Source organism: Paenibacillus sp. OSY-SE, assembly GCF_000283315.1.
Classification (GTDB): domain Bacteria; phylum Bacillota; class Bacilli; order Paenibacillales; family Paenibacillaceae; genus Paenibacillus_B; species Paenibacillus_B profundus.
Genome location: NZ_ALKF01000157.1, coordinates 1 through 46,481, shown reverse-complemented (window position 1 = coordinate 46,481; position 46,481 = coordinate 1). Strand labels below are relative to the sequence as shown.

The window sequence follows — 46,481 nt, the reverse complement described above, 5'->3', positions numbered from 1 at the left end:
GAGTTTTGCTCCGCAAAACTTGCAAGGAGGAGCGGAGTGTAGGCGAGACTACATGAGCACTGGACTTCGAGAGTGAATGCAAGATTCGATGCCGAATGACAATTTGGGATGCTCCGTAATCAAAAGGGGACTTTTTGAATAACCTCTACTAGTACAAACACTTACTTTACACGCAAAGGGGAGAGGCGGATGTCGCGCAAAACATGGTCACAAGTCGGACAGCAGCTCTTTTTCATCGGCCCGGCGACATTCTTTTTTACACTAATTGTCGTCATTCCGTTCCTGCTTGGCATGTACTATTCCTTCACCGATTGGAATGGGGTATCGGGTACAGTTGCTTGGGTCGGATTGGATAACTTTACACAAATTTTTGCAAAAGACTCGGATTTTTTTCCGGCCTTCTGGTTTACGACCAAATTTACGATTGTGGGCGTCGTGCTGACGAACCTGCTAGGCTTCGGCCTCGCATATGTGCTCACGAAGCCGCTCAAGCTGCGCAACGCGCTGCGGACTATATTTTTTATGCCGAACGTAATCGGCGGTCTCTTGCTCGGGTTCATCTGGCAGTTCATCTTCGTCAAAGGCTTCTCGGCCATCGGCGATGCAACGGGAATTGGGTTCTTCAACCTTCCATGGCTCGGTGATGAGATTACCGCCTTCTGGGGCATCATTATCGTGTTCGTCTGGCAGACGGCCGGCTACCTGATGGTTATTTACATCGCCGCGATGACGAACGTGCCGAAGGATGTTATGGAGGCCGCGGAGATCGATGGCGCGACCCGTGGGCAGGTGCTGCGCCACGTTATCGTTCCGCTCATCATGCCGGCAGTGACGGTATGTTTATTCTTGGCTATTTCGTGGTCCTTTAAAATGTTCGACCTGAACTTGTCGCTCACGAAGGGCGGACCGTTCAAGTCGACGGAATCGGTTGCGTTGAACATTTACTTAGAAGCTTTCCAAAATAACCGCTACGGTCTCGGCACGGCGAAAGCGTTCTTGTTCTTTATCATCGTCGCTGTCATTACGCTTATCCAAGTACGCATCACGAAGAGCAAGGAGGTGGAGGTGTAATGGAATCAGGAAAAAAATACGGCGGCCGCACGTTTGTTACGGAAGTTGTCATGATTATCGTCGGATTAGTCTTTCTCGTTCCGTTCTACTTCCTGCTTGTGAACTCGGTGAAGTCGTTCGGCGATCTGCTGTCGAACGCCGCCAGCTGGCCGGCTGCGTTCGAATGGACCAACTACCAGCGGGCGTGGGAGATTACGAAGTTCCCGCAGGCGTTCTCGAATTCGTTTATCATTACGGCCGCAAGTATTTTGCTAATTGCGCTCTTGAGTGCGATGGCCGCTTACCGTATGGTTCGTCACAACAGTCGATTTAATAAGGCGCTGTTCATGATTTTTGTCGCCGCCATGGTCATTCCGTTTCAATCGATTATGATTCCGCTTGTGAAAGTTACGGGAATGATTCACTTGACAGACAGCATTGGCGGAATTATTATTTGTTACCTTGGCTTTGGCGCTCCGCTCTCGATCTTCCTCTTCCACGGATTTGTGAAATCTGTGCCAGTAGAAATTGAGGAAGCGGCGGTAGTGGACGGATGCTCGCCGTATGCCGTATTCTGGCGCGTCGTGTTTCCGCTTTTGAAGCCCATGTTCGTTACGGTTGTCATCCTGAACAGCTTATGGATTTGGAACGACTATCTGCTGCCGTCCTTGATGCTGCAAAGCGCAGAGCATCGCACGATTCCGCTCGCGACATACGCATTCTTCGGACAATATACGAAGCAGTGGGACTTGGCGCTGCCAGCGCTCGTGCTTGGAATTGCTCCGATCGTCGCCTTCTTCCTCGCGATGCAGAAATATATTATCGAAGGGATTACGGCAGGCTCTGTAAAAGGATAATAAGATGTACACATTCGAACAGGTGGCTACAGAGGTCAATGAATTCCACCTGTTCGGTCAATTCTCTCGGTGTAAACGTTTGCACGAAGGAAGCTATACTGAGCTTGTAACACAATAGAAGAAAAGGAATGTTCAAAGAAAGAATGCAGCGTTCCGAAAATAATATCAGAATCAGAAGATTAGCATGTCAACAATGAAGCAACATCGTTACGTACACAGATAGGGAGGTCTTTCGAATGAAACGAATGGCAAAATGGTCAATGCTTATGCTGTTGGCAGTATCCGTCATGCTGGCGGGCTGCGGATCCAAGGAAAGCAGCTCTAGTGATGCAACGGGTTCGGCAGACGGTGATAAAGGAAAACAGGAAGTCAAAACAGTTAAAATATTTCAGTTCAAAGTTGAAATCGCAGAGGCGCTTAACCGCTTGAAGGCGGAATTTGAGAAAGAGCATCCGAATATTAAGCTGGACATTCAGACTGTCGGCGGCGGTGCCGATTATGGCGCAGCGCTGAAAGCTAAATTCGCGGCCAATGACGCGCCGGACATTTTCAATAACGGCGGTTTCCAAGAGATGGAGACGTGGATGGAGCACTTGGAAGACATGTCGGGCGAGGCGTGGGTGAAGGATGTCATTCCGCTCGCGAAAGAACCGATGACGAAGGACGGAAAGCTGTACGGCATGCCGATGAACCTGGAAGGCTATGGCTTCATTTATAATAAAGATTTATTCCAAAAAGCTGGAATTACGGAGCTGCCAAAGACGTTGTCGCAGCTGGATGCAGCAGCGAAGAAGCTGCAGGACGCTGGCATCACACCTTTCGCGAACGGGTATCAGGAATGGTGGATTCTAGGTATTCACACCTTGAACGTGGCTTTTGCGCAACAACAACCGGATCCGAATGCCTTCATCCAGGGCTTGAATGATGGAAGCGCGAAGTTCAAAGGGAATGCAGAATTTGAAAATTGGGTGAAAATGCTTGATTTGACCGCTAAATACGGTAACAAAAATCCGCTCACGACAGACTATAATACGCAAGTTACGCTGTTCGCAAAAGGCGAAACGGCGATGATGCAGCAAGGCAACTGGACGCAGGTGCAAATCGATGGCATTAATCCTGACTTGAATTTGGGTGTGCTGCCAATGCCGATTGATGAGGATGCCGCGAAGAACGACAAGCTTTTGGTCGGCGTTCCGAACAACTGGGTCGTGAACAAAAATTCGAAGGTGAAAGAGGAAGCGAAGACATTCCTGAATTGGATGGTCACTTCCGACATCGGTAAGGAATATATTGCGAAGCAGTTCAAATTCATTCCGGCGATGACGACGATTACGGCGACAGCAGACGATCTCGGCGATATTGCGGCTGATGTGATGAAGTACAGCCAAGAGAACAAGGTGCTTAGCTGGAACTGGTTCAAATATCCGGACGGCGCCACGCAAGAGTTCGGTAATGCCATCCAGGCTTACATCGCAGGCAAGTCGGACAATGGCAAGATGCTGGACGACTTCCAAAAAGCTTGGGACAATTTGAAAAAATAACTATTTTTAATGCATGTGGCCTCTACGTTGCGTAGGGGCCACTGTTCGATCATGGCGCTGACAGTCCAGCGCGTAGGCTGCGGATTGGCGCTTCCTAATGTGTGGCAAACGTTTATACTAGGGGTGAAGGAGATGATGATGCATGGCGAAGATTCTGTATATATTTCCTCACCCCGACGATGAATCGTTCGGTCCGGCAGGCCCGATTCATGCCCAGCGCCAAGCGGGGCATGAAGTGTACTTGCTCACCTTGACGAAGGGCGGCGCCACCTCGCAGCGCCACAAGCTCGGCCTCACTATCGAAGAGATGGGCGAGGTCCGCTACCGGGAAATGATCGAGGTGGCGAAGACGCTCGACTTGACGGAGATGACGGTGCTCGACCTGCCCGACAGCGGGCTGCAGGACATCGATCCCCGCATCGTCGAGCGCGCGGCGGCTGACGCCATTCGTCGCCTCCAGCCGGACGTCGTGGTCACCTACGCCGTTCATGGCATGAGCGGCTTCCACGATCATCTCGTCACGCACGCAGCCGTGAAGCGCGTCTTCCTGGAGCTGCGCGACGAAGGGGCGGCGCCGCTGAAGCGCCTCGCATTCCTCGCGATGCCCGATCCGGGCGGAGCGAGCATGAACGCGGACGGCACGTTCCGCTTCAAGCTGTCGGCGCCCGAGCGTATCGATGTCGTGCAGAAGCTTAGCGCCGCCGATATCGACGCGATGGAGCGCGCTCTGGCCTGCTATATGACGTATCAGTCCACGATAGCAGGCACACGTGTCGTTGAGCGCATCGGCGACACCGTCTATTTCGAACTATTCGGCGAAGATTTCAATCCGCCACTGGGCTCGCTTACGGAACATTTCAAATGAGCGATCTATACAGTCCACATACTGATTGAACGGCTAAGCGGTATGCGGACTGTATTTTGTAACGTGGATCTGGCTATATTCATCGCTTGCTGTGGAATGAGTGTGGATGAGCCGACTAAATCCGTAGCCCGGTCAATCGGTGTGGACCTGATTGATGCGGATTTCCTCTTCTGTTTGCGCATTTCATTGCGCATCTCCAAACTAGCAAACTAGCATTCGTGGTTCCTCAACCCTGTTCGATTCCCCCTTTTGTTCACTCTCCCCATGATTCAGATTGCGTAATGAATGGCATTCAGAATGGCAGCCCCTTTCCTCTTCGAATGAGAATAGATTGTCGGGTACTCAGCAAATGGTCCTTATGTCCATTCTCCCAAATCGTCAGGAGGGATGACGAGGGGGACGAGTCCCTGCCGATTCGTATATACCATGCCAGGCAGAGGTCGCTCATAATGACAGATAACTAGAGCCGTCGTTGAGTGTGCGGCCCCCTGAAGGATGGGGAGAATGAAGCAAAGGGGCGGATGAAGTGGAGCACCGTACGTCTGAAGCGTGATTGCACGAACAGAATATTTCGTTCATGAAGAAGAGTCAATGTATTCAATATGGTTAATGATTAAGGGGGCTAATCCTAGGATATCTAACACGCAATGAATTCCATTTATTTCAATATAACCTTGGTCCGATCCGGTGTCTAATCTACCAGAATACTCCTTCCTATCCTGGATTACGACGAATAAAGGTTGCGTGGACAGCAGAACGATATGTCGGCTGTCTTTTTGTTTGTGTTCAGTTTGGGATTCACTATGAATTCTTGTATCATAAATAAAATGGGATTCATAAATCCATATTGCCATCTACACAGCAAGGAGATACTAGATGAACATATTGATTGCGGATGACGAGCCGCATATGTTGAACATTATAAAAGCATATTTCGACCGGGAAGGCTTCCGGACTTATATTGCCGCAGACGGCGAGGCCGCGTTGAATGTGTTCTACAGCGAAGCTATCGATTTGGCTGTTCTCGATTGGATGATGCCGAAGGTGAGCGGCATTGACATATGCAAGGAGATGAAGCAGCGCAGCGGCGCGAAGGTGCTGCTGCTTACAGCCAAAGGTGAGGCGGAAGATGAGCTTAAAGCGCTGCAGTCTGGGGCGGACGACTATGTGCGCAAGCCGTTCGATCCGCGCATTCTGATGCTGCGGGCCAAAAAGCTGCTTCAAGTCGAGGACGGCGTCTGCTTAGGCAATCTGACCGTAGACATGCAGGGTTACAAAATATATAAGGGCGGAACGGACATTCAGGCGACGAACAAGGAATTCCTGCTTCTAAAGACGTTTATTGAACATAAAGGCCGTATTTTAACGCGGCAAACCTTGCTTGACCAAGTATGGGGCTTCGATTACTTCGGCGATGACCGTACGGTCGACACCCACATACGCAGGCTGCGCGAGAAGATAGGAGAGCATTTCATCAAGACGCATCGTGGAGTGGGATACAGTCTCGAGGTGCCCAAGGAGACGATGGAAGACGATGAATAAGCTGAGCCGCAAGCTATTTGTCCGCTTTTCGCTCATCGTTGGCCTGATGGTGGTGCTGACCTATCTGGCCAATACGTTTTTGCTGCCCAAATATTATTTGCATCAGAAGAAGGCCAACCTAGCTGAGCTGACGGCGATGCTCGATAAGATGGAAGAAAATGAACTGTTGTCAGATATCCGACGGCTGGAACAAGCTTATGGTGTAACGATCGTGCATGTCCCGTTCATGATGCACATTGACGAGCTGAATGAAAATGTAAAGCTTGCGCTCGGCCGCAAAGGCATTACGCTCAGCAAGTTCTGGATTACGGATGACACTGTGGCGAAGCTAGCGCAGCAAGAAATGGTTCACAAAATATACAGTCAAGCGAAGCTGAAATCGAGCTTTCTCGTCACGTTCATGAATAAGGAGAACGAGCTGTACGCGATAGGGGAGTCGGTCGCCCATTCCGATGAGACGCTCCAGATCGTCAATCGGTTCGCCTTGTTCATCTCTGCCGGGGCGCTGCTCGTGACCTTGCTGCTGTCAGCCTGGTCGGCAAGGCGGATTCTTCGGCCACTTGCCGAGCTGAAGGAGACGGCCGAGGATATTGCCGAGTTATCGTTCCGCAAGGCTGATATCCAGACCGGTGACGAGATTGAATCGTTAGCGGCAAGTGTCAATGCGATGAGCGACAAGCTGGAGCGGGCGCATCGGGAGCTGCACAGCCGCAATGAGAATCTGCGTGGCTTCATCTCCGACATCTCGCATGAGCTCAAAACACCGCTCGCGCTAATCAAGGCATATGCGGCAGGCATAAAGGATGGTTTAGACGATGGAACCTACACCACGGTAATCGAGAATCAGGCTGACGATATGACACGGCTCGTGGAGCGCTTGTTAGAGCTGTCCAGACTTCAAGCCGAGACCTATCAAATGACTTCATTTGATTTTATGGAGCTGTTGGCAGAGACGGTAGGCAAATACCGTGCAGCCATGACGCAGCAAGGCTTGACGGTTGCAGTAGACGACGGCGGCATACGCCAGGTGCACGTAATAGCCGATCGCGCCAAAATAGAGATCGTGCTGAACAACTTGATTACGAATGCGATCAAATATGCTTCAGGCACGGATATTCACATTACGGTGCGGCTGCAGGACTCACGCTTCACATTCAGTATCCAAAACAGCACCGGCGAGTGGAGCGAAGCTGAGCTGGAGCGAATCTGGGAGCCGTTCAGCGTGGCGGAACGATCACGCAGCAAGCAGCTGAGCGGAACCGGACTTGGCCTGTCGCTCGTCAGAACCATTATGCAGAAGCACGATGCGCCATACGGTGTCCGCGCTTCGGAAGGCATGATTGAATTTTATTTTACTCTTCCTGTCACATTGGCGTAACAGAGAACGGCTATGATGATGCATGCATTCAGTATCAGTACAGGAGGCATGCACACATGAGAAAAACATTACTATCCATATTGGCGGCCGTCATGGCTTTGAGTATGTTCACCGGCTGCAGCGGACAGGAAGCCGTTAAGGCAGAGGCAGCTTCGCAGGTTGCCAAGACGGTCAAGGCGCCTTACAGCGACTTTACGTATGAGGTGGACCCGGCAACGTTCGATATCGTGATCGACAGAGACGGAGTGAAGGAGCATGCGTCCGTGCCCATGAAGCGGCGCAACTTCACCGAATTGAAGAAAGAAGCCGATCGCATGGAATGGACGTATCCCGAAGAACAGGTGAAGGTAATCATCGAAAAAAAGGAGGACTATCTCAACATTCGCATTCAATCGATTGGTGCGGAACAATTCGCATGGCCAACCGTACAGGCGGACAGTTATATGCTCCCGTTGTGGGAAGGCAAACGAATTCCGAGCAGCGACCCGAATTGGAAGCAATTTTTGCAGGATGAGACGTTCACGTGGAGCGAGTCGTTCTCGATGAACTTTATGGCCATGAATATGAAGCATTACGCGCTCCTCTATATAGTCGAGAATCCGTTCAACAACGAGGTCTCGTTCGACACAGAATCGAACATTGGCATGACGTTCTCCCATGAGTTTCCTTCCATTAATCCGAAAAAGGAATATGGGTTCAGGCTCTATGTGACGAACAATGATCCTGTCGCTATAGCGAAGCTGTACCGGGGGTATGTGCAGGAGAAGCAGGGCTTCAAGACGCTGGCCGAGAAGGCGCAGGACAATCCAGAAATCAAGAAGCTGTACGGGGCGCCGCATATTTATATGTGGAACAATCAGTTGCTGACGGATAGCAACATTCGTTGGCAAGCGATGAAAAAGAAGCTGAATGACCCGATCTGGACGTGGATTGCGGAACTCGCGGATCGTTACACCGAGGATGGCGCGCAGGAGTTGAACAGTGTGCTGCAAGAGGTGAAGAAGGAGTCGCTGAACGCCTATCACAAGCGTGTCATCGTGAAGGCGCTGAATCAGGTGATAAAGCTGGAGCAGCTGTACCGTCCCGACCGGTTTCAGTCGGCAGATGCTGCGTTGCTTAAGACAATTGCCGATGGCGTGGACAAGCTGAGTGAGCAGAAGCTGTATGCGTTCAACAAGAACCTGCTGAAGAGCGCATTCCAGGAAGCGGTCGACGATCCTTCGGAGTGGGGGCGTGACCATTCGACGGAGCTGGTGGAGGACATGCATCAAGCGGGAATTGCGAAGGCGTGGATTGGTCTGCCGAACTGGGCAGATGGGCTAATGAATCCGGCTTTTGTCGAGAAGGCTGCCAAGCTAGGTTACTTGATTGGACCGTACGATTCCTATCACTCCATTCAGAAACAGGAAAATAAAGATTGGAATACGGCTTATTTTTCAGATAACTCACTCTATGAACAAGCGACCATCACGAACGAGAAAGGCAAAAAAATCGGCGGCTTCCTTAATCGGGGGCGCAAGCTGAATCCTGCCTTATCGCTTCCGAGCGTGAAGCAGCGCGTGGATAGTATTTTGCAGGACGGCATCATGTATAACTCTTGGTTCATCGATTGTGACGCGACAGGGGAAATATATGACGACTATTCACCGGGGCATGTGACGACGCAGGAGCAGGATATGGATGCGCGTCTCGAACGGATGGATTATATCGCGAAGGAGAAGCATATGGTCATCGGCTCAGAAGGCGGGAATGACTTTGCAAGCAGGGTTATCGCTTTTGCCCATGGCTTGGAGACGCCGGTCATTAAGTGGAGCGACAAGGATATGCGGGAAGACAAGAACAGCCCATATTATGTAGGCGCATATTGGTCAGCGCAGGGCGGCATTCCTGAACGGTATGCGAAGCAGGTTCCGATCAAGGAGCTGTATCAACATGTTTATGTTGACCCGGCGTATACATTGCCGCTGTTCAAGCTAGTCTACAACGATTCGGTGATAACGACCCATCATTGGGAGTGGGGCAGTCTCAAAATTAAGGACGAGGCCGCCGAACGCATGCTGTATGAGTTGCTGTACAACGTGCCTCCGCTCTATCATCTCGATAAGGAAGAATGGGAGAGCCATAAAAAGATGATCACAGATTACTTGGCGGTATGGTCGCCCTTCCATGCCAAGGCTGTGACGAAGGAGATGACAGCGTTCCAGGTGCTGTCCCCAGATCGGTTGGTGCAGTCCGCAGAGTACGGCTCCGATCTGAAAGTGGTCGCCAATTTCTCGGACAAGGATGCAGTATACGGAAATGACACCGTCAAGGCGAAATCCGCCGTCATTTATGAAGGAGATAAGCAAACTGTGTTCAACGCCGCCTCAGCTGTACGTCAACGATGATGCCACAACGATAATATACAGGCTGTCTCATTCGTCTTTCAAGACGGTGAGACGGCTTTTTTTTATTTCGATAATGCAGTACCGCATGTGTGACTGGGAAAAGCCCACAACAGCCGAGGAAATATTACACGCGGCCGAGGAGTTGTGGGTGCAGGAGGAACGGGAGTTTGCCTATATCGCGATGGGATTGCTCGAAGGCGGAGTGAAGTTTTTCGATTTATCACATATACATCGAATAGAGCGCTTTATCGTGGCGAATTCGTGGTGGGACACCGCAGACGGATTGGCGACATGTACGGTGGGGGGAGTGATGAGCCGTTACCCGGACGCTTGGGCAGCGCGCGCCGAGCGTTGGATAACATCCAATAACATGTGACTTAACCGCACGGGCATCTTGTTCCAACTCAAGTACAAAAGCAAGACAGATACCGGTCTGCTTAGGCGGGCCATCGAGGCGCATCATAACTATAAGGAGTTTTTTCTTCAGAAGGCTATTGGTTGGGTGCTGCGTGAATATGCGAAGACGAATTCGGAATAGGTGCTGGCTTATGTGGAGGAGCATGATCTGATGCCGCTTAGCCGGCGGGAAGCTCTGAGAAGGTTGAATGTGAACCATGAAACAAAATAGGACCTGATTGGCGACGGAAGCGTCAGCGCGAAAAAAAGGGTTGACGATAACCGTCCCCGTTTCTATAATACCTATTAAACAAGTAGGAATTATAAGACAAACATGCGGAGGGGCATAACCATGAAGGAACAATCTTGGATTACTCTGCAGGACTGGAACGTCTATGCGAGTTGGGGAGCTGCATTGCTGCTCGTTATCGTACTCTGGTGGCTCGCTAAACAGAAAGTCGGCTTCGGACTTCGAGTGCTGCTGGCAATGGCATTCGGTTTGACGCTTGGAGCCATATTCGGACCTGCTTCTGCGGACATCAGCATTTTGGGATCAATCTATGTCAGCCTCATTAAAATGGTCGTTATGCCGCTCGTCTTTGCGACCATTATTACGAGCATCACCTCGGTCAAAGACCCGAACGTGCTGAAGAAGCTCGGAACGAAGACCATTGCGCTCTTTCTTATTACGACCGCGATAGCCGCCGTCATTGGTCTCGGCACGGCGTTGGTCATCGACCCAGGCTCTGGCATCGCGCAAAGTACGGAAGCGGCGCAAAACTTTGAACAACGCGAAATTCCGACATTCAAGCAAGTGCTGCTCGACTTGGTTCCGTCCAATCCGGTGAATGAGATGGCTCAGGGAAAAGTAGTCCCGGTTATCATTTTCGCTGCCTTTATTGCAGTTGCGATTACGTTAGAAGGGCTGCGCAATCCGGATAGGGTACAGCCGATGAGAGCCTTCTTCCAATCCTTTTCACATATTATGTTCCGTGTCACGAAGTTTGTTATTAAGCTTACACCATATGGAGTACTCGGATTAATGACGGCGATGTCAGCCAAGTATGGATTATCAACGCTGAAAGAATTGGCTTGGTTCATTATCGCGGTGTATGTCGCGTGCTTGATTCATATGATCGTGACGTTCGGATCGCTGGTCACCTTCGGTGCCCGCGTCAACCCGATTCGCTTCTTCAAGAAGGCTTATCCGACGATGGCGGTCGCCTTTACGACCCGCAGCAGCTATGCGACGCTGCCAGTGAATTTGGAAGTCATTACGAAGCGGATGAAGGTGTCCGAACGAATTGCGAGCTTCGTTGCTCCGCTCGGTGCCACGATTAACATGAATGGCTGCGGGGGCATTTATCCAGCGATTGTGGCCGTGTTCATCGCCCGCGTGTATGGCATCGACTTGAACATTGCCGATTACTTGCTCATCATCGGTGCAGCGACAATCGCTTCTGTCGGTGTTGCGGGCGTACCTGGCCCGGCTTCGATCTCGACGACGGTTGTCTTAGTTCAAGCGGGACTTCCGCTAGAGGGGTTTGCGCTCGTGCTTGGTGTAGACGCTATTGTCGATATGGCGCGCACGGCAGTGAACGCGACTGGAACGACGGTAGCTTCTCTGTTGGTCGGAAAGAGCGAAGGAGAGTTCGACCGTGAAGCTTTCAATCGCGATGCGGACGATGACATCGAATATGGCCATGACACTTCTGTCGATAAAGGTGCCGTTACGGTATAATGACGATGGAAATACACCTCCCTAAATCGCAGGCAACGATTTAGAGGAGGTGTATTTTGTATGGAGCAATTGTTCCTGCTGCTGGATTCGGCATCTACTTTCGGCGGAGCTGAGATGGCGATACAGTTGCTTATGAGCTCGCCTCCCTTTGATAGAATCTATTACAAGATATGCAGTCAAATATAGATAATATTGTTGCTTTATCATTGCTGTGCGCCTATTCGTAATAGACTATGAATTACGATATAATAGACTCTCAGTCTATCAATACGAGACTGGGAGAGGGGAATATGACATGAGCCAGAACGGAATGGCGGCCAAGTGTATCGTCTTTGCTATGGGCACGGCGATATTGCTCAGCGGCTGTCAGGCGGCTGACAACAAAGCTGCGGAAGGAACTTCTGCACAATCCGGACAAGAACAGGTTAATCCGGCACTGACGCCGTCACAAAATAAGGAACAAGGAAATGAAAATGATACCGATTCTGGAGAAAACGTTTCGAACGAAACGGAGCAGGATGCGGTGGCCCAAATGAAATCCCAGTATGCGTTAGCGGCTACGACGGAAGAGACGGATGGGAAAGCGGTCGTTACGAACGCGGACTCCACTATGGTCGTGGTGAACAAACAACGCTATTTGCCAGATGGATACGAGCCATCTGATTTAGTTGAACCGAATGTGAAGTTCTCTTTTGCAGAAGAGCATGAGAAGCGGCACCTCCGCAAGGAAGCAGCCGATGCATTAGAGTCGTTATTTGCCCAGGCGGAACAGGATGGCATTACGCTCAATGCGGTATCCGGTTATCGTTCCTATAAGCGGCAGAAGTCGCTCTTTAATCACTATGTGGACACGCAGGGTGAAGAATACGCCTCTCGTGTAAGTGCCATTCCGGGAACGAGCGAGCATCAGACGGGGTTGGCGATTGACGTGTCCAGTCCGAGCGTAAATAACGTATTGGAAGAAGAGTTCGGTGATTCGACAGAAGGGAAGTGGCTCGCCGAGCATGCGCATGAATTCGGATTTATTATTCGTTATCCGAAGGATGGGGAGGGCATTACCGGTTATGTGTACGAGCCTTGGCACATCCGCTATGTAGGCAAGGACGCTGCAGAAGAGATTTATAAGCAGGGAACGACGCTGGAGCAGTTTTTGCAATAATTTTTCGGTTATATTCATTTCGATAATATGAGAGCCCGAAGCTTAGCGGACAAAGCTAGCTTCGGGCTCTTCTGATATGAATCGGGCCGGAGCGGCTTCACTTTGTGCAAGTGCCGATTCATCTTAGCAGACACGGTTCATCCGGGAAGGACAAGGATGTATATCCGTCTCTACTTACGTATCATTCCTGTGTTCATCCGGTGTGAACTACGACTGAGCATCCGAGATTTCGTCGCGGCGCTCTTCGGCCAACCCTTCAATACTGGAACGGCGGCGTTCATTTTTTGCTTGAAGCGCTTCTCGTTCCGTTACACTGATTTCATCGGCATGCTCTGACAAATACTGATCAGTCTGATGCAGCTTCTGTACGGTATTGTCGATGACATGCTGTTGACGCACTGCGTTGTTTGCGCGGTTATCCGGCTTGGCCATGGCGTGGTCCTCCTTAGCATTCCAGAAATGATAACGATGGGACGCTGAAGACATGGGTAACCACGTGCTCCAGCGTCACGATTAAGTTATGTAATCCGTCCATTTTTTATCCAATCGCCTGGTAACCGGTTACACCGAATAATAGGTAATGACTAACCAAGTTGAGTGGTTCTCATGTAAACGTCTTGAATCATCTGGAATTGCGGATGGGGGATCTAGGAAATGCGTAGAGATTAGGACGTTAACGGAGGGCGTGTCGGTGTAGGTCTATAGGCGGACTCGGCATGTCTTATTTTACGAATGATTAGCTCCCCGGTCTGTTCCTTTACTTCCATCTCGAATGTATCCCCGTATTGAGCATGTAATTTGCTTAAAATTTCTTTGGGAAGAATAAGGCCGTAACTGTTTCCGATTCGCAGCAGCTTGCGTTTTTTCACAGCAATTCACCCGCTTTCTTCTTACTATCAGTTTGTATACCAGTACGAAAGTTATGTGTCAAGCGTTCCATATAAAAAAAGAGACGGTGCAAGCCGTTCGGGATGTATGTGACAACATTAGCGCGATAGGGGTAAAAAGCAGGGGAAATGGTGGAGACGCGCATGGCAACCCCTCCGTGACTACGGAGGGATTCCCATAACACGTCCCAGTAGAAAATAGAAAAGAGACTATTTTGCCTTCTCAATCGATAGTCCGCCCTGAATGCTCTGCACCCAATCTTCACTATTGTAAGACAGAATCTCTTTGCGGAGATCCAGCATTTTGCGATCCAGTTCATCGACAGCCTTGGCGGCCTCGGTCAATTCTTGGGTTACATGCGGTGGAACCTGCTGCTCGAACTTGTAGTAGATGATGTGCTCCATACTGGCCCAGAAATCCATCGCCAGCGTGCGCATTTGGATTTCTATATAAATCCAGCGCGTATCATCAAACAGTACGAGCGGAACTTGAACGATAACATGCAGACTCTGATATCCGTTCGGCTTCGGATTAGCGATATAATCCTTGATTTCTACGATGCGAATATCGTCACGTGTCTTCAAATGATCCAGAACCATGTAAATATCCTTGATAAAAGCGAACACGATGCGCATGCCAGCTACGTCATAAATTTGGTTAACGATGGAATCCAGCGTTAAAGGATAGCCCTTGCGCTGCAGCTTGCTGAAAATGCTGTTCGGCTCCTTCAGACGCGTCTTAATATGTTCGAATGGCGCATATCCGTTTCGTATTTTCCACTCGGCTTGAATGACTTTAATCTTCGTTTCCAATTCTTCTAGAGCTAATTGATACAATGTTGGCAGCTGCTTCACTTGCTCATACTGCTTCTTGATCATTTCTGTCATCGACATGTGTATCCCCTCAATTGGTACGGTATTGTAAATGCGATTATTTCTATACGTCCACCAGCAAGACATCTGTTCTATTTCTATTGTAACGGAAACAGGGTGCCTATTTCAAAGCCACGGCTTCTCCCCATGCCTCGCGCACGAATCGGCTGACTTCAGCCTTCTGTCCGTGTACGACGGCGGGGGAGCTGATATACAACCAATTCCTGGCCCGGGTGACCGCAACATAGGCTAACCGGCGCTCCTCTTCAAGCAGCGCTTCCTTCACCCCGTCTGGCGATATCGCTGCGGCGTGTGCCGAGGCCTGTCGGTCTGGAGGCGTCTCCTTGCGCAGCGCAGTGCGGTGAGGCAGAATGCCGTCTGAGGCGCCGATAAGGAACACTGCTGGAAATTCCAGCCCTTTGGCGCGATGAATCGTCATGAGCGTAATGACATCCTCCTGAGGGTCGGTGAAGCGACGTTCTGTACTACTCTGTCCTGCAGTCTTGTCGGACTGGAACGCCCGTTGAGCCGCATGCTCCGGATGCATCGCCAAGTATCGTTCCTTCAGAACGTCGATATGGCGAATGAAAGCGTCGATGGAATCAAAGCGTTGGGCGGAAGATTCAAGCTCTTCAAGCGTATCCGCCGCGCCCTCCTGATGAGCGGTAGCCTTCTCACCGGATAGGGTTGCCGTAAACTTATCGTAGAATTCGCGCCGCATCTCCCGGATGGCATGATGAGGCTTCATAGCAGCGAGCTTCTTAATCAGCTTGATGCGGGGTTTGATGGCGTCCCGCTGGAATTCGGCCAACTGCATCCAATATTGCAGATGGATGAGCGGATATTTCTTCGCTTTCTGTTGTTCGCCATCGCGGATAGCGCGCATTCCCGCCTCTCGTGATATATATAACGCAGCAACTGCGCTTTCCATAGCATTCATATTGCGCGGTTCCAAGGCGAGCCGTAAATGGTCGATCAACGGCCGCACCTGGCTATGATCGTAGAAGAGCGGCTCCGCGCCGAATTGGCGGAAGGGTAAGCCCTGCATCGTGAAATGCTCTACAAGCGCCCGGCTTGTGTTCGCGGTCCGGTACAGCACTGCGAAGTCACGCCAAGCATGCTGTCCATTCGCAACGGAGGCTTGTATCTGTCCCGCAATGCGCTGCGCTTCTTCCTCTGCGTCCCGTGGTCGAAGATAGAGAGGGGTGACCACCTCACTGCCTTCTGTTGAGCCATCCGTCATATTTTCCATGTGCTTGGTCTTTACATGCAACCCGACCGGAGTGCGCATAAGCTTAGGCAGACGTTCCTGATTGCAAGCGATAATGGCGTTCCCGAGCCCGACGATGGGAGCGGTTGAACGGAAATTAATATTTAACGTAATCTGCTTTGCATCGGGATACCGTTTTTGAAAGCCGGTGATATAGTGGTGGCACGCCCCATTAAACGTATATATCGTCTGATCGTCATCACCGAACACCGCCAAGTTGCGATGCTCATCGGATAGAAGTTGAAGTAGTTCGTATTGAACAGGCGTCGTATCTTGAAACTCATCGGCCATTACATATTGAAAGCGGCGTCGCAGGCGTTGCAGCAAGTTCTTGTCTTCTTCCAGCAGGCGCAGCGTGTCCAGCAGCAAGTCGTCGAAGTCTTTGCCTCCTTGATTGTCTTTCTGTTCTTCGAAGCGGAGCATCGCCCGCTTCATATCCCGCTCACCGATATCCTGTGGGTGCCATTCCACTGGCAGGGTGCGGCGTGACTTCAATGAGGACAACGCGGCGAGCACGGTCTCCGCCTGCATCTGATCATGAAGTCCGAGCTCCCGGAGCACACGCTTCATCATGCCGTGGCGCATCCGCTCTTCCGCCATCAGCTTGAATGGCGGGGCATACGCCTGCAGCAGCACGAGCGCGAAGGAATGGAAGGTGCGGGCTTGCACGCGCCGCGCCATGGCGGCAGTTACGCCGGGGAGCCGGGCAAGCCGCGTGCGCATTTCTTGTGCGGCTTTGCTCGTGAACGTAACCAGCCATAACGCCTCCGGCTTCACGCCCCGCACCGCCATAAGATAAGCCGCACGCGCCGTCAATACCGACGTCTTGCCGGAACCAGCACCGGCAAGACAGAGCAGCGGGCCCTCGTCGTGGCGTACGGCATGCCGCTGTGCTTCATGCAGATGGATTCCCTGTTGCGCAAGAGCGGTGAAGAACGAGTCATCGTTCCTTGTTCTCCCGTTCTTGTTCTGCGCGGCTGGGGCAACTTGATCGGCAGCAGGAATTGCGCGCTCCTTCAAGGCTCCGACGGGACGAGTGCGCCAATGGGATGCTGCCGGACTTGATGAAGTGGGAGTGGTCAATGTCGTGCATCTCCTTTATGATAGAAATATGCTAATAGAGGTTGTTCAAAAAGTTCCCTTTTGATCACGAAGCATCCTATGAAGTCACTCGACATCGAATCTTGCAATCACTCTTGAGGAGCTTATGCTTCCGAAGTATGTTTCCTTTGGAAACATTTCAGGTGCTCATGTAGTTGCCTACACAGCGCTTCCTCCTTCTTCGAGTTCTTACAACCTTCCCGGTGCTGAAAATTGACCTTTTTGAACTCGCGTTTATGTTAACTTGTTTCAATTCGGTGTGGAACGCCACGGCAGTGATCCGTATTGCAGCGGCAGTCTCTATTATAACTTGAGTGGGATCGGACATGGTATACATGTTTTTTTGCACGGATGCATACGTTGTTGTAGGACAATGGCAGTTTTGCGCAACATGTTGGCCCTAATACGCGTATCAAAAAAGGAAACATACATATCTCTTAAAGGGGTAAGGGGAAGTTTCGATTCATATCATCGAGTGTATATGTTTACAGGCATATGTAATTGAGTAGAGTGCCGAGAAGCTGTGTCAACTACGTGGTATGTGAAAGGAGGGGCTTTAAGATGAACCGCCTGATTCAAAAATTAAAAGAGGGTGCCTCCAAGGCATCGGAAAAAGCGCAAAATGTAATGGAAATCAATCGGATTCAAGCCCAAATTACGGCCCGTCGTAAGGAAATCGAGAGCAACATTTATAACATTGGAGAACTTGTATACGATGCTTATAAAAAGAATGATTTAACGATAGCCGAATCGGACATTATGGAGATCGGCAAATCCAATTTGGCGCTCGAAGAAGAGATCAAGCAGTTGGAATGGAAGACGAGTGAGCTTCGACATGAGAAGCGATGTGAATGCGGCGAGATCGCTCCGATTACTGCTAAATTCTGTTCTTCGTGCGGAAGTAAATTGCCTGAACCACCTGCTCCGCTCCTAGAGGAGGATGAGGAGCAGGAAGAATTGATTATACAAATGAAAAAGCCATCGTTCGTGGAGGTAGAAGATGACGAACGATATGAGCCTTTTTATTCGCAGGAGAAGGCATATCAAGCTCCCGATTTTGATGTGTACGAGGATGAACCGGAACGTTATACGTACAAATCATCCCATCCCCCCCAACCGAATGCGGAGAAGCCTCATTCGGCTGACATGGTCAAGCCTATGTACGAGGAAGCTCACAAAAAACGGGATCTGAATGTCACAGTAGGCGGCCGCCGTCTTCCCATTGGACCTGATGGGGAGCTGTCGATCCGTCGCTGTCCGAATTGCAACAGCTATGCGGATGTGGAAGCGAAATGGTGTGAACGCTGCGGTACGCCCTTTGTATAAGAGGAACGCTCTCTATTTAGAAGATTTATAATTGCTCAATTCGTTGATCAGAGGAGTCTGAGGCAGAGCATAAATGCTGCGGGGCTCCTCTTTTTGCATGATACAACCGACAATTTGCGACTTTTTTCGATGAAACTGGAAACGAACTGCGATACAATAGATGTTGGGGAAACGTTGGGTGGACAGCCTCGTACCCTGCTAAGAGAAAGACTCGCAAGGATTATAGGAGGCAGTCTTATGGAAGGACTCATTTTACATTTACGCTCGCTCGGATTTACGGAAATGGAAGCGAAGATTGTCGTCAGCCTATCCGAGCAAGGGGCGATGACTGGATATGAAGTAGCAAAGAAGTTAGGTGTGTCCCGGTCCAATGTGTATGCTGCATTGCAGAGGTTAGTCGATCAAGGGCTTATTTTGCATCAAGACGGCGAACCGTCTTATTACGCTGCATTGCAGCCCGAAGAACTTACGCGCATTTTAGCATCCCGGCTGGAGTCATCACTTCGCTATGTCAAGCATCATATGCCAGCTACCGAAGTGGATGAAACTTCCTTTTACAGTGTGGAAGGGGAGCGGGCCGTTAACGAAACGATCAAGCGGGCGCTTCACGAAGCAAAACGGGAAATTATCGTTGATGTATGGCCAGAAGAGGCCGCTGTGCTGAGGGAGGAACTGGAGCTGGCGGAGGCGCGCGGAGTGAAAGTGCTGTGGTCTATCGTCGATGCAGATGCGGAAGGAAGAAAGCTCATTCGGATGCAAGCGGGTACAGATGAATCCAGAATACAGAGTGAATCACGTCACTTCGCGTTCGTTATCGATCGCAAAGAAACGCTTATCGGTGCCCGTGGTGAAGGATTGGCCACCAAGGCGCTGCTGACGGAACATGACGCCGTGACAAATTTGGTGCTCGGCCGATTTGTACAGGACATCGTGCTATATGAATTGGAGCAGGAGATGGGACTGGATCTGAGGCGGACATTCGGAGAGCGATTTGAACATGTCATACACAAATATTTTGACTAATTGGCGACATTTGTGAAAGTTACAACAAGTTCCTGCAACGAAGGCAGATGTGCTCCGTAATATAGGATACAACACCAGCGTCGCTTTGCCAGGCCATGGCATATTGGAAATCAGTGTATGGTTTGCAAGGCTTTCGGATAAGCTATCGACTTATATAAATGTTCGAACAGCAACCTTAACTTTTTGAATATCCTCTTATATAGGAACCGAGCTAAGCGACAGTAATGAGGAGGACACGGAATGGAATGCATCGTACATTTTGAAGTCGTTCATCACGGCGCAGGGGATGTTGCTAAGCTTCGCGGCTTGGTCATGACACCTGAGGGAGAGAAACCATCCCCGCTTGATTTAGAGCAGATGTTCAGCTCCATGGGGTATGATGTTGCATGTGAGGATGAAGACAGCCTCGTGTTCCTGCCCCGTGGCGCAGGAAGCGATGTCGAGGAAATACGCGTCAAGAAACTTGATATGGGGGAGGAAACATTCACCCCGGACGCGCATCTGCGTGCCATTGCGGAACAGTTGATGAGCAAGCCGAATCGACCGATGTAACGTCGGACGTCATGCCCATAACATAAAGGCCTTCCACCTGCTCGTACTAGCTTGTACAGCAGTTGGAAGGCCTTTTTTATGTTAGATTACGGATTTCTGCCCATTGGGAAGAACTGTTGAACCGCGCCGGTCGTCAGTTTGCGAATAAGCTTGCTTATGCTTTTGCCTCAGCCTCATTCAGCATAGACGTGCAATGTCCGCAGCGTACCGCTTCTTTCGGTATTTTGGACAAGCAATATGGGCAATCCTTCGTTGCCGGTTCTGCCGGTGCTTCGGGCTCCTTCTTACGGTGCATGGCGTTGATACCCTTGACGATAAGGAAGATGGAGAAAGCGACGATAATGAAATCGATGATGACATTGATGAACTGCCCGTAGGCGATGACGGGCACGCCAGCTTCCTGAGCCTGTGCCAATGATTGTATCGATTGGCCGTTCGCAAGTGTCTGGTCTGGATCAAGATTGATGAATAAATCTTTGAAGTTCACCCCGCCTAGCAATACACCGAGGGGCGGCATGACTACATCATTGACAATAGAAGTGACGATTTTGTTGAAGGCGGTCCCGATCAGGACACCGACTGCCAAATCGATGACGTTGCCGCGCATGGCGAATTGCTTAAATTCTTGAAAAAATACTTTTACTTTGGGTTCTCCCACTGGGTGTTGCCCCTTTCTCGTTCAAAATGTTCCACATAATACTTACCCCGATTTATTACTCAGAAACGGCTTATTCCACGTTCCAATATAAGGAATAATGGTTGGTGCCGTACGTCCGGAGGGCAGCTAAGTGTGACTGGGCTACTCTTTCGGCGGCACAAGCAGCTGCAGTCTTCCCGGTACAATAGCGGCATGCAGCGGCGTCGTTCCCGAGCGTTCTCCGTCTCCATAAGTGACCCGGGGGATGGAGGATTCGATATGCACCTCTTGTCCGCGCAGCATGGTGACATAGGGCAATCCCACATGTTTTCCTGTAAGGACGGTCGGGAAGAGACGCATCAGTGTCCGGCGGCTGCATCCATGTACGATGCAGATGTCCAACTCCCCGTCATCCGGAGCTGCCTGAGGGCATATCCGGATACCTCCTCCATAGGAGGGAACGTTGGCAATCGCCGTCAACCATACGTCTTTGTAATGGTGATCTATACCGTTGACGCGCACACTCGCATCGGCAGGCTTGAATCTGGAGAGCGTCTCCACCACACCTAGTAAATAAGCGACCGAACCTAAGCCCAATCGGTTGCACCAGCGCTTATAGGAGCTCCGATTGACCGCTTCTGCGACGTCAGCGTCAAAGCCTGTGGCGAGCGCCGTCAACGTCCATTCTCCGTTCAGTTGTATGAGGTCGACGATACGGCGTCGTCCATGCAATATTGTATTTAATGCGCTTAACGGTTCAGTGGGTAAATGGAAGCCGCGCGCCGTATCATTGCCCGAACCGGCAGGAATAACGCCCAGTGCGACTTCTGTGCCTGTTAAGAGGGGCAATAGACGATGTATAGTTCCATCTCCGCCAATGACGATGACCGAAGTTCGAGGGTGACGATCGATATGCATTCTAACGCGTGATCCGGCTTCTTCCGCGGTAGCAGTAATACAAGCGGTATAGGAGGTGCCGAACCGTTGGAGACGGGCTTCGATTTCACGCCATACCCGTATTCCCTTCCCGTTCCCTGCATTTCGATTTACTACAAACAACATCAATATTCCATCTCTCCCATGTTAGCCGAATCATAGACGTTTCATACGGACATATTTGAATGAAACTCGTTGTATACATTGATTTGTCGCTCTTTCATAATAACAAAATGAATAGAGTTTGCGTGAACTATTTGTAAGGAAGTACATTTCATATAGCAGGGAAAAAATGTGTATCCGTCGAATGGATGAAGGGGAAACATTTTCCAATTTCACTCATATATGTTGGTGAAGAGTTCAGGGGAGGGGAACATAGACATGTCCATGTTCAACCGTTTCTTAACGAGCATCGGCATCGGTGCGGCCAAGGTTGACACGATGCTTGAGCGGGGGCGTTATGCTCCGGGAGAAGAGGTGCGCGGCGTCGTCAAGATACGCGGTGGCCAAGGCGCTCAACACATGGAGGGAATTCGCATATTGCTCATGACGCAATATACCCGTGAAGCTGATTGCATTCGGCAATGCATTCATTGCGAATTGCAGCGGTACGACATCAGCGAGGCATTTACCATTGATGCCAACGAGACGAGAGACGTCCCATTTTCGATTGTGCTGCCGCCGCAGACCCCATTAAGCATTGACAATACGCCAGTCTGGCTCAAGACAGAATTGGATATGACGAGCGCGTTGGATCCAACGGACAATGACCGGATTGAACTCATTCCGAGTGTGGAGCAAAGCATCGTCATCGATGCGGTCAACCGCCTTGGATTCCGCTTGCGGAAAGCGGAATGCGAGTACGCGCCTCGTCTTGGGGGGAGATATCCGTTTGTTCAGGAATTTGAATTTGTGCCTACCAGTTACTTTCGCGGAGATTTGGATGAACTTGAAATGGTGTTTCTTGGAACGGAACAGCAACTGGGTCTGCTTATTCAGATTGACCGCTCGGCGAGGAGCGCTGCAGGTTGGTTGAACGAAGTGGCAGCCACAGATGAAAGCTTCACTACATTTCGATTAACGAATACAGAGTGGAGGATGCTCGGAGCGGAAGGATTTGCCGGAGAATTGGCCGAACGGATTCGGCGTATGCTTTAGAAGTCCGGTGAAAAAGTTACGATAAACTGCAAAAGTGCAGGTCAATGGAGTATGGAGCGCGACAATAGGGGGCTCAAATGCCCCCTATTGCTGTCGATCGACCTTTTTCAGGTAGAAAATGAAACAGTTTACTTATCTCCGCGATCCTGGTGCTTACGCGGATGTGTTTGCTTCGGAGGCTCTTCCTTGTCTTCCGCCTTCGGAACGAGCCGAGGATCGGTCTGACCGTCATGATGATTATCGAACATGAACTGCTTCAGTTCCCATTCCGTCGCCCCAAGCTGCGGATCAGAAGGAAAGGTCTGGTCGCGATGCAGCACCTCTTCGCGTCCCCATTCGTTCGCATATATCCCATCTACTTCCACACGATCACGTGATATCGGATGCATCTTCTGATTTTCCTTCGACATACGGGTAAGTTGCTCCTTTCCTTTGGAAACATTTCAGGTGCTCATGGTGCTGAAAGGGTCAATGCAGGCTGTGTATGCATAAGTTGCCCTGTTGCCGAGAAAATATCCTTCACGCCATCAACGATTAGCGGCGTTAATAGCATCCCTGCTTATAGTTGATAACGCGATTCAAGCTTCTTGCCCCCGAGCCATAACAAGACCAAAAGGAGTATCGCGATAGCAATCCGCCAAGGCTGATGAATGAATCCCTGCCAATCGTGGCCGATGAAGGCCATCAGGAAAATGACGACTGACTTGCCTGACATTACCGCGATTATGAACGTGCGGAACGGAACCGTACTGATGCCGGCCGCAATATTGATGAGTGAGGAAGGCGTAAATGGGAAGCAGTACAAAATAAAGAGCGGAGTAAAGCCCTTTTCCTCCATCCAGTTAAAAAAACGTTGAGACGAAGGCATACGTTTCTGAATATACATCCCGAATCGTCCCCCGAACTTGCGTGCGATCCAAAATACAATGCACGATCCCGCGCACACGCCAATCCATGAATACAAGAAACCGAGCCATAGCCCGTATGCAGCAGCGTTAGCCATCACAAATACGATAAGTGGAAGAAAAGGCAGAAATGCTTCCACCAGTGGAAGTATAATACCTGGCAAAGGTCCTAAGTTCGAGTATTGCTCAAGCAAGCTTTCAACTTGCTTCATATCCAGATGCTTGAGCATGGATATCATATCATGCAGCCACTGCCACAACATCAATCACCTCATTAAATGGCTTGCGTCTAATCTGTTACATAGGCATTACGTGTATATATGCAAAAGGTTGCTATCGCTCTGCGAACCAGCGCGATGGGAACAGTGTATAGACAAGCGCAATAATGGCAAAGAGACCAGCACTAATCCATACGACGGTCGCAGCCGAGAATGCGCTGGCAAGCACGCCGCCAACGACTGGTCCGATGAGCACGCCAATGCCTTCCACAGTGGAGAGCAGACTCCAGCCAAGCCCCTTCTGGCCAGGCGGCACATAAAGTGCGAGCAGCGCGTTCCACGCTGGCAGCACGGCAGAATACGATAAACCGAGCACGACAGCTAACCCATAGGCGACAAGTGTGGAAGGCTGCAACGACAACGATGCAAGCGTCAGTCCAAAAATGGCGAATCCCGTGATGAGGAAAGGTTTGCGCCCGACTTTATCGGACCATTTGCCCATCGGGACAAGTCCAAGCACTGTGCAGCCGCCTCCAAGCAAGAGCAGCACGGAATACTGGCTGCTTGATAGCGAGAGCGTATCCGAAGCGAAGGTCGGCAGTATCGGCACCAGCATGCTGGCACCTAACGTCTGTAGTATCATTCCCGGAAGAAGCGGCTTCATCGCCTTCAGCTTGACACGCAGTGCTTCCCACTGTTCCTTGAATGGGACGGTGTTGACGCTCGAATCGGTCTGCTTCCCGCCGGGGATGAAGAAGCTGAGCAGCCAAGCGATCGCGGCGAGGCTGACGATGAGATAGAATGCCAGCTCGGGACGGTAATCCATCAAAAGATTAAGCACAACCGGCCCGGCACCCATGCCGACCAGCCATATCATATAGAGAAAGCCCATCTGGGCGGCTCGCTGCTCTTCTTTTACTTTGGTTAAGCAGACGATCCATACCGGAGAGATGCCGACTCCATACAGCGCAGCGGCAGCGATAAATATCCAATTACTCTCCCCAAAATGGAACAAAGCAACGCCGATAAGCGATATAAGCAATCCGACATTTATGATGAGCCGGGCGGATAGCCGATCAAGCAAATAGCCGATTCCGGTCTTAAGAACGGTATCTGTTAAATAATGCGCGGTGATGGCCGTTCCGATAATGGCCAAGCTAATATGCAGCACGTCTTTTCCGTAAATTGGCATGAACGATACCAATGCTGCTCCACGTACAAACTCCACCAAAAATAAAATAACGGCCAGCAGTACAATATCCCGGCCTAAGCCTAGCGCGCGAATCCCTTTCAAACGTGAACGCCCCTTTCCTGCTTGTACCATTATAACGCGGGGTTACAAGTGTTTCCAGCAAACCTACATTACGGTCATGTTAAAAGATTATATGGACGCTGCTATATGCAATACGCCTTATGCAGCCTGTTTTGTGCAAGCTAACGGCAGGAAGGAAGCAGCCACTCTTCGAGCCAACGCTTCGGATGCCGCCAGCGGCATACCCGTGGATTGCTTGCAAATACAACGGTCAATGCATGGGAGGGAATGACATATATTAGCTGTCCGCCATGCCCTATAGCACAGGCCGCATCATGCGAACCAACCTGATGAACCCACCATTGATATCCATAATGGCCGAATGCCGGCAGACCGGTGACGTGCGGCTGAAGTGATTCGCGTATCCACTCCAGAGGTATGACGGCTGTAGATGAAGGGGCTCCTTCATTCATGCTGTCTGCAAGACATTGGCCTTCGTTGAGGATGAGCTGGCCGAAGGCAAGCATGTCTCTTCCCGTCAGATGGAGGCCGATATGACCTGCGGCGTGGCCGTCTGGTGACAAGTCCCAGCGGTATTGCGGGATGCCTAGGGGACGGAACAGGTGGCGCGCGGCATATTCGTCCGCGCGTATGCCGGTGCAACGGGTAAGCAACACGGACAGCAAGTGGGAATCGATGCTGCGATATTGGAACTGACCATGCCGTTCGGGCTGGACTGGAAGCCGCAACGCAAAGCGAAGCCAGCTCGAACTATTATGGAAGCGGTGGATCCAGCGTTCCCCCAGTCTGTTGCCTGTCTGCCAATGCAGACCTGATGTCATCGTGAGCAGGTGTCGAAACGTAAGGCGTCGCCATCCTTCATCGGTTACTGAGCGAACGGGCATGTCTTCTTCCAGATAGGGGAGAATTGGCTGATCTGGCGGCGGCATGTCACCGCGGTGTACCGCGATACCGATTAAGGATGATAGAACGCTCTTCGTGGCCGACCGCAAATCATTCAGTCTTTCCGGCTCTCCGCCGTTGTAATATTGTTCCGCTGCGATATGGCCGTGACGGGCGATCAGGCAGCAATATAGACGTGGAAACAGCTTAGGCAACTGTTCCAATGCTGTTTGCAGCTTGACTGCATCGATATTTACCTCTGCCGGCATCACAGAAGACACGCGGAATGTGCTGATCTGATTCATACTGAGCACTCCTGTTTATAGTTGTTATAGTGATATCGATGAAAGCAATGCAATGGTCAGTATGCGTTGTGTATGTCATCTAGGATGCCCAATGAAGAATTGGTTAAGAAAGATTGTGTGATTTTGCAGCTCTGATGAATATGCTATAATAGGACTAAAAGGTTGCAAATTCCAGAATGCTAAGCGATAAGTCTAATTGATTCTCCGTTGCGGAGCACGATCTACAACGCTTTGGGAGGGAATTTTCATGGCAACAAAAGGTCACAACGAAGTGAAAGAAAGCTTGTTGGAGATGACGCGCATTTTCCGTCCGAAAAATCCTCGGAAATTTGTGAAGGAGTATATCCGGAAATACCGGATTATGGGAGGCTATGAAGACGAATTAACTCAGCTTGTAGAGTTGGAATTGGGAAGGATAGACACAAGTGTTTCCTAGGCAACAATGGCTTGATACGACAGAAGATAGAGAATTGGATAGAGGGCGTTACGCTTTCGTTTCGACTTGACATATGGCAATAATGAACAGGGCGCACCGATGAACTCGGCTGCGCCCTGTTTATAATATTAGAGCTAATGCAGGCTATAGGTCTTTGAATATGGAAATATAATATATGGAAATAGAATAATATTTGGAAATGACTTCTACCCTGAATAGGTCAGGTCATATATTAAACATTGGGAAACTGTCAAGGAGGGACTCTTATGAGCGAGATAAAAACCGACATACAGCTTGAAATGATGCAGAAGGCAGGACATATGGCGGCGCGCTGTCACCGGGAAGTTGCTTCGCGGCTCGCTCCGGGTGTTACGACGCAGGAAATCGATCTGTTTGTGGAACGGTGGCTGCAGAAGAACGGCGCTGTGGCAGAACAAAAAGGCTACTACGGATATCCGTATGCCATCTGCGCCTCCATTAACGATGTGGTGTGCCATGGATTTCCAGACACGCGTGAGTTGAATTCGGGTGACATCGTGACGATTGATTTCGTCGTTAATTATAAAGGCTGGCTTGCCGATATGGCTTGGACATACCCAATCGGACACGTGCGCCCCGAAGTGAAGCGTCTCGTTCAGCATACGCTATATGCGCTCCGCCAAGCGGTTAAGTTGGTCAAACCGGGCACTTCGATCGGCGATATTTCAAGTACAATCGGACAAATCGCCCGCACGCACGGTTATGGAATCGTAACCGCATTGGTCGGGCATGGCATCGGTCAGGACATGCACGAGCCGCCGGAAGTGCCGAATGATGGATGGCCCGGCACGGGCCCGGTACTAGAGACGGGGATGATCATCACGCTGGAGCCCATCTTCACGCTGGGTGTTCCCGGAGACGTCATGCTAGGACATGATGGATGGTCGGTTCTGACCTGCGACGGAACGTGGGGGGCGCATTTCGAACATACTGTCGCCGTCACGGACAGCGGTCCGCGCGTCCTGACCATGCTCCCGTTTACACCTGGCGGAAAGCACAAGAACTCATAATCATTCCCCTGAAAGAGGTGCTCATGCTCCACTGATGATTAAAACCTTCTATTTAAATAGGAAATAATTGATTACAAGTAGCGGCGAATATGATGCATGATATCATCCTGCGCCCACTGAAGCGATTCATCCGGATAGGCCTTCATAATGTATGGGGTCAGGGCATTGAACAAGTCCATATTTGCGCTAATGTAGACGTGCTTTACTTCCGGAGCGCGCTCTCGAATAAGCACATCAATCGTGTGTATAAATTCATCGGCCAAGTCGTCGCTTCGCTTCAGCGTACGCATCGGACTGGTTGGTGTCACGAAGCGCGGAGGATTGCCCTTCGCTTCTTGCTCCATTTGCCAGCTCGTTTCAATCCGTCCGATGCCTTGCTGCTCACGCGTATCTTTATCCCCGCGTCCGCTCGTGCCAAGCCCGGCGCCATCTAGCGTGAGGGAGACATAAGCATTATCGTGCAGCTGCAGTACGTAAGCAACCGCGACACCGTCGATATTACCGACTGCGTTGCTTACAGGACGATTGATGAACATCGTAGAGAGGTTATGTCCATTGGAACCGTCCAATCGGTGCGGCTGTTGCCCGCTTTGAGCACGGTATCGATTTTCCTTTTTATCTGATTGGGATGAGGACTGCATCGATTTTGCCGTTTGAGACGGCTTGATCTTTCGGTCTGCATAATTTCCCTTCGTGTTGCCGTCTGGTGATTTTGACAGCTCAGTGCGGGCCCCGGCACAGCCGGTAAAGAGTAAACTGGAACAAATCATGATTGCGGCAATTGTGACAAAAGAGTGAACGCGGCGTTTTGAGTTGTCTGAATTATGAACGCGGTTTGAAAACATGGCTTATCCCTCCTTAACAGTTCACATTATTTTTCTGAAAAATCGTGATAAGTATGCAGGCAGTAAAGAAGGATATTAGAAAACGATGGCGAATTTACAGAAAATGACGTCCTTCGACACAATGTTCAAATATGTTTTGTCGTCTGTAACCGATTACAAACATTGATATGACGCGGCAATTTTAGAATCTGAACACTTTGTGAACTCCCCGGGAAACATTGACAAATAAAATTATGGAAATTATATTTAGGTAAGTGATTGTGTTAATTGACAGGATTACAACATCCGTGCTAGAGCCGGTGACTCGATCTGACCGGCCGGATCTGCATGCGCATATGACCTTATCCAAGGAACTCGTATGTTAGACACGGCCAATCTGGGCTTTCCGTGGGGCAAGCAGGAGCATATGTTCACTCACCATGAACGCGCATATGCCACGAGAGGTCCGCAAGGGCATGAGATGAGGTAATCAGCGAAAATGTACAAAGTGGGGTTGATCAATGATGAAACGGTGGCATGCAGTGAAGAGACTCCTTCCGTTGTTTGCCGGGCTCGTCTTGCTCCTAAGCGCTTGTGGTCGCTCGGATTTGTCTACTCTCAACCCGCAAGGGCCGGTTGCAGACAAGCAGTTTGATCTGATGCTGTTGGCGATTACGATTATGACGATTGTTGTCGTCGCCGTCTTTGGGATTGCAATTTATGTCGTCATTCGTTACCGCAGACGGCCAGGACAAGAGGAAATACCGAAACAAATCGAAGGGAACCACAAGCTGGAAGTGATCTGGACAGTAATTCCGATTCTTCTCCTTATCATTCTGGCTGTACCGACTGTGAAATACGTTTTTGCATTTGCCGAGGATTACAGCGGCGACCCGGATGCAGTCAATGTGAAGGTAACCGGTCATCAATTCTGGTGGGAGTTCGAATATACTGACTTAGGTATTAATACGGCCCACGATCTCGTTATACCGAAAGGCAAAAAGATTGCAATCGAATTGAGAACTGCAGACGTGCTTCACTCCTTCTGGGTTCCAGCTCTTGCCGGTAAGATGGATACCAATCCCCAAGGCAATGTGAACAAGATGTTCATCGAGGCTTACGAGGCAGGTCTCTACCGAGGCAAGTGTGCGGAATTCTGCGGACAATCGCACGCATTGATGGAGTTTAAAGTGAAGTCTGTAAGCGAAGAAACGTTCAAGGCATGGGTAGCTGAGATGAAAGCTGAACCGAAAGCATTTGAAGGTGACCTGAAAGTTGCTGAAAGCTTCAAGCAGAACTGCTTGACTTGCCATGCAATTGACAATGCGCCAGCTCTTGGGCCGAACTTGAAGGGCTTCGGCAGCCGCGAGGCTGTTGCTGGAATTATGCTTAATCGCGAAACGGCGGATGAACCCATTGAGCAAGCGGTTGTAGAAGAACATTTACGCCAATGGATTACAGAACCGCAAAAGGTTAAGCCGGGCAACACGATGCCTGCGTTCAAAGAACAGTTGTCAGAAGAAGAACTGGATGGCATTGTGAAGTACTTGGCGGAGTACAAGTTAGAGTCCTTGAAAGAATTCAATAAGCAATAGTATAGCATCTTCTAGGGGAGGTAACGACCTTGGCTCACACGGTGAAGCGTCATCGCGGCATTATGGATTGGCTGACGACGGTCGACCATAAGAAGATAGGTATTCTCTACCTTTTAGCCGGAGCATTGTTCTTCGGGATAGGTGGTATTGAGGCTATCTTAATCCGGATTCAATTGATTAAACCAATGAATGATTTCGTTGACGCTCAGACGTTCAACGAGCTGATTACGATGCATGGCACGACGATGATTTTTCTAGGCGCCATGCCGATTATTCTTGCATTGATGAATGTCATCGTTCCGCTGCAGATTGGCGCACGTGACGTTGCGTTCCCGTTCCTGAACGCGCTGGGGTTCTGGACATTTTTCTTCGGGGGGATCCTCCTGAACCTGAGCTGGCTTATCGGCAGCGTGCCTGATGCGGGCTGGACTTCCTATCTTCCGCTCGCGTCGGTGGATTACAGCAATTCGCACGGAGTTGACTTTTATACGATAGGGTTGCAGATATCCGGTCTCGGTACTCTAATAGGCGGTATTAACTTCCTTGCAACCATTATCAACATGCGCGCGCCAGGAATGTCCTTCATGCGCATGCCGATGTTCACTTGGGCGTCATTCATTACGTCCGCATTGATCTTGTTCGCTTTCCCTGCCGTTACGGTAGGCTTGATTCTGTTGATGTTCGATCGTCTCTTCGGCGGGAACTTCTTCTATGTGCCGAATGGCGGTAACGTGGTATTATGGCAGCATATATTCTGGATTTTCGGTCACCCGGAAGTATACATTCTCATTCTTCCGGCGTTCGGGATTATCTCCGACGTGGTCAGCACGTTCTCGCGCAAGCGTCTGTTCGGTTACAGCTCCATGGTATTTGCTACGGTGCTGATCGGATTTTTGGGCTTCATGGTTTGGGCGCATCACATGTTTGCCGTCGGCCTCGGTCCGGTAGCGAACGCGTTGTTCTCCATCGCGACGATGCTGATTGCGGTACCGACGGGGATTAAAATATTTAACTGGCTATTTACAATGTGGGGCGGTTCGATTCAATTCACAGCGGCGAATATGTACGCGATCAGCTTCATTCCAACGTTCGTTATGGGGGGCGTAACAGGGGTCATGTTGGCATCCGCGCCGGCCGACTTCCAATTCCATGACACGTATTTCGTCGTAGCGCACTTCCATTACACGATTGTAGGCGGTCTCGTACTCGGGCTGTTCGCAGGTCTCCACTACTGGTGGCCGAAGATGTTCGGCCGCATGCTTAATGAACCATTGGGCAAAGTAACATTCTGGTTGTTCTGGATTGGATTCCAACTGACATTCTTTATCCAGCACTTCTTGGGCTTGCTTGGTATGCAGCGCCGTGTCTTCACGTACTTGCCTAACCAAGGCTTCGATAAGATGAACTTGGTCAGCACGATCGGTGCTATCATGATGGGTGTCGGTGTTATCTTGTTCCTAGTCAATGTCGTCATTACGTCGACGAAGCCGAAGAACTTGGGCAACGATCCTTGGGGAGACGGACGCACCTTGGAGTGGACGATCCCATCTCCGGTGCCGGAATACAACTTCAAGCAGACTCCGCTTGTGCGTGGTTATGATGCTTGGTGGAAAGAAAAAATGGAAGGCAATACAGAAATGCCTGCCGCTGAGCCGGTTGGTTCGATTCATATGCCGTCCCCATCCATTCTGCCGTTCATGATGTCCGTCGGCTTGTTCGTAGCAGGCTTCGGCTTTATGTTCGCGAAGGATGACTTCGGCAACACGGCATTGAACTTCTTGTTCGGCAATCATCTTATCGCAGCGTTCGGCTTGCTGATTACATTCGGCTGCATGTTCCTGCGCTCGGTTAAAGATGATCATGGCTATCATATTGAACCGGAAGAGTTGGAGCAGAAGGGGGTTAAAGCATGAGCGCGCCTGCACATCACGTAGATGACCAATGGCCTCACGAGCCGGAAAAAGCGACTTTAGAAGGCCGCAATAAGGTGATCGGCTTCTGGCTGTTCCTTGGTGGGGAAGCGGTACTGTTCGGCACATTGTTTGCTACGTTCCTAGCGCTCCGCAACCAAATCGGTGACGGGCCTTCTGCAGCCGAACTGTTCAAACTGCCGATGATTGCTACAGTTACCGCTATTTTGCTGGTCAGTTCCTTAACGAGTGTGTTCGCCATTCAGGCGATGCATCGCAAGGAAGTCAAAGCGATGCTTAACTGGCTTATCGTAACCGTTATTCTTGGTTTCTGCTTTCTCGGTATGGAAATTTACGAGTTTGTTGAATATGTGCATGAAGGCCATACGTTTACGACAAGCGCCTTCAGTTCGTCTTTCTATACGTTAGTTGGATTTCACGGGGCTCACGTGGCATTTGGTGTGGCGTGGATTTCGATTCTGATTGCACAAGTTCGCAAAAAAGGACTGAACCTCGTAACGGCGCCGAAGGTGTATGTGTCGGCTATCTACTGGCATTTTATCGACGTCGTATGGGTATTCATCTTTACCGTCGTTTATTTAATGGGAAAGGTGGGCTAAGCGAATGACAGCACATGATATGGCACCGGACAACTCGAAACGCCGTCATAGACATGAAGGTAAACAGAAGCATATTATAGCTTTTATCTTCTCCATCGTGTTAACGTTAATCGCTTTTGTAACCGTAGCCTCGGTAGGCGAAGTGAACCCGACGTTTACGGTAATCCTGCTTCTTGTTATGGCGGTACTGCAAGTTGTTATTCAAATGTCGTATTGGATGCACATGAAAGATAAAGGTCATGTGCTGCCAATTGTATTTATGATAGGCGGAGTTATCATTGCCTTTACAGCAATTGTCATGTCCGTATACTGGGTATGGTGGTAAGCGAAGGCAAGACATGCTGCACAAGAGGGGACGCATTTAGCGTCGCCTCTTTTTCCATAATGGGACAAAATGTGGCGAAATGGTGGCGCCAACGAGAGAAGGGAATGAACGTTCATGTTCGGTTTAACGAAATACTTCAGTTTGTATGATGTGTGGAGTCCGTTGTTTCTTGTCTCTTCGGTGCTCGTCATCATTTTGTATCTTGGGGTGACAGGGCCGTTTCGAGATCGCTTTGCTAATTCAGAGCCGGTATCTGTGAAGCAGAAAGTGATGTTTAGCACGGGCGTACTGCTCCTGTATCTCGCCCAAGGCGGACCCATTAACATGATGAGCCATATGATGTTTACGTTTCATATGCTCATGATGGCCATATCATATATTATCGTGCCGCCGCTCATTTTGTTGTCCGTGCCGGGCTGGCTATGGCGTTACCTGCTTGATCGGAAGCCGCTTAGACGATTGAAAAAGTTCACTCACCCTATATTGAGCGCAGTGCTGTTCAATGTACTGTTCTCTTTCTATCATGTGCCTGTCGTGCACGACTATGTCATGACACATTACACAGAACATATCATCTACTATATTGTGTTGTTCATTGCATCGACGCTCATGTGGTGGTGGGTCGTCGCCCCGGTTCCCGAGTGGAACACCCTAGCCGATGTGAAGAAGATGGGCTACATTTTTCTGAACGGACTTCTCATCACACCAGCCTGTGCACTCATCATTTTTGCAAGTGATCCGTTGTTCGCCACTTATGTGGACAAGGATGCCTGGGTTGAAGCGATGGGATACTGCATTTCAGGGGATCCGGCAGCTATGCTGGCGGCGTTCGACGGGCCGGAATTTTTCAACTGGTTCAATCCGCTTGAGGATCAGCAGTTGGGGGGCATTCTCATGAAGCTGATTCAAGAGACGATGTACGGCTGTATACTCGGATATGTCTTCGTGCATTGGTTCCGCAGAGAAGGCAAAGATGATGACGATTTTGTGGAATTGATGCCAGAGGGGCAGATGAACTCGTAGAAATCCTTTATAATGATAACGAAGACTAGCGCAAGGGATAGCATGAAGCACCTTGTTGAATGAGTTGAGGAGGGCGTTACTTTCGTGGATTTATATAATTTGATGCCCGCGGTAAGCACATCGTTCATCGCCATCAGTGCGATTCTCGTTGCTATCGGTTGGGCGCAAATCATCAAAGGCAAACGGGAGCAGCATAAGAAAACGATGGTGGCGGCGGCCGTGGCGGCACTTCTGTTCTTTATTATTTATGTATCCCGGACGATTTTTGTCGGCAATACGGCATGGGGAGGCCCGGATGACCTGAAAGTTTTCTATTTGGTCTTCCTGCTATTTCATATCGTACTGGCGACGGTTGCAGCCGTATTCGGTCTTGTAACGCTGTATACTGGTTTCAAATCGCGGTTTAAAACACACCGCAAGCTGGGGAAAATCACATCTATCATTTGGTTTGCGACGGCAATTACGGGGGTAACGGTATATAGCTTGCTGTATTTACTGTATCCGGGCGGTCATACCAAGCCGGTCATCGATGCGATTTTTGGTCTGTAATACCATAACGATTCTGCGTAAAATCCGTCCTGCTGTGATGCGTTCACGGCGGGACGGTTTTTTTATGTTCACGTCACGTTGTCCTTTCCGGAGAAGATAACTCTGTTCCATCCCTTGCTACACTCTACCTTTCATTCAGAATGGCAGCCGCCATTTTCCTATCAAACGAAAACACAATGTCGAGCTTCCTTTGTAATGGCCCTTAGCTCCATTCTCCCATATAGTCAGGAGGGATAACACCGAGAATAAGAACATGTCGTTTCGTATACCATGCCATGAAGCGGCCGATCATGTTCGCAGTTAATCAGAGCCGTCATTGGGCGTGGCGCCTCCTGATGAAAGGGGAGAATGAAGCAAAGAGACGGATGAAGAGAATCCCTGGTAAGTCTGAACGAGCAACTAGCAAGAGCGGAACTTGTCGTTCATGATGAAGAGTCAGCGATAAAACCCAAACCTGTCTCAATCTCGGTTGCCCATTTTCAAGCCTCGATAAAGGTTTTCTAAGATATTGACAATAAAACAGCATAGTGATTATACTGTATATAAAGATATATACAGTAAGCACAGTGAACACAGTATGCATGATATTCAGCACAGCAAGTGTGGCGCGTTGCACATACATACGGAGCTGAATCCGTTGTAGAAAGAGGGATAAACATTGGGCAATCAATATAAACAAGCATGGGCGCTTGTCAAAAATGATCTCGTACGCTTCAAGTGGGGATTGATTACGACGCTGCTGTTCAATATGTACATGAGCGTAACGAGCATGTTCATGATGAATGGCGTATTGGGTGAAGTCGGAGAGATGCATCGATTTTTAAGCGGAACGTTGGACTTTGTTTATTTGATTACGCTGCCCAATATGGGGTTTTTCTTTTCACGCCGCTCGATGCGTTACATTCAGGAAGATTCATATACGAAATGGATGGTGAAGCTGCGCACCTTGCCGATTGACATTCATACGATTGCCTTATCACGCATCATGATGATGCTCGTTGCATTTGTGTTGAACATGACCCTATTCATTGCCGTCCAGGTTATTTTCAGTCCCGCGTTGAGAGCAGAGCTGGCGCCGGTATCCATAATCGCCTTTGCGTTCATGCTCATTGCATTTTCTATGATTATTAATATGATGTTCATTATTATGGAGATGAGCTACAGCGGCAGCAAATATTTTAAGAGGTCGTTGATTATAATTGCCTTCACTACCGCTCTCGCCATAGCTATTGCTCTATCTGGTGGAAGCTTTGTTCTGACGATCGTGTATGTCGCAAAATATTACCCTTGGTTAGGCGGCATTCTTGCATTGGGTCTGATTACACAAGTGTTGACGCTCGGTATCGTCAGGATAAAGAATGCGATTCGTAAGCGAGATTTGGTATAGCGCGTATGGCAATGAGCAGAAAACCATATAGCAGGAGGTGGTGAGAAGCGGTGTTTATGCCCATTCAAATCAATGATAACAGTTCGGAACCGCTGTATGCGCAAATTACATACCAGCTTCGAGCGCTCATTTTGAGCGGCCATCTTGAAGAGGGTATGCTTCTTCCGTCCATACGCGAATTCGCCAATCAACTGCAATGCAGCGTGATTACGGTAAGAAGGGTGTATCAAGATTTAGAAAGCGAAGGATTGCTCCGGACGAAGCAGGGGACGGGAACGTTTGTCGCACAGGTTCATGCGGAAGAGCGTGCTCGTTATCGGCGGCAAGCCGTTGAGCAAGCATTGGAAGAAGCGGTTGATGCCGCGCTGCGCGTCGATATAACGAAAGAGGAATTAGAGCAGCTGATGCAAGAAGTAATTCTACGAAAATGGCATTGAGTCCATTTGGAGAAAGGAGGGGAACTCAAGTGGAGGAGAGCAACGTCATTACATTGCAAGATATTGTGAAGACGCGGGAAAATATAAAAATAGGTCCGCTAAATATCCACATACCGCAAGGCTGTGTCACGGCGATTGTCGGCACGAACGGTTCGGGGAAGACGACGTTGTTAAGCATGTGCATGGGCTTCGTTCACCCGGAGCAAGGAAGCATCACCATCTTTCAAGAGAAGGTTCAACCAGAGTACGATGCCGCGCTGAAAGCACGCATCGGATTCGTCGGTGAACATCCGAATCCGGATGATAGCGATTTGACGGCAGATCAGCTGGCTACATTTACGGCACAGTGGTATCCGAAGTGGGATTGGCAATTTTATCAGCATTATATGGCGAAATACGAAATCCCGCCGAAGCAGAAGCTGAGCAAACTGTCGAAGGGGATGCGCAGAAAGCTGGACTTGATTATCGCCATGAGCCCCCAGCCTGAATTGCTGCTGCTCGACGAGCCATCGTCAGGCTTGGATCCATTATCCTGGCGCATGATGATCGAGGACATGCACCGCTATTTGCAGGATGGTCAGCGTTCGATTGTTATCGCTACACACATTATTGAAGAAGTGAAACGCCTTGCAGATTATATCCTGTTCATGAATAAGGGGCAGGTGCTGCAAATGGTTGAGAAGGATGCGATGTTCGACGCTTGGAAAGAGTTCCTCGTTGATGGCGATGCTGCAGATTATGACCGCATTCCTGGCCTGGCGAAGGCGATTCAGGAGCGGTATGGCGTACGTCTCATTGCGAAGGATGCGGCCCAGCTTGAGGCTTTTTTGCAGGAGAATGATATACCCACACTGCAGACCAAAGGTCTGGAGCTGGATGATATATTAGCCTATTTGATTGAGCTGAATAACGAAGGGAGAGCTACAAGTCGATGAAGCCGTTACAATTACAAGAAGTCGTCAAGCAATACGGTGACAAGACCGCCGTTAATGGTCTTAGCTTTGATGTGGAAGAGGGCGAAATGTACGGGTTGCTCGGGGCGAACGGGGCCGGCAAGACGACGACGATGCGGATGGTGCTCGGACTCATTTATCCTGATGGGGGAACTATCCAATATGACGGCAAACCATTCCATAGCGGTTTATCCCGAATTTTCGGCTATTTGCCAGAGGAGCGCGGGATGTATCCGAAGATTAAGGTAAGTGAGCAGGTTACTTATTTGGCCCAGCTGCGTGGAATGTCACGCAAAGATGCTGACAGCAACCTGAAGTACTGGCTGGAGCGATTCAACGTTCCGGAAAATTATAATAAGAAAATTGAAGAGCTCTCCAAAGGGAACCAACAAAAAATCGGCTTTATCGCTTCCATTGTTCATAAACCGAAGCTGCTCATTCTGGACGAGGCGTTCAGCGGTCTTGATCCCGTGAACGTGGAGCTGTTGAAGGAGACGGTCAAGGAGCTGCGCGATCAAGGCACGAGCATTCTGTTCTCGACGCACCGGATGGAGCATGTCGAGGAATTGTGCCGCAACCTGACTATTTTGCAAAAAGGAAAAGCGGTCCTGCAAGGTTCGCTTCGCGATTTGAAGTCCCGTTATCCGCGTGAGCATGTCGTCTTGCGCACGAGTGGAGCGGTGGAAGGTCTGCAGAGCATTGCAGGCGTGAGTGATGTGCAGCGGACAGATGATGGATACCGTCTCCGCATTACCGACGAAGGAGCTGCTCAGCATATTTTGCAGACGGCAATGGCGCAAGTGAACGTACAGCAGTTCGAGCTGAAGGAGCCGACATTGAACGAAATCTTCATTAAGGCGGTTGGGAGTGAATCAAATGCATAATGTACGGACCGTAATCGGATTTACGCTGCGCACGAAGATGATGACGAAAGCTTTTTTCGTCACGACGATTATTTTGGCGCTCATCATTAGTTTAGGTGTGAACTTGCCTTACATCATTTCATTGTTTTCGAGTGACGAGCCGACTTCCATTGGACTGATGCAAGGAAAGGATACGAAAATCGAGCAGTCGCTGGAGCAGTATTTTGCGAAACAAGAGAAGAGTGATCTCAAAATCGTTCCTTACGCTAATACTTCCGAAGCAGAGCTGAACAAGCAGGTGGAAGACGGCAAGATAGAAGGCTATTTAACATTGGAAGAAGAGCAAGCCGGGTCGTTCCCGAAGGTTGTATATCACGGGGAAGATGAACTTGGGATGGAAAAACAGTCGGTCTTGACGAACGCGTTGACGTTAATTAAGACAGAGTGGCTCGTGAAAGATTCACTTACTCCGGAACAAATCGCGGAGCTGAGCAAGCCGGTCTCGCTAGACTCGAAGACGATTGCAAAGGCAGGAGAAGAAGCGGAAGAGAACCCTGCGAACAAAGGCATATCCATTGTGGTCGTCATGGTGCTTATCGTCCTCTTGTTCATGACCAATACGATGACCGGCAACATGATTGCATCCGAGGTAACACAGGAGAAAAGCTCGCGCATTATGGAAATTCTCATTACGAGCGTGTCGCCGCTTGCGCAAATGTTCGGTAAAATCATCGGCATGTTCCTGCTAGGATTGCTGCAGATTGGAATCTTCCTTGCGGTCGTTCTTTTGAACCTGATGCTGCCGCACAATGCAGGCCCGCTCAAGGAGCTTAACTTCGACATTTCCATGATTGATTGGTCGGTAGTAGGCGGGGGATTGCTGCTCTACGTCTTGGGATACTTCCTTTACGCAACGTTGTTCGCCGCAGTCGGCTCGATCGTGAGCCGTACGGAAGACTTGGCGCAGGCGATTATGCCAATTACGATGCTGACAATGGCTGCTTTCTACATCGCGATCTTCAGCGTATCTACGCCGAACTCGATGCTGGTGAAAGTCACCTCCTACATCCCGTTCTTCATACCAACGTCGATGCTGCTGAGGATTGGAATCGGCAACTCGGCATGGTGGGAATTCTGGGTCGGCGTCCTGATTATGCTCGTGTCGGTCGTTTTCTTCGGCTGGCTGTCCGCGAAGATATACCGCACTGGCGTGCTCATGTACGGCAAGCGCCCTTCATGGAAAGAAATTCGCAAGGCGATGAAGGCGTACAAAATTTAAGGTCGATGTGGTTAAGTGTGAGTAGCGGCTATAGTTGAGACTAATTTGGTTAATAAATGAGACTATTTACAATACATGTTTGAGACAAGGATGGGCCCTTGATTCGTCAGAAATGTTGATGGATCAAGGGTTTAGTAGTGGACTTAACTTAAATTTCAAAAATGGGTAGCCCTTGTTGTTATATTTAAGTTTACTTAAATCGCAAAACACCGCTCGAGTTTTCGAGCGGTGTTTTGCGCTAACCAATCAATATAATTCCGTAGAATTCACCTGCAACAAATCCTTGATTTTCACCCGCCAATTTTACTTTTCAAAGAACACAATTTGTGCTGCCACTCCCAAAATAGAACCTATGGATATAATAACGGCTATGTCTTTAGCTTGATATCCCAATACTTTAGCTCTGTTTTCCAATGAAGACTATCCGCTATATAAGTGATAACTGCCGGCTTAATGAACGCGTCACTAATTCCTCCTAAACGGCAAGCCCAATCCCTACATAGGCAATAAATAAATTAAACAATACCAAACCTAAAGACATCTCGTTTTGACATTAAATGTGTGTTGCTATAAAATGAATGATCGTCATTCATTTTTAAAAACAGGAGGTTGATGATGTGGCAAGCAGCTCTGATGGAAAATACGATAAAATTTTAAAATCCGCCAGTGACATTATTTCTGAGAAAGGGCTTGATAATACTTCCATTTCAGATATCGCTCAGAAAGCTGGAATCGCACAGGGAACCTTTTATTTATATTTCTCATCAAAAAAAGGCTCAAGGGAGAGAAGACTTTTGAGACGTCTTAGAAGTTGTGATTGACGAGACCTTTAGCATAACAGCTTCGTACAAAGACATTATTGTCCTTTGTTATTCCGGCCTTGCTATAGATCATTCAATGGAGAAATGGGAATCGATATATCGCCCCTATTATCATTGGTTTGAAGCTATATTAAACAAAGCCATCAATGATAACGAGATTATTGGTGATATTAATGTAGAACGAACGGCAAAAATGATTATCAATCTTATTGAAAATGCAGCTGAACGATTTTATATAGGGCTCGATCAGGATAATACTGTGGTTATAGTTAAGGCGGAGACCTATGACTTCATCAAAAGATCACTCTTTAAAAAATAAATACAGTTACTGGGTATGTTCAATATTTTTTTTAAAATAAAAATGACTGATATTCATTTATATTAGATTATTTTGGTATTATAGTGATTATTTATGAAAAAGGCTTGGATTTATGTCTTTTTAACTTGTTTATTCGAATTATTTTGGGTTTATGGATTTAACGTGGCAACAATATGGTGGCACTGGGCTGTCGTTGGCGTCATTATTATCGCAGATTTTTATTTTCTGTCTAAAGGATGCGAAACATTACCAACAGGTACAGTTTATGCGATTTTTGCAGCAGCAGGTACAGTGGGTACTGCCCTGATGGACATTTTTATCTTTGGAGGGTTCGGTTCATCTTTTGCCTTCCTCTACGCAGCTCTTAATTATCTTCAGTTAAGTGTAGCCTATGCCGTATGGATTGGCATTGGAACAGCCGGTGCGGTGCTAGTAAATATGATTTTTTTCAACGAGTCAAAGAGCATTGGGCGAATCATAAGTCTCATTATCATTGTCGTCGGTGTGACTGGACTAAAAGCAGTCTCTTAACCTACATTTCATATAGAGTAAAGAAGAGATGAAAGAGCGTGGAGAAACGGTAGAGAGAGGTATTGCAGTAAATCCTTAAGAATTCTAAACACAATTTTGGAACGGAGGAGGACCAAGAAAATTTAAAGGATATCTTCCAGATGAGTACTTTCTAATCGAGAAGCACGTGTTAAAAATGAAAGATAACTATATTTTGTTCGTCGTATCAAAAGATGCTGCTATAATTGAAGGCGCATTTGATGAAGCTCTTAAGTGATGAAGAATGTTGTATATTCCGGCGCGCCCGGGTTAGGAAGTGAATAGGATGAGAGCACCGTTCGAATTCTCCTACGCTCTTGTTTCGTGCAAAAGACATAGTTTTCAAGCAGGCTTCAGACTAAGACCGATCCGGCCGCATACGGTAGCGCTGTGTTATATAACTAAGGGCAGCGGCACCGTGTTGATCGATGATACGCCGCATGATATCGAACCCGGAGCATGCTTCATGCTTCAACCGGGCATGTTCATCGAAGCAAGTGCTGCGCAAGACAACGATGTTCATTTCTTCCTGTTGCAATACATCGAAGTCAAGCTGCCTGTCCCGGAGCGAAATATTTGCATCAAGCCAGCTGATCCGCAGCATGGGGAATCCCGGCCTATTGCGTTCCTTATCGTGGCTCAAGTTACGGTCTTATCTGTGTTGGAGCAGCTTGAGCAATCGATGCTGGAGCGGGGGCATGGGGCATGGCTGCGTGGACAGGCGATGTTGTATGAGCTTCTCTATGTCCTTCATTCGGATTATGAATCACAGAAACAGAATCGGAATGAGTCGATCCAGCGCACGATTGACTTCATGGAACAGCATTATATGGAGAGAGTGAAGGTAGGCAAGCTGCCTGACATGGCCGGCATGACATCGAGCTCTTATTGCCGTGCCTTCAAACGAAAGACGGGGATGACACCAGGCGAATATTTGACCAATGTGCGCGTGCAGCGGGCCAAGGACTTGCTGGCCATGTCGAACCATTCTATTAAAGATGTCGCTCAGGGCGTCGGATTTCAAGACGAGCTATATTTTAGCCGCGTCTTCAAAAAATCGGCCGGATTATCTCCGACCATTTATGTAAAAAAATACGGGCAACGAATAGCCATCGTGAGCAAGCTGTTCCTGCAGGATCATTTGCTTGCTTTAGGCATCAAGCCAATCGCCGCGCCGTCTTTTCCGAATTATTGCTCGACGGCATCTGGCTTCCCGGTCTATCTGCATCATCTTCTTCACGGCACGAAGCCTCTGAATGCGGAACAGCATATTCACCCGCGCGAAGTTCTAATGATGGCGCCTGATTATATTCTCAAGATGAACTTCAAGCTCAATCAAGATAATCAAGTATGGACCGACATGACTGCCAATACGATAAGCTTTGACGGCTTTGACAGCTGGCATGGCTATCAGCGTTATATCGCCAAGATGGTCGGCAAGGAGCAGGAAGCGGAAGCGGTCATCCGCAACATCGCTTACATGGAGGAACAGGCTAAAGAGATATTGAGGCCGATAACCCGCACTGGCAAATGGACCATCGTTCGTATTCATGAAAATGATTTGCGGATACAAGGGATTAGCGGACATGCCATCAATGATTTGTTTTACGGCAGTTTCGGATTTCAACCGGAAGCCGAGGTGACGCACTCCTTTTACAAATGTATTGCGCTTTCCGAGTTGGTTGAATTGAACCCAGAAAGGATAATTATTCTCTGGAGCCAACGGGATGATGTGATGAAATTGCAGAGCAATCCTTTATGGAGGGAATTACGTGCTGCCCGAGAGAACCGGGTCTATGTTCCGGATAGCTTCGAATGGGATCCGTGGGGGCCGTTCGGCCGGGCGCATATGATTCGGGAAAGCGTGAAATATTTTCAGCAGCAATGCAGGTGATAATAGCCTCCATATAAAACGGGCAATGCAGTGTATGGATAAGCTGGGCGTTTCTCTATACAATAATCATTGATAATGATTATCATTAACAGTATGGAGGCTTATAGAGATGAAAAGAAGAAGGGGATCTAGTCTGACTCGAAATCAAATGACATGCATGTTGCTTGCAGCTATAGTGCTTGTACTCGTGGGGTGTGGAAGCAAGCCGAACGAGGTGCAGCCGTCATCTGCATCTGCCCCAGCTGCTGCGGACACCGCTGCCCCGAAGGCAGATGATGTGCGGGAGATCAAACATGCTATGGGTGCAGCGAAAATAAAGGGAACGCCGCAGCGTGTCGTCATTTTGACCAATGAAGGCACTGAAGCATTGCTTGCGTTGGGCGTGAAGCCGGTTGGAGCCATTCAATCATGGGAAGGCGAGCCATGGCACGATCATATTAAAGATGAAATGCAAGGGGTTAAGGATCTTGGCTATGAGAGCCAGCCGAACATTGAAGCGATTCTCGAGCTGAACCCCGATTTGATTATCGGGAACAAAGTGCGTCATGAAAAAATTTACGATCAATTGGCGAAGATTGCGCCGACCGTATTTTCCGAGGAGCTGTCCGGTCAGTGGAAGGTGAACTTCAACCTGTATGCCGAGACGTTGAACAAGCAGGCCGAAGGCGAAAAGGTTATGGCGGAGTTCGACCAGCGTGTGGCCGACGCGAAAGCGAAGCTCGGTTCGAAGACGGCGACGAAAGTATCGGTGGTCAAATTCTCGATGAAAGGTGTTCAAATTTACCAGAAGGATACCTTCAGCGGCGTGCTGCTCGATCAGCTTGGCATGGCTCGTCCGGCTTCGCAGGACAAGGACAACTTCGCCGAGTTTTTGTCGGAAGAGGGAATGAATGAAATGGACGGCGATATTTTGTTCTACTGGATTTCTGAATCGAAAGGACAGACGGAAGTGTCTGACAATGCGAAGAAATGGATGGATAGCCCCGTCTTCAAAAGCTTGAATGTCACCAAGACGAACCAAGTATTCCAGGTGAACGAAACGATCTGGAATACCGCAGGCGGCATCAAAGCAGCAAACTTGCTGCTGGACGATATTATGAAGCGCTTTGAATAATATATGTGGAATGAGGATGAGCATGCGCTCATCCGCTAACGAGTAAACCTGTCATCAACGACAAAGGTCTACTCGTTTTTTTCTGCTTCAGGTGGAACATTTTACTTGTTCCGGGAAGGAAACGACGGTCTGCGCATAGAATTGCTCTAGCAGGTCGAATTCAGACAAGGAGCGAGTCACATATGAAAATAGCGGTTGTTGGCTGCGGAGGCATGGGGCACGTGCATGCGCTTGTGTTTGCAAAAATGCCGAACGTCGAGCTGGTCGGCGTATGCGATATCGTACCCGAGTTGGCGGAATCGTTGGCGCAACAGACGGGAACGTCCGCGTTCACCTCGTTCGATGCGATGATGTCGTCCGTGGAAGCGGACATTGTTAGTGTGGCGGTGCCGAGTTATTTGCATAAAGAGCTTGTCATTCAAGCTGCTGCAGCGGGAAAGCATGTCATTTGTGAGAAGCCGATTGCGCTGAATGTGGAGGATGCCGAGGAGATGGTCCGCGTGTGCGAAGCGAACGGAGTGCAGTTGTTCGTTGGACATGTGGTGCGCTTTTTCCCGGAATATGCGCAAATAAAGCATCAAATAGATGCCGGGCAGATAGGCAAAGTCGGTGTCGCGAACGCGAAACGGGTGGGCGCTCACCCTGGCAACGTCAAATCCTGGTACAAGGAAGCGGACAAAAGTGGCGGCGTCATCGTTGACTTGATGGTGCACGACATCGACTTCATGCGTTGGGCGCTTGGTGAGGTCAAGTCAGTATACGGCATGAACAAATATGATGACGACATGGATTATGCGCTAGTAACGCTCGTCTTTGAGAGCGGCGCCGTTGCCAATTTGGAAGCATTCTGGGGATATCCCGGATCGTTTCACTATACGGCGGAATTCGCCGGTACTGCAGGACTGGTACAGAGTGATAGCCTGAAGACCCAATCGCTGCAAATTCGTAAGAGCGAGGCGGAGGCGGACGGAGGCAATTTCGTTGAAATTCCGCAAAGTCCGGGATACCGCAATCCGTACACAGTGGAGCTGGAGCACTTTATCGGATGCATTCGCGATGGCATTGAGCCGATTGTAACGGCGCGGGATGCTTGCAGGGCGCTCAAAATCGCAGCAGCTGCTCAGGAATCGATACGCACCGGCAAGGCGGTTCTGTTGTAAGCAACCGCAATTCAATGGGGGAGGGCTCGTGACATGAAAGGATTGAAGGTAGGGATGATTAGCTTCGCGCACGGACATGCGTACAGCTATTTTCATAGCCTGAGACAAATACCTGAAGTGCAAATCGTCGGAATTGCCGATGAGGTGCGCAGCCGCGTTGACAGCATCGTCGGCGAATATGGGGTGCCGTACTTTGCTGATTATCGCGAATTGCTCGCGCAGGACGTGGATGCCGTCGTTATTTGTTCGGAGAATGCGCATCATGCGCAAATGGCAATCGATGCGGCTAACGCTAAGAAGCATGTGCTCTGCGAGAAGCCGCTCGGCACGACACTGGAAGAGATGGAGCGCATGATTGCTGCCTGCAAGGACAACGGCGTTCAACTAATGACAGCGTTCCCATGCCGGTACTTGGCGGCGGTTGTCCGCGCCAAGGAAGCGGTGGAGCGGGGCGACATTGGCGATATCGTCGCCATCAAAGGCACGAATCACGGCGGCAATCCAGGCTCCTGGTTCATTGACAAGCAGCTGTCCGGCGGGGGGGCAGTCATGGACCATACGGTGCATGTTATGGATCTGATGAATTGGCTGCTGCAGTCCAAGGTGACCGAAGTGTACGCTTATGCGGCTACATTGTTCCAAGAGGACCTTGGGGTGGACGATGCCGGCATGGTTCACATCAAATTCGAGAACGGCGTCTTCGCCGCACTTGATACGAGTTGGTCGCGTCCGAAATCGTTCCCGACTTGGGGCGATGTGACGATGGAGATTGTCGGCACGAAAGGGGTTATTTCCGTCGATGGCTTCGCGCAGCATAACGATTTGTACAGCGATGAAGCGGGCAAAGGACTGTGGACGTATTGGGGCGACGACATGGATGCGTACATGGTGAAGGACTTCGTCCGCGCGCTGCTGCAGGGCGAGCCGGTGCCGGTCACGGGCGAAGACGGCTTGCGTTCCACGCAGGTGGCGCTTGCAGCGTATGAATCCGTGAAGCTGGGCCAGCCGGTCGCGTTATAGTACAGAGAGCTTAGGGTATAGAGCATTATAAAAGCTTTATTTAAGGGGCATGCCGCTGCGGGTATGCTCTTTCGTATTATTAGGTCAGCCAG

Annotated in this window: 43 protein-coding genes and 3 pseudogenes; 35 read left to right on the top strand and 11 right to left on the bottom strand. The window is 49.5% G+C overall.

Translation table 11 applies throughout. The features are described from left to right. The first annotated feature begins 189 nt into the window (after positions 1-189). From A372_RS0106665 to A372_RS0106615, 11 genes and pseudogenes are all read left to right on the top strand, one after another. Positions 190-1,071, top strand: a complete 882-nt coding sequence (locus A372_RS0106665; RefSeq protein ID WP_019420051.1) for a carbohydrate ABC transporter permease — start codon at positions 190-192, stop codon at positions 1,069-1,071. Beyond that, on the top strand, positions 1,071-1,907 hold the full coding sequence (locus tag A372_RS0106660; protein ID WP_019420050.1) for a carbohydrate ABC transporter permease: 837 nt from the start codon (positions 1,071-1,073) through the stop codon (positions 1,905-1,907). Before A372_RS0106665 ends, A372_RS0106660 begins: the two co-directional genes overlap by 1 nt. A 236-nt stretch (positions 1,908-2,143) precedes the next feature. Next, on the top strand, positions 2,144-3,448 hold the full coding sequence (locus A372_RS0106655; protein WP_019420049.1) for an ABC transporter substrate-binding protein: 1,305 nt from the start codon (positions 2,144-2,146) through the stop codon (positions 3,446-3,448). A 142-nt stretch (positions 3,449-3,590) separates the two neighbouring features. Next, positions 3,591-4,313, top strand: coding sequence for a PIG-L deacetylase family protein (locus A372_RS0106650; RefSeq protein ID WP_019420048.1), 723 nt, complete (start codon positions 3,591-3,593; stop codon positions 4,311-4,313). Positions 4,314-5,189: 876 nt separating this feature from the next. Then, positions 5,190-5,855 carry a response regulator transcription factor gene (locus A372_RS0106645; RefSeq protein WP_019420047.1) on the top strand — a complete coding sequence of 222 codons (666 nt, stop codon included), beginning with the start codon at positions 5,190-5,192 and terminating at the stop codon, positions 5,853-5,855. Next, positions 5,848-7,233 carry a sensor histidine kinase gene (locus tag A372_RS0106640; RefSeq protein WP_019420046.1) on the top strand — a complete coding sequence of 462 codons (1,386 nt, stop codon included), beginning with the start codon at positions 5,848-5,850 and terminating at the stop codon, positions 7,231-7,233. The genes A372_RS0106645 and A372_RS0106640 overlap by 8 nt, the downstream gene beginning before the upstream one ends. A gap of 56 nt (positions 7,234-7,289) precedes the next feature. Then, complete coding sequence (locus tag A372_RS0106635; protein WP_019420045.1) at positions 7,290-9,620, top strand: glycoside hydrolase; 2,331 nt, start codon at positions 7,290-7,292, stop codon at positions 9,618-9,620. After that, positions 9,517-10,158 (top strand): annotated as a pseudogene (locus tag A372_RS38475) (DNA alkylation repair protein). Before A372_RS0106635 ends, A372_RS38475 begins: the two are co-directional and overlap by 104 nt. Positions 10,159-10,368: 210 nt before the next feature. Further along, positions 10,369-11,757, top strand: coding sequence for a dicarboxylate/amino acid:cation symporter (locus A372_RS0106625; RefSeq protein ID WP_019420043.1), 1,389 nt, complete (start codon positions 10,369-10,371; stop codon positions 11,755-11,757). 60 nt (positions 11,758-11,817) lie between these two features. After that, positions 11,818-11,943 (top strand): hypothetical protein, encoded by a 126-nt coding sequence (locus tag A372_RS39025; protein WP_019420042.1) that lies wholly within the window; start codon positions 11,818-11,820, stop codon positions 11,941-11,943. Between the two features lie 109 nt (positions 11,944-12,052). Continuing rightward, entirely contained in the window at positions 12,053-12,916 is an 864-nt protein-coding gene (locus A372_RS0106615; RefSeq protein ID WP_019420041.1) for a M15 family metallopeptidase, read from the top strand. Between the two features lie 207 nt (positions 12,917-13,123). Here the strand turns inward: A372_RS0106615 and A372_RS0106610 are convergent, their stop codons facing one another. The 4 genes from A372_RS0106610 to A372_RS0106590 all read right to left on the bottom strand — a co-directional run bounded on the left by A372_RS0106610 (position 13,124) and on the right by A372_RS0106590 (position 17,029). After that, positions 13,124-13,348, bottom strand: a complete 225-nt coding sequence (locus A372_RS0106610) for a small acid-soluble spore protein Tlp (protein WP_019420040.1) — start codon at positions 13,346-13,348, stop codon at positions 13,124-13,126. Between the two features lie 233 nt (positions 13,349-13,581). Beyond that, positions 13,582-13,785, bottom strand: coding sequence for an AbrB/MazE/SpoVT family DNA-binding domain-containing protein (locus A372_RS33430; RefSeq protein ID WP_019420039.1), 204 nt, complete (start codon positions 13,783-13,785; stop codon positions 13,582-13,584). Positions 13,786-14,013: 228 nt separating this feature from the next. Continuing rightward, positions 14,014-14,697, bottom strand: coding sequence for a GTP pyrophosphokinase (locus A372_RS0106595; RefSeq protein ID WP_019420037.1), 684 nt, complete (start codon positions 14,695-14,697; stop codon positions 14,014-14,016). A gap of 100 nt (positions 14,698-14,797) precedes the next feature. After that, positions 14,798-17,029 (bottom strand): ATP-dependent helicase, encoded by a 2,232-nt coding sequence (locus A372_RS0106590; protein ID WP_019420036.1) that lies wholly within the window; start codon positions 17,027-17,029, stop codon positions 14,798-14,800. Between the two features lie 579 nt (positions 17,030-17,608). Between A372_RS0106590 and A372_RS0106585 the strand changes: the two genes are divergently transcribed. The 3 genes from A372_RS0106585 to A372_RS0106575 all read left to right on the top strand — a co-directional run bounded on the left by A372_RS0106585 (position 17,609) and on the right by A372_RS0106575 (position 19,948). Further along, positions 17,609-18,373 carry a hypothetical protein gene (locus tag A372_RS0106585; RefSeq protein ID WP_019420035.1) on the top strand — a complete coding sequence of 255 codons (765 nt, stop codon included), beginning with the start codon at positions 17,609-17,611 and terminating at the stop codon, positions 18,371-18,373. Between the two features lie 237 nt (positions 18,374-18,610). Continuing rightward, positions 18,611-19,396 carry a TrmB family transcriptional regulator gene (locus A372_RS0106580; protein ID WP_019420034.1) on the top strand — a complete coding sequence of 262 codons (786 nt, stop codon included), beginning with the start codon at positions 18,611-18,613 and terminating at the stop codon, positions 19,394-19,396. 240 nt (positions 19,397-19,636) lie between these two features. Further along, complete coding sequence (locus A372_RS0106575) at positions 19,637-19,948, top strand: hypothetical protein (protein ID WP_019420033.1); 312 nt, start codon at positions 19,637-19,639, stop codon at positions 19,946-19,948. 154 nt (positions 19,949-20,102) lie between these two features. Here the strand turns inward: A372_RS0106575 and mscL are convergent, their stop codons facing one another. Both mscL and A372_RS0106565 read right to left on the bottom strand, forming a co-directional pair. Then, complete coding sequence (gene mscL / locus A372_RS0106570; protein ID WP_019420032.1) at positions 20,103-20,606, bottom strand: large conductance mechanosensitive channel protein MscL; 504 nt, start codon at positions 20,604-20,606, stop codon at positions 20,103-20,105. Positions 20,607-20,747: 141 nt separating this feature from the next. Then, complete coding sequence (locus A372_RS0106565; protein WP_019420031.1) at positions 20,748-21,647, bottom strand: diacylglycerol/lipid kinase family protein; 900 nt, start codon at positions 21,645-21,647, stop codon at positions 20,748-20,750. Positions 21,648-21,902: 255 nt separating this feature from the next. Here A372_RS0106565 and A372_RS0106560 point away from each other — a divergent pair, with 255 nt between their 5' ends. Further along, complete coding sequence (locus A372_RS0106560) at positions 21,903-22,679, top strand: sporulation protein (RefSeq protein WP_019420030.1); 777 nt, start codon at positions 21,903-21,905, stop codon at positions 22,677-22,679. 128 nt (positions 22,680-22,807) lie between these two features. Here the strand turns inward: A372_RS0106560 and A372_RS0106555 are convergent, their stop codons facing one another. From A372_RS0106555 to A372_RS0106540, 4 genes are all read right to left on the bottom strand, one after another. Continuing rightward, the gene (locus A372_RS0106555) at positions 22,808-23,089 is read right to left on the bottom strand and encodes a hypothetical protein (RefSeq protein ID WP_019420029.1); all 282 of its coding nucleotides are present in this window, start codon (positions 23,087-23,089) and stop codon (positions 22,808-22,810) included. A gap of 149 nt (positions 23,090-23,238) precedes the next feature. Further along, positions 23,239-23,847, bottom strand: a complete 609-nt coding sequence (locus tag A372_RS0106550; RefSeq protein WP_019420028.1) for a TVP38/TMEM64 family protein — start codon at positions 23,845-23,847, stop codon at positions 23,239-23,241. 70 nt (positions 23,848-23,917) lie between these two features. Further along, a complete protein-coding gene (locus A372_RS0106545; RefSeq protein ID WP_019420027.1) occupies positions 23,918-25,096 on the bottom strand; it encodes an MFS transporter in 1,179 nt (392 codons plus the stop codon). A gap of 140 nt (positions 25,097-25,236) precedes the next feature. Further along, positions 25,237-26,262: a serine hydrolase domain-containing protein gene (locus A372_RS0106540; protein ID WP_019420026.1), complete on the bottom strand. Its 1,026-nt coding sequence runs from the start codon at positions 26,260-26,262 to the stop codon at positions 25,237-25,239. A 247-nt stretch (positions 26,263-26,509) separates the two neighbouring features. Here A372_RS0106540 and A372_RS0106535 point away from each other — a divergent pair, with 247 nt between their 5' ends. Continuing rightward, complete coding sequence (locus A372_RS0106535; RefSeq protein WP_019420025.1) at positions 26,510-26,698, top strand: hypothetical protein; 189 nt, start codon at positions 26,510-26,512, stop codon at positions 26,696-26,698. A 266-nt stretch (positions 26,699-26,964) separates the two neighbouring features. After that, complete coding sequence (gene map / locus A372_RS0106530; protein ID WP_019420024.1) at positions 26,965-27,747, top strand: type I methionyl aminopeptidase; 783 nt, start codon at positions 26,965-26,967, stop codon at positions 27,745-27,747. Between the two features lie 71 nt (positions 27,748-27,818). On the opposite strand, the gene A372_RS0106525 is transcribed toward map, so the two are convergent. Continuing rightward, entirely contained in the window at positions 27,819-28,592 is a 774-nt protein-coding gene (locus tag A372_RS0106525) for a hypothetical protein (RefSeq protein ID WP_019420023.1), read from the bottom strand. A 500-nt stretch (positions 28,593-29,092) separates the two neighbouring features. Here A372_RS0106525 and coxB point away from each other — a divergent pair, with 500 nt between their 5' ends. The 18 genes and pseudogenes from coxB to A372_RS0106435 all read left to right on the top strand — a co-directional run bounded on the left by coxB (position 29,093) and on the right by A372_RS0106435 (position 46,389). Beyond that, positions 29,093-30,166 carry a cytochrome c oxidase subunit II gene (coxB, locus tag A372_RS0106520; RefSeq protein WP_019420022.1) on the top strand — a complete coding sequence of 358 codons (1,074 nt, stop codon included), beginning with the start codon at positions 29,093-29,095 and terminating at the stop codon, positions 30,164-30,166. A gap of 62 nt (positions 30,167-30,228) precedes the next feature. Continuing rightward, a complete protein-coding gene (gene ctaD / locus A372_RS0106515) occupies positions 30,229-32,079 on the top strand; it encodes a cytochrome c oxidase subunit I (protein ID WP_051004472.1) in 1,851 nt (616 codons plus the stop codon). Then, a complete protein-coding gene (locus A372_RS0106510) occupies positions 32,076-32,696 on the top strand; it encodes a cytochrome (ubi)quinol oxidase subunit III (protein ID WP_019420020.1) in 621 nt (206 codons plus the stop codon). The genes ctaD and A372_RS0106510 overlap by 4 nt, the downstream gene beginning before the upstream one ends. Before the next feature lie 4 nt (positions 32,697-32,700). Continuing rightward, positions 32,701-33,021, top strand: a complete 321-nt coding sequence (locus A372_RS0106505) for a cytochrome C oxidase subunit IV family protein (protein WP_019420019.1) — start codon at positions 32,701-32,703, stop codon at positions 33,019-33,021. Positions 33,022-33,135: 114 nt separating this feature from the next. Beyond that, positions 33,136-34,044, top strand: a complete 909-nt coding sequence (gene ctaG, locus A372_RS0106500; protein WP_019420018.1) for a cytochrome c oxidase assembly factor CtaG — start codon at positions 33,136-33,138, stop codon at positions 34,042-34,044. Between the two features lie 84 nt (positions 34,045-34,128). Continuing rightward, positions 34,129-34,593 carry a DUF420 domain-containing protein gene (locus A372_RS0106495; protein WP_019420017.1) on the top strand — a complete coding sequence of 155 codons (465 nt, stop codon included), beginning with the start codon at positions 34,129-34,131 and terminating at the stop codon, positions 34,591-34,593. Between the two features lie 658 nt (positions 34,594-35,251). After that, positions 35,252-35,980, top strand: coding sequence for a hypothetical protein (locus tag A372_RS0106490; protein WP_019420016.1), 729 nt, complete (start codon positions 35,252-35,254; stop codon positions 35,978-35,980). A 50-nt stretch (positions 35,981-36,030) separates the two neighbouring features. Next, positions 36,031-36,417: a GntR family transcriptional regulator gene (locus A372_RS0106485; RefSeq protein ID WP_019420015.1), complete on the top strand. Its 387-nt coding sequence runs from the start codon at positions 36,031-36,033 to the stop codon at positions 36,415-36,417. A 29-nt stretch (positions 36,418-36,446) separates the two neighbouring features. After that, positions 36,447-37,352, top strand: a complete 906-nt coding sequence (locus tag A372_RS0106480) for an ABC transporter ATP-binding protein (protein WP_019420014.1) — start codon at positions 36,447-36,449, stop codon at positions 37,350-37,352. Continuing rightward, the gene (locus A372_RS0106475) at positions 37,349-38,254 is read left to right on the top strand and encodes an ABC transporter ATP-binding protein (RefSeq protein ID WP_019420013.1); all 906 of its coding nucleotides are present in this window, start codon (positions 37,349-37,351) and stop codon (positions 38,252-38,254) included. The genes A372_RS0106480 and A372_RS0106475 overlap by 4 nt, the downstream gene beginning before the upstream one ends. Then, positions 38,247-39,512: an ABC transporter permease gene (locus A372_RS0106470; RefSeq protein WP_019420012.1), complete on the top strand. Its 1,266-nt coding sequence runs from the start codon at positions 38,247-38,249 to the stop codon at positions 39,510-39,512. Before A372_RS0106475 ends, A372_RS0106470 begins: the two co-directional genes overlap by 8 nt. 617 nt (positions 39,513-40,129) lie before the next feature. Then, positions 40,130-40,652, top strand: a pseudogene (locus A372_RS38470) (TetR family transcriptional regulator). A gap of 93 nt (positions 40,653-40,745) precedes the next feature. Next, the gene (locus A372_RS39020; RefSeq protein ID WP_019420011.1) at positions 40,746-41,183 is read left to right on the top strand and encodes a DMT family transporter; all 438 of its coding nucleotides are present in this window, start codon (positions 40,746-40,748) and stop codon (positions 41,181-41,183) included. Positions 41,184-41,298: 115 nt separating this feature from the next. Then, positions 41,299-41,439 (top strand): annotated as a pseudogene (locus A372_RS37205) (DUF4358 domain-containing protein); the annotation flags it as partial. Positions 41,440-41,487: 48 nt separating this feature from the next. Next, a complete protein-coding gene (locus A372_RS0106450; RefSeq protein ID WP_019420010.1) occupies positions 41,488-43,095 on the top strand; it encodes a helix-turn-helix domain-containing protein in 1,608 nt (535 codons plus the stop codon). A 109-nt stretch (positions 43,096-43,204) separates the two neighbouring features. Beyond that, positions 43,205-44,209 carry an iron-siderophore ABC transporter substrate-binding protein gene (locus A372_RS0106445; RefSeq protein ID WP_026010930.1) on the top strand — a complete coding sequence of 335 codons (1,005 nt, stop codon included), beginning with the start codon at positions 43,205-43,207 and terminating at the stop codon, positions 44,207-44,209. A 182-nt stretch (positions 44,210-44,391) separates the two neighbouring features. Further along, positions 44,392-45,369 carry a Gfo/Idh/MocA family protein gene (locus tag A372_RS0106440; RefSeq protein ID WP_019420008.1) on the top strand — a complete coding sequence of 326 codons (978 nt, stop codon included), beginning with the start codon at positions 44,392-44,394 and terminating at the stop codon, positions 45,367-45,369. 33 nt (positions 45,370-45,402) lie between these two features. After that, a complete protein-coding gene (locus A372_RS0106435; protein WP_019420007.1) occupies positions 45,403-46,389 on the top strand; it encodes a Gfo/Idh/MocA family protein in 987 nt (328 codons plus the stop codon). The last annotated feature ends 92 nt before the right edge of the window (positions 46,390-46,481 follow it).

Excerpts from the sequence above, each read along its gene's own strand:
- A372_RS0106665 (WP_019420051.1), top strand. The coding sequence starts at position 190 with ATGTCGCGCAAAACATGGTCACAAGTCGGACAGCAGCTCTTTTTCATC.
- A372_RS0106660 (WP_019420050.1), top strand. The coding sequence starts at position 1,071 with ATGGAATCAGGAAAAAAATACGGCGGCCGCACGTTTGTTACGGAAGTT.
- A372_RS0106655 (WP_019420049.1), top strand. The coding sequence starts at position 2,144 with ATGAAACGAATGGCAAAATGGTCAATGCTTATGCTGTTGGCAGTATCC.
- A372_RS0106650 (WP_019420048.1), top strand. The coding sequence starts at position 3,591 with ATGGCGAAGATTCTGTATATATTTCCTCACCCCGACGATGAATCGTTC.
- A372_RS0106645 (WP_019420047.1), top strand. The coding sequence starts at position 5,190 with ATGAACATATTGATTGCGGATGACGAGCCGCATATGTTGAACATTATA.
- A372_RS0106640 (WP_019420046.1), top strand. The coding sequence starts at position 5,848 with ATGAATAAGCTGAGCCGCAAGCTATTTGTCCGCTTTTCGCTCATCGTT.
- A372_RS0106635 (WP_019420045.1), top strand. The coding sequence starts at position 7,290 with ATGAGAAAAACATTACTATCCATATTGGCGGCCGTCATGGCTTTGAGT.
- A372_RS0106625 (WP_019420043.1), top strand. The coding sequence starts at position 10,369 with ATGAAGGAACAATCTTGGATTACTCTGCAGGACTGGAACGTCTATGCG.
- A372_RS39025 (WP_019420042.1), top strand. The coding sequence starts at position 11,818 with ATGGAGCAATTGTTCCTGCTGCTGGATTCGGCATCTACTTTCGGCGGA.
- A372_RS0106615 (WP_019420041.1), top strand. The coding sequence starts at position 12,053 with ATGAGCCAGAACGGAATGGCGGCCAAGTGTATCGTCTTTGCTATGGGC.
- A372_RS0106610 (WP_019420040.1), bottom strand. The coding sequence starts at position 13,348 with ATGGCCAAGCCGGATAACCGCGCAAACAACGCAGTGCGTCAACAGCAT.
- A372_RS0106595 (WP_019420037.1), bottom strand. The coding sequence starts at position 14,697 with ATGTCGATGACAGAAATGATCAAGAAGCAGTATGAGCAAGTGAAGCAG.
- A372_RS0106585 (WP_019420035.1), top strand. The coding sequence starts at position 17,609 with ATGAACCGCCTGATTCAAAAATTAAAAGAGGGTGCCTCCAAGGCATCG.
- A372_RS0106580 (WP_019420034.1), top strand. The coding sequence starts at position 18,611 with ATGGAAGGACTCATTTTACATTTACGCTCGCTCGGATTTACGGAAATG.
- A372_RS0106575 (WP_019420033.1), top strand. The coding sequence starts at position 19,637 with ATGGAATGCATCGTACATTTTGAAGTCGTTCATCACGGCGCAGGGGAT.
- A372_RS0106565 (WP_019420031.1), bottom strand. The coding sequence starts at position 21,647 with ATGTTGTTTGTAGTAAATCGAAATGCAGGGAACGGGAAGGGAATACGG.
- A372_RS0106560 (WP_019420030.1), top strand. The coding sequence starts at position 21,903 with ATGTCCATGTTCAACCGTTTCTTAACGAGCATCGGCATCGGTGCGGCC.
- A372_RS0106555 (WP_019420029.1), bottom strand. The coding sequence starts at position 23,089 with ATGTCGAAGGAAAATCAGAAGATGCATCCGATATCACGTGATCGTGTG.
- A372_RS0106550 (WP_019420028.1), bottom strand. The coding sequence starts at position 23,847 with ATGTTGTGGCAGTGGCTGCATGATATGATATCCATGCTCAAGCATCTG.
- A372_RS0106540 (WP_019420026.1), bottom strand. The coding sequence starts at position 26,262 with ATGAATCAGATCAGCACATTCCGCGTGTCTTCTGTGATGCCGGCAGAG.
- A372_RS0106535 (WP_019420025.1), top strand. The coding sequence starts at position 26,510 with ATGGCAACAAAAGGTCACAACGAAGTGAAAGAAAGCTTGTTGGAGATG.
- map (WP_019420024.1), top strand. The coding sequence starts at position 26,965 with ATGAGCGAGATAAAAACCGACATACAGCTTGAAATGATGCAGAAGGCA.
- A372_RS0106525 (WP_019420023.1), bottom strand. The coding sequence starts at position 28,592 with ATGTTTTCAAACCGCGTTCATAATTCAGACAACTCAAAACGCCGCGTT.
- coxB (WP_019420022.1), top strand. The coding sequence starts at position 29,093 with ATGATGAAACGGTGGCATGCAGTGAAGAGACTCCTTCCGTTGTTTGCC.
- ctaD (WP_051004472.1), top strand. The coding sequence starts at position 30,229 with ATGGATTGGCTGACGACGGTCGACCATAAGAAGATAGGTATTCTCTAC.
- A372_RS0106510 (WP_019420020.1), top strand. The coding sequence starts at position 32,076 with ATGAGCGCGCCTGCACATCACGTAGATGACCAATGGCCTCACGAGCCG.
- A372_RS0106505 (WP_019420019.1), top strand. The coding sequence starts at position 32,701 with ATGACAGCACATGATATGGCACCGGACAACTCGAAACGCCGTCATAGA.
- ctaG (WP_019420018.1), top strand. The coding sequence starts at position 33,136 with ATGTTCGGTTTAACGAAATACTTCAGTTTGTATGATGTGTGGAGTCCG.
- A372_RS0106475 (WP_019420013.1), top strand. The coding sequence starts at position 37,349 with ATGAAGCCGTTACAATTACAAGAAGTCGTCAAGCAATACGGTGACAAG.
- A372_RS0106470 (WP_019420012.1), top strand. The coding sequence starts at position 38,247 with ATGCATAATGTACGGACCGTAATCGGATTTACGCTGCGCACGAAGATG.
- A372_RS39020 (WP_019420011.1), top strand. The coding sequence starts at position 40,746 with ATGAAAAAGGCTTGGATTTATGTCTTTTTAACTTGTTTATTCGAATTA.
- A372_RS0106450 (WP_019420010.1), top strand. The coding sequence starts at position 41,488 with ATGAGAGCACCGTTCGAATTCTCCTACGCTCTTGTTTCGTGCAAAAGA.
- A372_RS0106445 (WP_026010930.1), top strand. The coding sequence starts at position 43,205 with ATGAAAAGAAGAAGGGGATCTAGTCTGACTCGAAATCAAATGACATGC.
- A372_RS0106440 (WP_019420008.1), top strand. The coding sequence starts at position 44,392 with ATGAAAATAGCGGTTGTTGGCTGCGGAGGCATGGGGCACGTGCATGCG.
- A372_RS0106435 (WP_019420007.1), top strand. The coding sequence starts at position 45,403 with ATGAAAGGATTGAAGGTAGGGATGATTAGCTTCGCGCACGGACATGCG.